Here is a 57,098-nt window from a genome sequence, read left to right on the forward strand (position 1 = left end):
TCTTTAACTGTTAGAATTACTGAAGTAACTAACGTGTTTGTACTAATTATTATGGATGCTTTGTTGAAAAATATACACACTTTTTCCCCCAAAGTTTTTTAAGGAAGTGATACGATAGTTTTATCTTAATAAAAAGGTGGTGTCTTATAGGTGACTTCGATTGAAGAATTAGCCGATCGAATGTTGAAGGATGCTGTTTCGAAGCAAGCAACCGATATCCACATTATTCCTCGAAAGCATGACACTCTTGTTCAATTCAGATTGGCGCATCGCCTCGTCACTCGCTACTCGTTCCCTACCGAAGAATGCGAAAGGTTAATCTCCCATTTTAAATTCAATGCATCCATGGATATTGGAGAAAAAAGACGTCCCCAAAACGGTTCCTATTCAATCATGGTCGATAATCAGCAAATAGGTTTGCGCCTCTCCACTCTTCCAGGCAACAAGAAAGAAAGTTTAGTTATACGACTGCTCCCCGAGCACCAATCCATTTCTTCCTACCAAGTTTCATTATTTCCTTCTATGACAAATAAGCTCCTTGCTTTACTTAAACACGCTCACGGTTTAATCATACTTACTGGACCAACCGGAAGTGGGAAAACAACCACCTTATACACCCTGCTAGAAAAGAGCACCAATTTATTTGAACGTAATGTTATTGCTTTAGAAGATCCCATTGAAAAGGAAAGTGAAGCTGTTTTACAGGTTCAAGTAAATGAAAAAGCTGGAATATCATATTCGACTGGTTTAAAAGCCATCCTGCGCCACGATCCGGACATTATTATGGTAGGCGAAATTCGTGACGGTGAGACAGCAAAGATTGCTGTAAGAGCGGCGTTAACAGGTCATCTAGTTTTATCAACCATGCATACTCGTGATGCAAAGGGAGCTATTTACCGGCTCCTAGAGTTTGGGGTAGATTGGATTGAAATTGAACAAACACTTGTTGCTGTAACCGCTCAACGACTGGTAGAGCTAAGTTGTACAATGTGTACAACTGAATGTTCTAGTGCTTGTTTTGTTTGTGAACGTTCAAAGAAGGCTTGTGTCTTTGAGATTTTAGCTGGTCAACCATTAAGTCATGTGATAGATGAAGCGAGGGGGGAGAAAAAAGCGTATGACTATACAACGCTAAGGAAGGTTATATCAAAGGGAATTGCACTCGGTTTTATTAAAGAAACGGAGTATGATCGATGGGTGTTAGACAATGAAATCAAATAAGTGGTTATTAACAGAACAATCCAATTTACTGAGACATGTTGGCGAATTGCTAGATAGGGGTTACTCTCTTTCCGAAGCGATGGAATCCATTTCCTTACAGATGGTAGAAGGGAAGAAAAAACAACTGGCTAATAGTATAAAATTATTAAGAGAGGGTTTTTCATTCTCGTTGGTCTTACAGAAATTAGGGTTCCACCGGACATTAGTTAGCTATGTGTATTTTGCGGAGCAACATGGGGGCCAAGCTCACGCTTTTATAGAAGCAAGTAAATATATGTTAAAGCAACAAAAAGATAAGAAGGAGTTAATGAAGGTATTAACATATCCTCTTATTCTGATTTTTACTACGATTTCTCTTTTTGTATTTGTTGATCAATATCTCTTACCAAAGTTTGTATCTCTTTTTCAAACTATGGGTTTGCCTTCAAACCTATTTACGACAGTCATTATCTTTATCGGCTCTACCTTCCCCGTAATAAGTACTCTCCTATTGGTAACTCTTCTTGTATTGGCTTTTTACTACTTTTTTGTATTCAAAAACTATTCTGCCATAAAACAAAAGACCCTATTAGTATCCATTCCGTTGTTCGGTTCATTTTTTCAATTATTAATTACTCACTACTTTTCTGTACAAATGAGTTACTTGTTAGGAGGGGGTCTTTCGGTATATGAGGCCGTAAGTCTTTTTGAAGGAAATAAGGAAAATAAGTTTGATCAGGAACTAGGATTCTTTCTAAAACAACATTTACTAAAAGGGACAAGTCTAGAAGAAATAATGAACATGCAGCCTCTATTTGAGCGTGACTTATCAATCATCATCCAGCATGGACAAAAAAATGGAAGGCTAGATCAAGAGCTTTATTTCTTTAGTACCTATTGTATGAATAGATTTCATGAAAAAGTGAGCTATATGATGAAGTTTATTCAACCTTCTATTTACCTGCTCGTTGGAGTATTGGTTATTTCTATGTATTTATCCATCTTGCTACCAATGTTTCATTTAATGGATGGTATTTAAAATAAGGGAGAACAAAAAATGAAAAAATTGATTAAAAATGAGAAGGCTTTTACACTAATTGAAATGATGATTGTTTTACTTGTAATTTCCGTACTATTGATCATTGCTGTACCAAATATTAGCAAGCATAACAGTAATATCAATGAAAAAGGATGTGAAGCTTTTAAAAAATTGAATAATTACAGTTCATCCTCATTACAATGTTGATTTTACAAAGTTTTTTTAGACTGGTCAATAGATTAGGAAGTGTTAAAGATGACAAAAAAGAATATTGAAAAAGTAATTTATTTAGTAACTGATAATGACAAAAAATCTCCCCTGATTAACCTCTACTCTCTACCTACAAAATGTCCTGTCTGTCATTCATTTCAAGAGCCTAAGCTAAGAGCAGTCAATTTTAAAGATGATAATGATGCTTGGGTACAGTTTAGCTGTTTAAATAATAAATGTAAGTCATCATTTACTGCATTTTATTTTAAAGGCAGTCATGGAAATGAGCAGTTTCATTTTCTATGCTTTTTATAAAATTTTGGTAAAATAGCCTTAGTACATAACTTAAAGGAGCTGTTTACTTTGGCAAGGGATTTTGATGATTTAATAAAGTACATAGACTATAGCAATCCTAATACTAGACCTGATTTTTTAGGTACATTGCCTGATATATGTCCAATTTGCACTTATTCTATATCACCTGAGTACATTCTAATTTATTTTAAAGGTAGCTGGACTACCCATTTACTCTGTGGATGTCCTAGAAATGAATGTGGTGCTTTATTCTTTGCTGAGTATCAGGAGTCTGGTAATCAATTTTATTTTCAAGGTTGCTATCCTAATAGTAAAACTAATAAAGAGTTTCCTCAGGAAGTAGCAGAACTATCTCCTAATTTTGTAGCTATTTTTAATCAGGCTCATCATGCTGAGCAGGAAAAGTTAGATTTAGTCTGTGGAGTAGCTTATAGGAAGGCTCTTGAGTATCTCATTAAGGATTATGTACTTAGTATGTACCCTGAGGATGACAGTAAGATTAAATCCATGCCTTTACAGCAATGTATCCAAAAGTTCATTACTGAGCCTAGCATTAAATTAATGGCAGAAAGAGCTACATGGTTAGGCAATGATGAGACTCATTACATTAGAAAATGGGTGGATAAGGACTTGCAGGATTTAAAAAATCTAATTGACCTTACAGTTTTCTTTATCAGCATGAGCTTAAAGGCTTCAAAATATAAGGAGGAAATGGTTAGATAGAATAGTTATTTCTGTTATAAAAATTAAAGGGATTGAAAAATAGATTATAAAGGACAGGAGAGGACAGGAGAATAATCTCCTCCTTTTTTTGTTTTGGAAAAATACATGGTAAAAAGAGGATTTTGTTGATTTATGTAGAATTATGTACAGGATGTACAGTAGTTTTAAAGGTGGTGTGTTTTTATGCCTAAAAGAAGAAATTTATCTCCTCATGAGAATGCCATATTATTAGCTGAGGTTGAGAGTCTGTGTCCTTTTGATGCAAAACCATTAATGTATGAAAAAAATGGTAGAAATCAAAAGTTGTGGGAGGGTGCACACATATACCCTTTAAACCCTACAGAAGAGGAGATTGAATTATTAAAGGATGAAGAAAGATTACATGAGGATGTTAATAACATAAAAAATTTTATAGCTTTGTGTGGAGATTGTCACAAGAAATATGATAACCCTAGAACTGTTGAAGAGTACAGATTGTTGGTAAGCATAAAGAAAAATATTTTATCCAAAAGTGAAACAAGGTCAAAGTATGCTGACTACCAAATAGAAAAAGAAATTAAAGATGTCATTAAATTACTTGTTGAGGGGTCTGATGAGGGCTCATACACCCCATTAAATTATGATGCTTTAAAATTAGATACTAAAGCAGATCATACATTATCTAGAATAACAAAAAATAGAATTAGGAATGAGATTACTGAAAATTACTTATATATTCAACAACAGTTTAGAGATATTGACAGCCAATATCCCAAAACATTTAATGCTATAGCATCACAAGTTAAATCATTTCATGACACTTTAAGTAGGAGAGAATCCTCCCAAGAGATTATGTATGAGCAACTTACTGAATGGTTGTATAAAAGAACTGGAAATATTTCTAAAGGTGCTTGTGGAATTATAATCTCATTCTTTATTCAAAATTGTGAGGTGTTTTCATGATAGTACCTAACAAAGTAATTAGATTTAGTGAGTCAATTATTGGAAAGATGCCCATTATTCTTAAATTTTTATCAGAGAAAGAAATGACAGTAAAGGACTTGTATTTTAAAACTCAAGACCACTTTGATGAAATTGATGAATTTATATATTCACTTGATGCCTTATTTCTACTTGATGTGATTAAAGTAGATTTTGATAAAGGAGTAGTCACATATGTTAGTTAGGATTAAAAGTGTAATATTTGCAGAAGAAACTATAGATTTTCATGAAGGACTGAATGTTGTATTAGGGGATAACAAAGGTTCTAACTCTATTGGTAAATCAACTTTACTTATGATTATAGATTTTGTTTTTGGTGGCAACACATACATTACCCATAATAGTGATGTTGTTGCAAACTTAGGACATCATGAATTTGGCTTTACATTTGAATTTAATAAGAATGAATACCATTTTGTAAGAGGAACAGAAAATTCAGAGGTTGTCTATGAGAGTAATAATAAATATGAAAGATTAGTTGAAATCAGTGTTAATGACTTTACCAAGCAATTAAAGGATTTTTATGAGCTTGAATCAGGTCAACTAAGCTTTAGGTCTGCTGTGAGTAACTATTCTAGAGTTTGGGGGAAAGAGAACAATAATGTAAAAAAACCATTACATAGCTTTGATCAAGAAAAGTTCATCCAAACTGTAACCAATTTGATTAAGCTATTTAATGAATATGATGCCATTGATTTACAGGACCAGGCAGTAAAGAATCTTGAAGATCAAAGAAAAGTATTAAATAAGGCAGGTAAACATAAATTAATTCCCAAAATAACTAAAACTAAGTTAAAAAAGAACTTAAAAGAAATAGAGGCTTTAACTAAAGAAATAGAAAGAATAGGGAAAAGTGCGTATAGCAGCTCAGGTGATATTAGTGAGATTGTTTCAGAAGAAATGATTGCAATTAGGGAAAAAAAGAAAAAACTTATAGATGAGAAAGAGTATTATGTCTCAAGATTAAATAGGACAAATAAAACTATTGAGAGGTCATCAGTTGTTGGCTTTGAAAGTCTAGTAGAGTTTTTCCCAAATGTAAATGTTGAAAAATTAAAAAATATAGAATCATTTCATCAAGGCATAAGCTTTATACTAACTGATGAATTAGAGAATGCCAAAAAAGAATTGGCAGAAAAAATAGCTGAACTAAATAAAGAAATTGATAATATAGTAAAAAAGCAAGATAAGCTATTAAAACCTGATGAGGAACTTACTGTATTTATTGACAGTTTGATTGAAATGTCCTCAAAGCTAAAGAATTTACAGCTTGAAAATGATTACTACAATAAGTTGGCAGTAATAAAGGTAGATATTGAAACAAAAAAAAGTGAGCTTGAACAGCTAAAGGGAAAAATAGTTGAAAGAATTAGCAATGCAATAAATAAAAAACTAACAGAGATTAATGACTTAATCCATGAGGATAAAAGGACTGCTCCTAAGTTGAATTTAACTTTCAGCAAATATGAGTATGAGGTATTTGATAACACAGGAACAGGGAAAGCATATACCAATTTAATTATTTTTGACTTAGCTATACTGTCACTTACTAAAATGCCATTTATTATGCATGACTCTTTCTTATTTAAAAATATTGAAAATGAGGCTGTTGAGAAAATCATCAATTTTTATAATTCATTGTCAAAACAAGTTTTTATTGCAATTGATATTATTGACTTGTACAACAAGGAAACCCAAAAGATTTTAGAGGAGAAAAAAGTAATTCTATTATCTAATGATAAGTTATTGACTACATTAGATTGGAGAGATAGTGGTAAGAAAGAAGCTGAGTAAAGAGGGGTCTGGATTCAAGGTTTAGCTCCTTCTTGCTTTTATGGGATGTAAGTCAGATTAATTAGGGAGCTTTGTAGGCTCTCTTTTTTGTTAAACATAGAATTAAAGGAAACAGAGAATGAGGTAAAGAAAATGAATAAAGATAGTTTTTCTAATTGGTTAGAAACCCATACTGATTTACAACAATATGCAATAAAAAGATATTCTAGGGCTATTGAAAAACTTCCATCAGAATTGGGAGACTATGGGTTACAAAGAATTACTTTATTTAATCTAGCTGATACTACATTTATTGACACCATTCTTAATAACCCTGAGTTTAAAAAGAAGGATACAAAAGGTCATAGAATGTATAGCACTGCATTAAAGCATTTCAAAAGATATATTGAATACTTTTATGACTCTGAGTTACAAGCTGAGATGTTTAAAGAGGAGCAGGAGTTTGAAAAGTACCTTACAGTAAATCTTGCTGATGTTAGCAGAGCTGATATTGAGGATAAGCCAGAAAATAAACCTAAACATAGGTCAGTAAATAATAAAAAGGTATGGAACAGAAACCCCAAATATGCAAGTGAGGCTGTGGCTGATGCAGACTACTTATGTGAGTTTGACAATCAGCATAAGCATTTTATTTCAAAGTTTAATGGAAAGAATTATGTAGAGGCTCATCACCTTATCCCTATGCAGTATCAGGAGCAGTTTGAAAATAGCTTAGACATCCATTCCAATATTGTATCAATCTGTTTAGTCTGTCATAAGAAAATCCATTTTGGACTGTTTGAGGAAAAGAAAGAAATATTAGAAAAGCTATTTAACAGCAGGAGAGAAAGACTTATCAAGGGTGGAATTAACATTAGCCTAGATGAGCTTTATAGTTATTATCAGGATTAACTACATGGAGGAGAGTTGATTGCTTTCCTTCTTTTTATATATTTCAAAGGAAATTACAGTATACTGGAATACATTGACAAAAAATGTCCTTCTGCTAATAATAGTTTATTATCAGGTTTTGGGAGGAAAATGGAATGTATAAGGATAGAGGAATTATTACTGAGGATGAGCAGAAACTTATTTCTAGGTATCCTGAGGACATACAGGAAAGGCTAAAAGAAGAGCTGTTAAAGTCAAAAGAAATGAATAAGTGCTCTAACTATGACAGTTTGATTGACAAAATGGAGCAGGGTTTAACAATCACTTTTAAAGATAATGTAACCTTTATTGGAAAGCCAAATACAGCTAGGCTAGCTAGATTTTTACTTGAGCATACTCAGAGGGTAAAATATAAGCCACTTAAAGAGGAGCTAGAGCATGATGGCAGGTTAGAGGAATTTAAGCAGTATCCTAAAGGTACTAGAGTAAGAGCTAATGGAGAGGTAGTTTACTGAGAGCTGATGAGGCTCTCTTTTTTTTGCTTTTCCTCCTGAGTTTAAAAAATAGGAAATAACTTTATTTCTAGAGATTGGGCTTTTTTATATAGGGTACTTTCCTTTTTAATCCCAGTAACAAAGCTGTCAGGTAACTGTGTTGGTCAGGCTTATTGCCTCCTCAGTTTCATTTATTAGGTTATATATGTTAAAGTACCTACCTCCAATCCATCAGTATCCCTGCCTCCCCATACCCTGCCTTTCTCAGTTTATAAGAGGTTTTACAATAGTCTTAGTACAGTCATGATACTAATTTATTGTCTGAGTCTAATTGTTTAATCTGCAGACTGAGAGGATGCTGAGCAGCCTACAATTCTTTCTCTGTATTTCTATATTACAATTCTATAATGTAGATGCCTCAAGAAATGGCTTTATATCAGGCTTTCTCAGTAGTCAGATTACCTATGCAAAAAGCTGTATATTTTATGCAGTAGGCTGTACAGATTTATTCACCAATGGAGTCAGTCACAGTCAGCCTATATTTTGCTCAGATTGTGCAGCTAAGAATGGCATTTCTCAGACTCTCCCTCAGCTCCATAATGCTCTCTATGGCTTTGAATATGCCCTCCTAAAGTCAATACAACCCTGCATATATAAAAGGTATCCCTCCTGTTTGTAAGGCTCTCTCAGGGCTGTCTATTTCCTCAGATACCTACAGAGGCAGAGCAGGGGGAAAAAGCTGTATTGTAGCTGTGGCAAGGGCTAGAGAGACATTTACTATTGATCCTGAGAAATATTTTGCTACAGGGAAGGGCAGTCAGGAGGGCTTTCCTGTGGGATTTTACTGTACTAAAGCAATACTGCATATAGACATAGTTAGTCTGTGGATAACTATATAAATGCTACATATAGTGGTTTATTTCATATAGTATCTCTATACTGCCTAATTACTGAATATGTACAGGAGGGAAGGTTACAAAATGACTGTTTTCTAATCAAAAGGGTATTTTTGGACTTAAAGGGAATGGTACATATCTGTAGACAAAAAAGAGAAAGAGCCTAACCTGTTCATTAAGAACAAGCTAGACTCTGATAAAGAGGTAGTTAATGTCAGCAAACAAGCCTAAACAAAAACAATATTACTTAAAAGGAGCTAGAGATAGGTGACTAAGCTATCTCTGTACTATAGTTTAACTACAGCTATGCTCCTTAAAGTTTGAATGATTAAATATTAATATTATTAAATACCAATACTATTAATCTTATTTAGAGGCTAAAGAATTTCATTGCCTTATCATTATCCTCATCTATTGTAGACTTAAATCTGTTTGCTCCTGCCTGTACCTTACCTGCCTCAGTCTGCTTACCTCTCTTAAACTTAACTACTGAGCTATTCTGAGCAGTAGTCTTAGGCTCATCTGTTGTAGTCTCATCAGCTAGAGCTTTAAGGTCTAACATAATATTTTTTTCAACTTTTTTCTCTAAAACTGTCTCAGTAGCTCTCTCATTTTCTAATGGTAGGGTAGGTAGGTTAATATCATCAGCATTATCAGCATTATTTTTTTTCATTAAAATAGCCTCAGGAGTAGTATCCTCAGGCTTTTCTTTTTCTACAATATTGTCAAAGTCTACAGCACCTAAGTCTAACTCTTGAATACCATCATCCTCATCAGCCTCTAGCTCAGGGATCAAGTCTGTCTCATCCTTAAAGTTATATGGAGTATGGTCTAAGAAACAATTAACAGGATGATACATAGTAAACTTATATCCATTAGGAGCAGGTAACTTAATAGCTTTTAACAATAGCCTACCTCCATAGAATACATTTCTAGGCTGACCTGTTTTCTTATCTATTCCCTCTAGCAAATGTTCCCTGATAATACTGCCTACCTGCCTCTCAGAGATGCCTAACATATCAGCTATAGTCTGCTGAGAGATAAATGAAAATCCATCCTTATCAGTATGGGCTACAATAATCTTCAAGACCTTATAAGCTGTAGCATTAAGCTGAGCAAGTCCTCCATCTCTTACAAAGTCTATGTCCTCTACAATATATGCCTTTGTATAGTAGCTGTCAGTATCTTTATCATATAGCTCTACAGATTGTACAGAGAATACAGGAGGTTGAGTATTTAATCCCTCATCCTTTAACTGTTTTCTTATAACTGCTTTGCCCTTTTCTTGTATATCTTTACTAATAATATTTTTGGTCATATTAATTAGCTCCTTTTGTTAAATATTTTAATTATTGTATTTTAAATCTAGTTATCTATTATTTTGTATTTAATAAATAACTGTACTTATTGTCTTTAATTACTTTATTGTCTTTATATTCTTTAACTACTTTATATTCTTTAATTACTTTAATAGGAAGTTTTCTTCCTGTGGCTTTTATCTTGAGCATTAGCCTGGGCTTTTTCAGCTTTATACTGCTTATACTCTGCAATAAAGTCCTCATAGCTCTGCATAACTCCCTTTGTAGTCCTGCCTGATAGCTTACCTCTTTTATAAGTAGGGTTATTTCTGCTTAATCCCATCTTTGTCAGCTCCTTTTTTATTGTATTGAGTAGAGTATTGTAGATTAGTTATCTACTACTCTGGCTCATACTATTGTCTGACTGCTCATACTAAAATTAAGTATCTCCTCAAAAAAATTTTCTGACTGTCAATAGTATCTTTTTCCATACAATAATGATGGCATTTGGGCAGGTCTGACAGCCTCAGGACTTTGGGTAGCTCCTTTGTTTAGATTTTTGAGACATCATCTACTCTATATCTACTGTATTTATTTAAAAATGTAATGTTATGTACAAAAAAAACACACAAAGAGAATAGGTTAGATTGAGTCACATTTTGTACCTACTTTCTAATATCTCTTATGTAGGGAGCTTATCCTAAATATCATTAACTTTCACCTTTGTATTGGAGCTGTAGAGGGCTATGGCTTTTTCAATTAATGGACAAAAAAAATTTTTAGTCTCTTACCTTTAAATGAGTCCATTTTGTTAGGGCTAGTATATAGGAAAAAGTAAGGGAGTAACTTGAGGCTTACCTGCCCACAAAGAGCCTCTACTCCTCTTACAGCCTAACCAAAAATATTATGAGGAGTGTTTTTATGACTGAAAATATTAGAAAGATGGAGGAGTACATTTTAGAGCAAAGTCCTACTGATCCTGAGTCTCATGTACTGACATTCTGTTATGTACAAGTAATGTATCAAGCTACTCAAAAGCAATATGCAAACATTATAGGGATTAGTGACAGGGCTTTAAGGAATTATATCTCCAATAATCAGGAGCTTTATGATGAGGAGAAAAAAAGATTACAAGAGATTAAGGAGGCAGACAGTCCATCTCCTGACTTTACTTTGATGGCTAATAGGACTATCACAGAGGAGCAGTTAGACAAGTTTGTAGATGCTCTTTTTAAATCTGCTATAAATGGCAATGCAAGAGATAAAGCTTTATTTATTGAGTTTACAGGGCTTACCTCAGAGCAGGTATTAACCTTACAACATACTAAGGCTAAGTCTTTAAGATATTGGATTAAAGATATGATACAGCCAATCAGTCAGTACATGGACACAAAGTCTTTAGGGATGATGATTGAGACAAGTCCTTATATCTTTAGAGGTACTAAGAGCAGTAATAAAAATGCTCAGAGGTTTGTAGATACTGATATTTCAGATGAGAGCTTTAAGCTAGAGCTAATGTATTGGGGAGCTGCCTTTCTCTCAATGATGAATAATGAAGAGCATCCAGACTTAGAGCTACTGGCTACAACAGTAAGATTAGACAGGCTTTCTAAGGATATTCCTGAGGCATATAACAAATATGAGGTTAGGAGATATGCTGAGGCAGACTTTACTCCTAAAAAACCTAACAAGACTTTTGATGAGTTGATGTTAGAACTTTTCATTGAAATTGATGGAGCCATTAAGGGTAAAGAGGAGTTTGAGAAATGGAAAATAGAGCATCCTCCTAAAGCTCCTAAAGCAGTTAAGCCTCCTGAGTTAGATAAGGCTGAGGTAGAGCTTAGAGCCTCTGAGTATGAGGATGAGCTGGAGATCCTACTTACTGTTGAGGATGAGATATTACATGATTTAAAAATGATTACTAAAAAGGTAGAGGCTGAGAAAAAGGCTAACAAAAACTAATATTCACTAGGAGGAGTTAATTATGGAAAATAAGATCAATGCAATGTCAAATAAAATTGCAGAGGTATTAGCTAAAAGAGGTGCTTTTGAGGATTATTTAGAGGATATTGAGCTGACAAAAGCTCAGCATGGTCAGGCTATTGTAGAGCTAGAGGAGGAGTTAGCAGGACATAAAGAGGCTTTTGCAATGGCTGATGACTTAGGAGCTGCCAAACTATTAAAACAACAGATTAGCTCTACTGAGGAGGAAATTGAGCTAGTTAAGCAGGTTAATAAGGCTAAAATAGCTACAATGTTTGAGATATTGGGAGACTTAGCTGAGAGCTATTTTGCCTGTCATACAGAGGCTATAACTTTGTTTAGAGAGCTTGATAATGAGATGGTAGTTAATACAGGCTTAGGAGTATTAGCTGAGAATAGGAGTATTATGGAGGGCTTTGCTACTACTCTTAACAGTAGCTTTTCACAGGTAAGAAATATCCTATTAGATACAGGTATTGTAGCTCAGGCTGACCAAAATAAAAGGTTTAGGGGAAAGTATCACCTAGGACAAAGAGGGTTAATATCAGAGCTTATTACTTTTGAGAGTAAGGTTAGAGCTTATGTCTCTGAGTTAAAGGCTAAAGGAGTGAGCTTGTAATGGAGATTATGGCTCATATTATTGGAAGTATGATTATAGTCTATGGAGTCATTCCAATGGTCTTTAAGGAAAGTAAATAAGGGATAGGCTTTCTGCCTGTCTCTTTTTTTTGTACTTAAAAATCAAAGTAGAGGAGGCAGAGAGAGATGCTAGACATTATATTTAATCATTATTATATGTCAGGAGAAAAAGCTACTGCATGGTCAGAGAGAGCTTATAAACTGCTAAGAGCTACTGGCAGTACCTTAATATCAGCTCAGCAGGTAGGAGAGATACTATACCTCCATTATTGTCAGAGAGTATCAGCTAAGGAGCTAGTTAAAAAATACAACTTTATATCTCCTCACCATGTTAGGGCTGTTCTTAAAGGTACTTTTTGCAAAGAGGTATATAACTTATTTTTTGAAATGATGGAGCATGAGAGGGAAATGCTAGACCTGATATTTGACTAAGCAAAGAAACAAAGGGGGAGGCTGAGAATGGCAAAACAGACTGAGTACCAAAAGGAAAAGATGGAGGAGCAGTTAAGGAAAGAGGATATGTATGATGTACATCTTTGGAAAGCTCTTGAGATTTTAAAGATGCCTACAAAGCTAGGTATAGACAAGGATAATAACTTTGTTATTTTATATCCTGTTCCATTATTTAAATCCTACAGAGTATCAGGAGTAGAATATAAGACTAATCAGGCTTTTATCTTACCTGATGTCCTCTTTGATAGGTTGGCAGAGAATGAGGATGTGATTGAGGCTATTAATAAAAAGAGAAAGAGAACTACTAAAGCTCCTGATAAGAAAGGGAGACCTAGTAAATATACTGAGGATGATATTGTAAAGTGGATTGAGATGCTAGGTGCAGGGATGACATATGGACAGGTAGCTACAGAGGTTAAAACTAATGCTAATACAATAGCCTATCATGTAAATAAGTATAAGAAAGCTAAGGGCTTTGAGGTTAAGAGAAAGACTAAGAAAGAGATCAATCAGGAGGTAAAGGCTCAGAATGAGGCTGAGAGGTTAGCTAAGGAAAAGGCTAAAGAAGCTGAAAAAGCCAGGAAAGAGGCTCTCATTGAGGCAAAAAAAGCTACCATTACTGAAGTATTAGCTGAGAGACATAAGAAAGCCCAGAGGGCTAATTCAGGACAAGGTAGATATAAGTTATTTGATGATGAAACTGTTAGGGAATGGGTTGAGCTTAAATATAAAGAGGGCTTATCTAATGAGGAGATAGCTGATATATACAGCTCAAGTAAATTCACAATAAGGGATAAAGTAAGCCATTATTTAAGTGAGATGATTAAGGAGGCTACAGTAAATGAGCAGATTATTGTATAAAGATGAGATTAGTATTAATGGTCATATTGTTTCAAACAATGGCAAAATAGTAGTAATTGAGTTAGCTACAGGAGGTACTATGACTCTAGAAAAGGATGATATTAAGCTAGTTCCTGATGTAGAAAAGCCAAAAAGGAAAAAGAAAGCTGAGGTAAGAAAAAAGGCTTTAAAGCTGAGAATAACTTAACTAAGATTAAAAACAAAGGTAAGTCAGCTTTAGCAATGATTAGCTCAGGATTATCAAAGCAACAGGCTGACAAGATGGCTAAGAAAAGTAAGTAATGAGGCATTGAGCCTCTCTTTTTTTTGTCCTGATTATGTCACAGTAAATGGGAAGGAGGCTAATGAGTAAGTATAGAAATCTAATAAAACTGAGGAGAGGATATAAAATGGATCAATTAGCTAATCAGAATAAAAAAGAGCTTATTACTTTTAAGACCAAAGATCAGGTTACAGTAAGGATACATGGTAAGCCTAACTTTGATATTTGGGCAAAGAAAATGATTGACCTGCATGATCAAAAGTAAAATAAATCAGTAAGTTAAAAAGGAGGAGCTAAGAGGCTTTTCCTTTTTTTATTGCCTTTTTATTAGAATTGTAGGAAAATAGCACCAAAATTAACTACTGATTAGGAGATGTTTGTATGCCACCAATTCAAGGAGGACTCTTTTCTTTGGGTCTTATGTGTCTAATAGGTATTTTAGCTATTGCTTTTCCACCATTAGGAATATTATTAATAATCTACTTAATATATAAATTTGTAGGTGGTGGTGGTTTAGAAAGATTGGTAGGCTTCATAGTATTTCCTATAATTATTATTTGGGGACTAATAGAAGAATTAGTAGGTAGAAAGAAATAATAATACATTTAAGGAACAAAAAAGGAGGAGCTATTACAGCTCTCTCCATTTAATATCTATAACAGGCTCATTATTTGTATCAGCAGTTTTAGTAAATACAATACTTGAGACAATCAGCTTTAATGTAGCATTTTGCTCCTCTAGCTCCATCTCCTCAAAGTTTTCAATCATATCTATAATCCCTTTTACTTTGTCTACTTGTGTAGAGGCATCCATGCTGTCTAATTTACTTTGGATAAGGCTTATCTCATTTTTTAGAGCAGAGATTGTATCCTCTAAAGCCTTTTTCTTTTTCTGATATGAGTCTTTATCTAACTCCTCATCTAGATACAGGTCTAACAGCCTTTTAGCTTTTCTTTCCTGCTTAGCTAGGTTAGTCTCTAGCCCTTCTAGATTAGATTTTAAGGTATTCTCAATGTCTGATGTGTCCTCAGCTAACAAACTTACTAATGTCTGCTCTAATTCCAGCTTGTATAACTTTAATGCCTCTAGGACTGCATTCTCTACTTTGTAGATAGCTAATCCACCATTATGGCATTTTGTATCTAAGTCAATCTGATGTCTACAAGGTCTTATCTGATAAAAGGAGTAATTTCTCCCTGTCTTTCTCACCTTATTATTAAGTTGTATTGTCATCACCTTTTTACAAATTCCACAAACTAAGAGTTTATTTAAAGGAGATTTAATACCTAAGGATTGTAAATTTTCCTTTGAGATTCTAGATTTAAATTGAGCCTGTATCTGATTAAACTCTTCTTCTGCTATTATTGCCTCATGGGTACCTTTGGCAATGGCAGTCCTTTTCAGTCTTTTGGATTCATACTTTGACTCACCTAAATAAACTCTGTTCTGTAAGATTTTTAAAATCCTGTCTGTTTTAAAAGGGATGCCTTTTCTAGACCTGTAGCCCAACTGATTAATTTTGTCAGCAATTTGTCTAGAGGAGTAACCTAATAAAGCTAACTCAACCATTTTTCTTACAATCTTTTTCTCCTCTGGGTTTACAAGTAACTGCTTTATATTTTTATCCCATGTATAACCTAGTGGAGGAATAGAGCCAATCCATCTATTCTTAATTGCAACAGCATCATATTTACCTTTGTTAAGTCTCTGTCTAATTCTTTTGTATTCAAAGTCAGACAGGACTGAGCTAAAGCCAAAAAGTAATTCCTGATTTTCATCATCAAACTTGATTACATTGTCAGGAGTTTCAATGATTACTTCATGCTCAATACATAGCTTTTTAATGTCATCTAGGAGTCCAATATCTCTCCCTAATCTGTCAATATGGCTTACCAATATCCTGTCATACTTTTTTGCCTCAATTCCTGCGATCATCTTAGCTAACTCAGGTCTATTCCATTTTATAGAGCTATCAATTTCCTCAAATACATCAGGATTTTTATATCCTTTTTGCTCAGCTAGTCTTAATAAAGTTTCTTTTTGAGTAAGCAGAGTTTCCTCTGCTCCTCCTTCTCCCTCTCTAGACTTCCTAACATAAATTGCTACCTTTAATTTTGTGGCAGTTTGTACCATATGTTTCCTCCTCCTAATAAGCCCTGTTTTTAGTCCTCTCTTATCCATTAGAGAAAAATCTAAAAATGTGAATGATAGAGCTATTGATTTAAAGGAGGATGAACTGTGTTTTATTGTCAAAATGGTGGAGGCACAGGTACAATCCTTTGAAATGGACAACCAACGTTTGCCATCTGATATGACAGAACTTCATACAGCAGGGTATTTAGAAGAAAACCAATTGACCTGTCCAAATGGAGATACGGTGACGATATCGTCTACAGGAGTTGTCGCTTCCAATAATGAGTAACCAGAATGGGTTTACATTAATAGAAACTATTTTTGTGTTATGTATTTTCTCTCTGATTGTCTCGTTTTCTTTCCTTCTTGTACGTCCACAAATGTTCTTCCTCGATAAGCATCTCTTTTTTTCCCAATTTAAAGATGACCTCTTTTACATGCAACAATATGCCATTTCAAACCAAACGGTTGTGTCAGTAAATATCCTTCCTCTATCACATCGATATTACGCCAAGGATCAGAATGGGAAGTTTATTGTAGATCGTACCTACTCAAATAAGGTCAATATTAGGGAGGGTTCTCAAAAATTGTATTTTCGTTATAATACAACCGGGAATATTAATACTTTTGGTACTTTGTATATCGATATATTAGATGAAACCTATAGATTTACGTTTTACATTGGGAAGGGAAGATTTTATGCTGTACAAATCTAATGGTTTTTTCCTTGTTGAACTTTTGCTTTCTTTATCTGTTTGGTTGGTACTAACCCTATTTTTGCTACCAATGTATATTCAAGTAAGCAAGCAGTCACTTAACACTCAATATAGTCGTGAGGCAACAAAGCTATTATATGATTCGTTGCAGGAGGCAATTCTTACGGGAAATGTTCAAGATGGTTTGACAGTACAGAGGAAAGGTAGGTCATTTACTGTAACTAAGGTAATGTCTGGGCAGGAGGTGTGTGTAAGATATGAAGATGCCTTTAAAAAGGAAACTCTCATTTGCGACATACTTCAATAATCAAGGTTTTACACTAATAGAGATGTTGTTATCGTTTGCTATATATTGTATACTTTCTTCTTTTTTACCGGTTGTTTTTTCTATTATTATAAATATGAACCATGTTACGGATCGTACTCAACAATTAGAATTTGAGCTTTTTATTAGTCAATTAAATACGGAACTTCAAGGTTGTGATTATGTTCAGGTGAAAAATGGGAAGCTTTATATGCAGAGTCTAGGGGAACTAGTTACGTATGAAAAATACGGACCCAATATCCGTCGACTAGTTCAGTTTCGGGGGCATGAAATAGTCTTGCAAAATATTAAAAGTGTAGAGTTCGTACAGAATCAATCCAACATTACTATATTGGTTGTTGGCAATAATAATGATGTGTATGAGGACCAACTGTTTCCTTTCCTTCAGGTGGTGGGAGTGTCATGAATGAAAAAGGCTTTATGTATCCATTTAGTCTATGTATATTTCTATTAACCTGTATTTTTTTATCTATTGAGTTTAGCCAGTATGTGTCGGAAAAAGGGGTGGTTGCCTCAGTTAATCAACAAGAAAGAAGGCAGTATTTATTTTTACTCACATCAAAAACCCTTTCCAAGCAAATGGCAGAAGGTGTGATACCTATAGATGGATTGGCCATCTACGCAGACATTGAAGTGTCGTATACGGTTAAGCCAATTTCTAGCCAAGAAGTGGAAGTGACTTATAGGATGAGGCAAGGTTCACTTGCAGTTAAAGCGATGGCTCAATACGAGGTTGAAAGCGGGAAATTAATAAAATGGATGATACCGGTGTAAAGCTCCCAAAGTGTTTAGTTCCTAATTTTTTGGTCATACTGTTAATGACTAAAAAGAGGGGGGAAATACCGTGAGTGCAGTAAATGATTATGTTAAATACATCACACAAACCGTAGTTAAATATATTGATCAGCCGAAGGAAGAAAGAAAAAAGATGAAGAAGGAAAAGAAAGAAACGAGAGAATCCTTTGCTTATCGGTGGTTTGGTATTCTACCTTATATAATTATGATGAACAAAGGAAAGAGAGAGAAATCATTTAAAGGGAATGACGAATGAGTCGTTCCCTTTAAATCGCTTCTTCAGACAAGTAAAAAATGCCACCGTTTATAATAGAGATTTGAACCTTTGGCTCATATTGCTCTTGTAAGGCTCGTTTTTCATTTTCATAGCTTTCCCCTTTTTCCTCTGTTTCTTCATAAAAATGCTCCAGCAATCTCAAATCTTTTGACCACCGTTCTCTAGCATCAGTAGCCCATGTGTGATCTTCTTCTAAGATGTTTAAACGTATCATATTTTGAATTCGTGTTACACCACTTTTCGGCATAATAAGTGGGGATAAGGTAAAAGAATAATCAGGTATCTTACGGGCTAACGGTAGTTTTAACAGTTCATCATGGAAGTTCTCAACCATATGTCCATTAATCAATTGTAATCCTATCGACCGAAAGACATCTCTTTTACGATCACATTGATAAGAGATTTTTACATTCATACCTAACCATGGACGTAATGGTACCTGTTGCCCCATGGATGCATGATGATCCTCATAGAGTCGAATATACCCAGCAAGGTTTTTAGTTGAGCGGAAAATTTGATGAAGTCTTGGTGATCCAAAATGGATGACCTCACCTTTAATATGGTCTGGAGTATTTTTTTGATTCGTAATAAGGATTAGTTTCATAGGATTTGGAACCCCACCCGTTTTCTCTAAATAATGCCAATAGAAGGGGCGATTCATTAATTCCTTATCCAATTCAATCGTTAGTTGGACACTTAAATATGAACCATTATTTTCGAGTATTTCACAATTGTTAGCTGTAAAGTACTCCACCAAAAAGTTATGAATTTCCTGTTGCTGCACGATAGTCACCTTCCTTTACTTCTTCAGCGAATTGGATCATTGAAGCTAGATTGTCCATTTTTATTCTCATTTCCCCTTCAGAGGTGGAGTTGCCGAAAATATCTGAAAGATGCTCCTCAAAGCTACCAAACTCTAAACGAGTAAGAATATCATCCAAATCACCAATTACCTTTTCAAACAAATTGATTTTTTCATGTAATAACTTAAGAACATGCTCTTCGACCGTTCCCTTAGTTGCAAAGTTATAGATCATTACGTCTTTTTCTTGGCCCAGTCGATGAATTCTCCCAATTCGTTGCTCTAGTCTCATAGGATTCCATGGCAGGTCAAAATTTATAATATGGTTACAGAACTGAAGGTTGATTCCTTCTCCTCCTGCTTCCGTTGCAATTAGTACCTGTACATTATTCTCAAAAAGCTGCCTCATCCAATCTTTTTTTCCTCTTTTAAAGCCCCCACGAAAAGGGACAGAGCTAATTCCATTCTGCTTTAAAAACCATTGCAGATAGAGCTGTGTTGCTCGATATTCTGTAAAGATAATTACTTTATCATTTACGTTTTGAATTAGTTCAAGAGCTTTTACCGCCTTGGAATTCGTATGAACGGCATTTACCTTTTCGATTAAATAGGTGATTTGATCTTGATATTCCTTTGAAGGGTTATCCTTTCTTTCTAGCATATTTTTCAAGGTGAAAAAGACAGCTTCTCTACTACTACATGCTTCTCTTTGCAGTGTCATGACAGAAAAGGCAGACGTTGCTGTCCAGTCTCCCTCAGAACGCAGTTCCGTAACGGAATTATATAAATCCTGCTCTTCCTTAGAAAGTTCAATTGGGATCGTTTCGACTTTTCTCTTTGTCCATTCGATACCTGTGTCCGCTCGGCGATTTCTGATCATTACTTTATTTACTAGCTCTTTTAAATGTTCGTTATCGTTAATATCTCTTGAATCCTTTTTGTATTTTTCGTTAAAAACAGATTCATTTCCTAAATGACCAGGCTTTAAAAGAGAGACAAGATTGAAAATCTCGCCGATTCGATTTTGAATGGGGGTTGCTGTTAAGAGTAAACAGAACTTTTTCTTTAAACTTTGTACAAATTCATAGTTTTTTGTTTTATTGTTTTTTAATTTATGTGCTTCATCGATAATAATAAGGTCATAATCTTGATTAAGGATAATCTCCCTATGTGGATCACGTTTGGCCGTATCAATAGAGGAAACGACCACATCGCATTGTTCCCAAACGTAGCTCTTTCGTTGTGAAACGGCAGGGATGTAAAACTTACTTGTTAGCTCCATTGACCATTGTGTTACAAGAGAAGCTGGGACAAGAATAAGCACCTTTTTTACAAGACCTCTTATCATGTATTCCTTTAAAATAAGTCCTGCTTCAATGGTTTTTCCAAGACCTACTTCATCAGCAAGGATGGCTTTTCCGTTCATGTTTTCTACAACTTGCTTAGCAACTTCAAGCTGATGTGGAAGAGGTGTTAAATTAGGAAGATGTTTTGGAGCTTGCAACCCTTCAAATTCATCAATAACTGTATGTTTTTCTACCTCTACCGCTAGCTTGTATAACTCATAATTTCCCCACGGACCATCATTTGTAATTTTCTCCATCAATCCCTCCTGCCAAGAGGTATCAAACTCAATCTCTACCGTCATAAAAACAACTCCCTTTTTGATCGATAAATATATTGCCGTATGGGTTTCGAAATGGTAGGATGATAATATCTTAAAAGTTTTGAAATTTGTCACAATATGACGAATGATGTATAAGTACAACTTAGTATTATCCAAATTGGGAAATTTTATAATGCGAATGAGAACAAGGGGAGAGACTACTTTTAAGTAGCGCCGAAGGAGCAAGCAAACATTTTGTGAATCTCTCAGGCAAAAGAACTCTTGTTTGACGCAGCTCTGGAGAGTGCTTCATTTAATTGAAGCCACCAAAGGGGACAGCCAACCGGTAAACTTTCAGGTGCCAGGACAGAGACCTTTCTTAAAAAAAGAGGGGGGTCTCTGTCCTTTTTTTATGAATTTTTATAAGGGGGAAATTGATTTGGCTCAACTAAAAAGAACACCGCTTTTTAACGTGTATCAACAGTACGGTGGGAAAACAATTGACTTTGGAGGATGGGAACTGCCTGTTCAATTTTCCAGTATTAAAGAAGAACATGAGGCGGTTAGAACGAAGGCAGGATTATTTGATGTTTCTCATATGGGAGAGATTGAAGTAAAAGGGACAGAAAGTTTGGCCTACCTTCAGAAAATGATGACGAATGATGTCTCAAAGCTGCAAATAGGTGGAGCACAATATACCGCTATGTGCTATGAGACTGGTGGTACTGTCGATGACCTTTTAATCTATAAATTGAACCACGACCATTATTTGCTGGTTGTAAATGCTTCGAATATTGAAAAAGATTTTTCCTGGTTACATGATCATGTTGAGGGTGATGTGAAGCTTCTTAATGTTTCTGAAAAAATGGCACAATTAGCACTCCAAGGACCACTTGCCGTAGAGGTTCTACAGAAGCTAACGGAATCTGTTGACCTTTCTTCAATTGGATACTTTAAATTTCAGGAAGGGGTCAATATTGGAGGGAAAGAAGCGCTAGTTTCAAGAACAGGATACACCGGAGAGGATGGCTTTGAGGTGTACTGTAATAGTGAGGATGCGGCTTTCCTGTGGGAAGCAATACTAGAAGCAGGTAAAGAGGTAGGCGTTCTTCCTTGTGGATTAGGTGCTCGAGATACCCTTCGCTTCGAGGCAAATCTGGCCCTTTATGGTCAAGAGCTTTCGTCCTCTATTTCTCCTTTGGAGGCTGGTATTGGTTTCGCTGTGAAATTAAACAAAGAAGCTGATTTTATTGGCAAGGAAGCTCTTCAGCAGCAAAAGGAAGCAGGAGTTCCTCGTAAACTAATAGGTATTGAAATGATTGATCGAGGGATCCCAAGACATGGGTATCCGGTTTATGTAGGAGAACAAGTAGTAGGCGAAGTAACAACCGGTACACAATCTCCTACTTTGAAAAGAAATATCGGCTTAGCATTAGTTGATTCAGTAGTCGTAACTCCAGAATCGGAGTTGTTTATCGAAATCCGTGGGAAACGCTTGAAGGTGAAAATTGTACCTACACCATTTTATAAAAGAGAAAAGAAATAAGGGAGGCATAAAGTCATGAAGCATCGCTACTTACCGATGACAGAAACAGATAAAAAAGCCATGCTAGAACAGATCGGAATTTCTGATGTTCAAGAGCTTTTTAACGATATTCCAGAAAGTGTTCAGTTTAAAGGGGAATATAACATTAAAAAAGCAAAGTCCGAAACAGCATTACTAAAAGAGTTAACTCTATTAGCTGCTAAAAATGCAGATCTGCGCTCGCATACCTCCTTTTTAGGTGCGGGTGTCTATGATCACTATATGCCTGTCATTGTTGATCATGTTCTGTCCCGTTCTGAGTTTTATACGGCATATACGCCCTATCAACCTGAAATTTCTCAAGGTGAGTTACAGGCAATCTTTGAATTTCAAACAATGATTTGTGAGCTAACAGGAATGGATGTTGCAAACTCTTCTATGTACGACGGAGGAACAGCTTTAGCAGAAGCGGCGATGTTGAGCTCGGGTCATACGAAGCGTAAAAAGGTACTTTTATCGAGTACGGTCCATCCAGAAACGAAAGAAGTAGTAAAAGCGTACGCAAAAGGCCAATATGTTGAGGTTGTTGAAATTCCGTATAGAGACGGTGTCACTGATCTAGATGCCTTAAAGAGTGAAATGGATGATACAATCGCAGCTGTTATCGTACAATATCCCAACTTTTTTGGGAGAATTGAGCCAATGAAGGAGCTTGAGGAAATCATCCATTCGGGTAAAGCTATGTTTGTGGTATCTAGCAATCCTCTTTCACTAGGGGCGTTAACACCTCCAGGAGCTTTTGGTGCAGATATTGTGGCTGGAGATGCACAACCATTTGGAATTCCAACTTCATTTGGTGGTCCTCACTGTGGGTATTTTGCCGTTACAAATAAATTAGTACGAAAAATTCCTGGACGCCTAGTAGGTCAAACAAAGGATGATCAAGGTAGACGCGGATTTGTTCTTACTCTTCAAGCCCGTGAACAACATATTCGTCGTGATAAAGCAACGTCGAATATTTGTTCTAACCAGGCATTGAATGCATTAGCTGCCTCTGTTGCTATGACTGCCTTAGGGAAAAAAGGTGTTAGAGAAATGGCTGTAAGTAATATTCAAAAAGCCCACTATGCGAAGCAAGCATTCAAAAATAAAGGATTTACGGTTGCCTTTGATGGACCAAGTTTCAATGAGTTTGTTGTTGAATTGAACCAGCCGGTAAAAGAAGTTAATCAACAGCTTTTAAAAGAAGGCATCATTGGAGGTTACGATCTTGGTCGTGATTATCCACAATTAAAGAATCACATGCTTGTGGCAGTGACTGAGCTTCGAACAAAAGAAGAGATTGATCTATTTGTTGATAGAATGGGGGATTATCATGCATAAGGAAGACCAAGCACTCATTTTTGAATTAAGTACCTCTGGCCGAGTGGGATATAGTCTCCCTGAGATGGATATCCCTGAGGTAAACATCGATGATTTAATTCCAACTGATTATATTCGTACCGCTGAACCAAATTTACCAGAAGTGTCTGAGCTTGATATTATGCGTCATTACACAGCCTTATCAAGAAGAAATCATGGAGTTGATTCTGGTTTTTACCCGCTCGGTTCTTGTACGATGAAGTATAATCCGAAGATTAACGAAAATGTTGCTCGATTTGCAGGGTTTGCCCATCTTCACCCACTTCAAGATGAAAGCTCTGTTCAAGGGGCATTAGAGCTTATGTATGATCTTCAAGAACATCTGATTGAAATTACAGGAATGGATGAAGTCACACTACAGCCTGCTGCAGGGGCCCACGGAGAGTGGACGGGACTTATGCTCATTCGTGCCTACCATGAAGCAAATGGGGATACAAAAAGAACAAAGGTCATAGTACCTGACTCCGCTCATGGAACCAATCCAGCTTCTGCAACTGTTGCCGGGTTTGAAACAATTACGGTTAAGTCAGATGAAAATGGATTAGTTGATTTAGATGACTTAAGAAATGTAGTAGGTGAAGATACAGCTGCCTTGATGCTTACCAATCCAAATACCCTTGGGTTATTTGAAGAGAATATCCTTGAAATGGCGTCGATCGTTCACGAAGCCGGAGGAAAGCTTTATTATGATGGAGCTAATCTAAATGCTGTTCTTTCAAAAGCAAGGCCAGGAGATATGGGCTTTGATGTTGTGCATTTAAATTTACACAAGACGTTCACAGGCCCACATGGGGGCGGTGGCCCAGGTTCTGGTCCTGTTGGGGTGAAGAAGGATTTAATTCCATTCTTACCAAAACCAGTCGTTACGAAGAAGGACCGAGAATTCGTATTAGATTATGACCGTCCACAGTCAATTGGACGTGTGAAGCCTTACTATGGTAACTTTGGAATTAATGTAAGAGCTTATACGTATATTCGTACGATGGGCCCAGATGGACTAAAAGCAGTAACTGAGTATGCAGTATTAAATGCGAATTATATGATGAGACGACTCCAGCCTTACTTTGATCTTCCGTTTGATAGACATTGTAAGCATGAGTTCGTATTAAGTGGGAAGAGACAAAAGAAGCTTGGTGTACGTACGCTAGATATCGCGAAGCGCCTGTTGGACTTTGGATATCATCCACCAACCATTTACTTCCCATTAAATGTTGAGGAATGTATTATGATTGAGCCGACAGAGACAGAATCGAAGGAAACGCTCGATGCGTTTATTGAAGCAATGATTCAAATTGCAAAGGAAGCGGAAGAAAATCCTGAAATCGTTCAAGAAGCACCGCACACGACAGTTATTGGACGATTGGATGAAACGACTGCTGCTCGTAAGCCGATTCTGAGATACCAAGTATAAGTTTTGTTTAGGAAGCAAGCACGGCTGATGTCGTGCTTGTTTTTTGTTGAATGGAGAAGTCGATGTCTAGAATGAGTGGTAGGTTGAGGGTTTCCTATATAGATAAACCTAGATCAGCGTTTGGAATATATGATTTCCAGGAATTAGTGGAATGGATGAATTAAATGAGTATTTAGGACATATGATTTCCAACAATTAGGGGAATAGATAAACTAACAGCTTTTCGACATTAAATCTGAAACTAGGAAGAAGAGTAGGAGGGATATCATGAGTATAGAGGTGGTTATCGTTTCGACGCTCTGTTTTTTTCTTTTGGTAAAACCTTTTCGTTATTTTCTCCAATTATTTAGTAATGAAAGTGGGTCTCTCATATTTAAAGCGGTACATTTAATAGGAGTAATTATTGTTTGTCTCTTTCTATTAATAATGATCGGGGATATGCAAAATAGTACTATTCCAGCACCTGACTACACATTGTTTTTTATCACACCATTTTTTATGCTGACGACTTTGTATATGTCCGTTCTGTTTCTGTTTGAAAGTGATGTACTGGAAAGAAGAAAGGATCATTTGAATGGCCCTATTTTTATTTTAATTCCGATTCTTGCCCTTTTTTCCTTAACAAAAATGTGGCAAAAGACTACACAGTTATTTACCCAATTAGGAGGAGGACCAGATAGTCCCGGATCAAAGATGTACGAAATGGCCTGGATTAATACGTATACAAGTCCACTTCTAATGAATATTTACTTGTTTTTGTTTTTAACTAGTATCACATTATTTTGTGCCTACTTTTATATCCATACAAGTAAAAAGGATTCTGCTCATTAGGAGCTGAATCCTTTTTATAATCCGGGAACCTTTAATTAAGGCACCATCACTTGTCTATTACTTCACTTTAATTTTACCAGACCACTTTTTAAATCCGCCTTCAAGGTGGGAAAGGTCTTTATAACCTTTGCGGTAAAGTGTTTGTGCTGCGCGGCCACTTCTCATCCCACTTTGGCAATATAGATAAACCGGTTTGTCAGGACGAATTTCTTTCATTCGCATTTTAAATTGCGATAGTGGGATATTTCTAGCTCCTAAAATATGCCCAGCTTCATACTCGTTTGGTTCACGCACATCAATTAGTTGAGCTTTTCGATAACCTTCGCGGAATTGTTGTTCATTCAGCGTTTTTACAATTTTTCTTTGGTAGAGCCAAGTAATCACTGAGTAAGTAATAATGGCACCTAGAAGAATAAGGATAAAATAAAGAGTATCCATAAATTTATATGTCTCCTTTCAAACAAGCATCACGCCAAATTATATTATATAGGTGTTGTGACTTTGGGTAAAGAGAAAGAACCTAATTTCCTGAGTACTTGTTACTTTCTTTCAAACGATTCATTTGTTAAGCTAATAGAGCTAGACTTCAACAATAGAAAAAGAGGTTTCAATATGGACAAAGAAATATGGGGTTTTATTGATTCTAAAGAAGGGTCTCCTTCTTTTAATATGGCATTAGATGAAGCATTGCTTGAGTGGCATAGTAAAGGGGAAATTCCACCGGTTATCCGTTTTTATGGCTGGAATCCAGCTACTCTTTCAATAGGATATTTCCAAAAAGTTGAGAAGGAAATAGATCTTGATAAAGTGAAAGAACACCAGCTTGGATTCGTTCGTAGACCGACAGGTGGGAGAGGGGTACTTCATGATCAAGAGCTAACGTATAGTGTTATTGTTTCAGAAGAACATCCTGACATGCCAAAAACGGTTACAGAAGCGTACCGTGTAATTTCAGAAGGGATTTTAAAAGGGTTTCAGTCACTAGGGTTGGATGCTTACTTTGCGGTTCCAAAAACAGCGGAGGAAAGAGATTCCTTAAAAAACCCTCGCTCAGCTGTTTGTTTTGATGCTCCAAGCTGGTATGAGCTTGTTGTAGAGGGAAGAAAAGTGGCCGGAAGTGCGCAAACAAGACAAAAAGGGGTTATTCTGCAACACGGTTCCATTCTACTAGATATAGATGAAGATAAGCTATTTAGTCTTTTTAAATATCCAAACGAGAGAGTAAAGGAACGAATGCAAAGAGCCTTTAAGAACAAGGCTGTGGCTATTAATGAAATTAGTTCAAGAAAAATAGAGCTTGAAGAAGCTAAACGTGCTTTTAAACTGGGATTCGAAGAAGGCTTAAATATAGAGCTCCAACCATATGAATTATCAACGGAGCAAATGGAATATGTTCATAAGCTCGCACGTGATCGTTATGAAAGTGACGAGTGGAATTTCAAAAGATAAGCGTCGAAATTTGTCGCTTTTCTTTTTTTTGTAAAGTTATAGGTCAAAAGCCTATAGGACGTAGGGTTGTCTCGATATAAAAAAAAGCAAGGAGCGAAATTTGTTAAAATTTATCGCTTTTGCTCGAAAATCTATAAAAATCAGCTCTTTTCGCTAGATTCTTAATTTTTTTGAGTTTGACAAATTTGTTGGCGTTTGACCCGGACACAATATATAGTGTGTGTTTTTGAAAAATATATACTATATGTAGACAATATGGTTGATTTCACAATGGGACTGTGGTAATTTAAGAATATTCCTAGCATAGCTAGATTCTGGATTTCTATTAGTAGTTTTTACAGAGTAGATTAAAAGAAGCATTGTATATATTAAAGGAGTTGTGTGTATGTCTGTTGCGTTTAGAAAAAAAATGAATATTGATGTGGAGAGCTTAAACAAGGACATTAGCTTGTTTCCTCAGGTGCATCCAGTAACCCCAGATATGAAAATTACCCATAAAGGGGTATCAAGACTTGTTATGCTTGACCGTTATACATTTAAAGATACGGAAAAGCTAACATTATCGAATGGGGATTTTGTCGTTCTAACAATTAAAGAAGATCCAAAGTTTCCTGCGAGAGGTCTTGGATTTATTCTAGAAATTGATTGGGATCAAAAGATGGCTAAGGTGCTTGTTGATGAGGAATTTAGAGGGGTTCTAGATGATCCTGAAGAAGCTAGCACAGGAGTGATCAACCGTTCACTCGATGTTATTGAAAAGCCATTGGAAGTGTTCTATGAGCAAATTGCGAAACGCAACGCAACAGGCTTGGCTTCAGTAGAGAGAACAGAAGAAAAGAAGGCTGAATGGTTTCAGAAGTTTTATCAGGAACTAGTTAACTTAAATTTCATCCCAGCAGGACGAGTTCTTTACGGAGCGGGTGCTGGAACCGAAGTAACATTCTTTAATTGTTATGTAATGCCATTTGTACAAGATTCGCGTGAAGGAATTTCTGAGCATCGTAAGCAAGTAATGGAAATCATGAGTCGTGGTGGTGGTGTTGGAACAAATGGTTCAACCCTAAGACCTAGAAACACTCTTGCCCGTGGAGTAAACGGTAAATCATCGGGATCAGTGTCTTGGTTAGATGATATTGCTAAGCTTACTCACTTGGTGGAGCAGGGTGGATCAAGACGTGGTGCCCAAATGATCATGTTAGCTGACTGGCATCCAGATATTATTGAGTTCATTATTTCAAAAATGCAAAATCCAAGAATTCTTCGTTTCTTACTTGAGACAACAAATGACGAAACGATTAAAAAATATGCAAAAGAAAAACTAAAGTTTTCTCCTCTTACAGAGAGTGAGCGTTCTATGTACCAAGGAATTGCTAATTATAAAACTATTCCAGGCCAAGGTGGTTTCTCTGATAAGAACATTGCTGATGCGGAAGAGAAACTTACAACCGGTGGTAACTACTCCGTTCATAACTCAGAATTCTTAACAGGTGCAAATATTTCTATCTGTTTAACAAAAGAGTTTATGGAAGCAGTTGAAAATGATTCTGTGTATGAGCTTCGATTCCCAGATGTGGAAAGCTATGATGCAGAAGAAATGAAAATTTACAACGAAGAGTGGCATAAATTCGGGGACGTTCGTGAGTGGGAAAAACAAGGCCATAAAGTACGAGTGTACAGAAAGATTCAAGCAAAAGAACTATGGAATCTAATTAACATCTGTGCGACCTACTCAGCTGAGCCTGGAATTTTCTTCATCGACAACGCGAACGATATGACAAATGCAAAAGCATACGGTCAGCAAGTAGTAGCTACAAATCCATGTGGAGAACAACCACTAGCACCATATTCTGTTTGTAACCTTGCTGCTGTTAACTTAGCTGAAATGGCAGACAAAGAGACTAAGACTGTTAATTTTGAAAAGTTAAAGCAAACGGTCGCTGTCGGCGTGCGTATGCAGGATAACGTAATTGATGCGACTCCGTACTTCCTTGAAGACAATAAGAATCAAGCGTTAGGGGAAAGACGTGTAGGGCTTGGCGTGATGGGCTTACATGATCTTCTGATCTATTGTGAAACAGAATACGGTTCTGAAGAAGGAAACGTTCTTATTGATAAAGTGTTTGAAACGATTGCGACGACTGCTTATGAAACATCTGTTGAATTGGCGAAGGAAAAGGGTAGCTTCCCATTCCTAATTGGTGATACAGAAGTGGAAACGAACCGTCTTCGTCAAGCATTTACGCAAACAGGCTTTATGCAAAAAATGCCTGAGCATGTGAGAGAAGCTATTTTAGAAAGTGGAATCCGTAATTCTCACTTATTAACGGTAGCTCCTACAGGCTCTACCGGAACAATGGTAGGTGTATCAACGGGTCTCGAGCCATACTTCTCGTTCTCATACTTCCGCAGCGGGCGTCTTGGGAAGTTTATCGAAGTGAAGGCGGATATTGTACAAGACTATCTTGACCGTCATCCAGAAGCAGATCCTGATAATTTACCAAGCTGGTTCGTATCGGCTATGGAGCTTGCTCCTGAAGCGCATGCTGACGTACAGTGTGTTATTCAAAGATGGATTGATAGTTCAATCAGTAAAACGGTAAATGCACCAAAAGGATACAGCGTGGAGCAGGTAGAAAAAGTGTATGAGCGCCTATACCGCGGTGGTGCTAAGGGTGGTACCGTTTATGTTGATGGATCACGTGATAGCCAGGTATTAACGCTGAAGGCAGAAGAAAATACAGTGGATGAATATGAGCCAAATGTAGAAAAAGCACATGTTGTATTAGTTGATACAATTACCGATCTTCGTTCAACAGATGTTACCATCGGTTCTGAAGTTGGAAATACTTGTCCTGTATGTCGTAAAGGAAAAGTAAAAGAAATAGGTGGCTGTAATACTTGTACAAACTGTAACGCACAGTTAAAGTGTGGTCTATAATTTCATTGAGAGAGGATGGAAATATTTGTTCCATCCTCTTTTTTCATTTCTTATTTTTTTTGTTCATACTAGCTATATAACTAGGTAATGAAATGAGGGAAAAAAATGAAGCCATTTGTTCCACAGCTTATTTATATAGAACCGGGTGCGCTGGAGTATGAGCTCGGTAGAGAATTGAAGCAAAAATTTGAAGAGATGGGCCTTGAAATTAGGGAAACGACTTCACATAACCAAATTCGTGGGATTCCTGGAGACAATGAGCTTCAGCAATACCGTAATGCTAAGTCTACTCTAGTGGTTGGAGTGAGGCGAACCCTAAAATTTGATACATCTAAGCCATCAGCAGAATACGCTATTCCCTTAGCAACTGGTTGCATGGGACATTGTCATTACTGTTATTTACAAACAACCTTAGGGAGTAAGCCGTATATTCGAACATACGTAAATTTGGAGGACATATTTAATCAAGCTCAAAAGTATATGGATGAACGTGCTCCGGAGATCACTCGATTCGAAGCTGCGTGTACATCAGACATTGTCGGCTTGGATCACTTAACCCATTCACTGAAGAAAACCATTGAGTTTATTGGTCAAACCGAGTACGGTCAGCTCCGTTTTGTAACCAAATATCATCATGTGGATCATCTACTTGATGCCAAACATAATGGGAAAACAAGATTTCGCTTCAGTGTGAACTCTCGGTATGTTATTAAAAACTTTGAACCGGGAACGTCATCGTTTGATGAACGTCTAGAAGCAGCAAAGAAGGTTGCTAAGGCTGGATATCCACTTGGCTTTATCGTTGCTCCTATTTACCTTCATGACGAATGGAAGGAAGGGTATAGAGAATTATTTGAGCGTCTAAGTGATTCTTTGGAAGGAATAGAGCTTCCAAACTTAACCTTTGAATTAATTCAGCACCGTTTTACAAAGCCTGCGAAAAAGGTAATTGAAAAGCGCTACCCGAAAACGAAGCTTGAAATGGATGAGGAAAAAAGAAAATACAAATGGGGACGATACGGAATTGGAAAGTATGTGTATCAAAACGAAGAAGCAGCTGAAATGGAGCAAACGATTCGAGGATATGCACAAGAGTATTTTCCGAATTCAGAGGTTAGTTACTTTACGTAAAGCACCGATATTATAAAAAAATAAATCAATTAGATTGTCCGCCGTACTATTTCATGAAACTCCTGCTTAAAGATGTATCATATATGTGCATCTAAGGAGTGACTTCCATGTATATCGACGGCGTTTTTTCTGGGGGAGGAATTAAAGGGATAGCTTTAGTAGGTGCCTATGAAGCCATTGAGAAAAAAGGATTCCGATTCAAACGGGTGGCAGGTACGAGTGCAGGTTCAATCATTGCGTCATTAATTGCTGCGGGCTATACGAGCAAAGAGGTATATGAGCTAATCGATGAATTAGACTTAAAAACGTTTTTAGATACACGTCCGTCGTATCTGCCCTTTCGTGTGACAAAATGGATCCTGCTCTATTGGAGACTAGGAATTTACAAGGGCCAGCGATTGGAAGAGTGGTTGGCAGAAAAGCTTGCACTAAAAGGTGTTCGAACATTTGCAGACTTACAACCACAAGCATTAAGAGTTGTTGCATCAGATTTATCAAATGGGAGATTAATCATCCTTCCAGATGATTTGCCGTACTATGGTATTAATCCGAATTCATTTTCAGTTGCAAAAGCCATCCGAATGAGCTGCAGTCTCCCGTATTTCTTTGAACCTGTCAAAATTAAGCATGACCATACAACTAGTACGATTGTTGATGGAGGAGTTCTTAGTAACTTCCCTATGTGGTTATTCGATAGTGAGAATGTAAAAAAGATTAGACCTGTATTGGGAATCAAACTGTCTCACAGCATGCAGGATAGACCGATTAAACAAATAACGAATGCGATAAAACTATACGAGGCGCTGTTTGAAACGATGAAGGATGCACATGACTCGAGGTATATATCAAGGAAGCATGAAAGAAATATAATCTTTATCCCAACGGAAGGTGTATTAACCACAGAGTTTGAGTTGACGGAGGAAAAAAAACAAATCCTTTTCGATTTGGGAAAGGAGAGAGCTTCACAATTCTTTGCTAAATGGAGTTATTAAAAAGAAAAACCGAGCATCTAAAATGATGCTCGGTTTTTCTTTTTCCCTTTTCGCCCTTCGATGACCGTCAAATGTGTGGCTGATTTAGATTTATTCGTATGCTTCTTTAAAGAAGTAATGGAGCCACTTTTGGCCGCGGGTTTGCGAACCTCTTTTTGGAAATACTTCCTTTTTGAACGTTTAGCAGCTTTACGGAACGCATGCTGTTCTTTTTTGTCGGGACTTCCCTTATAAAAATGTCGAACCAAAAAGTACAGAATGACTCCGACAATTGCAAACACAAAAATACTTTTAAAAAATTCACCAGGATTGACCATTAGTTTAGATACTACTCCTATAGTAGCTAAAATAACTAAACACACGATAAAAATAAGCGAAGTTCGATTTTTCATGAAAGCCACCTCCCTAAAAGCATGATTAGCATTTTCTTCCGCTTTTAAACTAGCCGCTCCGACAATTACACAATTTCCTACCCTTGTTCTGTAACCTTAAGGGGGGAGATTGGGCTTGCACATTTTAATGGTGAGGTTGTTATTAATTCAAACGTTTTAAAGGTATTAATTAATTTATGCTACATTCCACGATATTGGAACACCGTTTTTACATTTGTTTAATAAAATCTTATCTTATATTTATTCTACTAGAAAAAGAAAAAAACCTCTATCTTGGAGACTCAAATTGACAGAAATGAATTATTTTTTATTTATAAGTAAGGAAAGAATTAACGTGGGACATAATACAAATGGAGGTGGTATTAATGGCAGAAGAAAAGGAAAAATATGAGCAAGAACAGCATGAAAAACCATTATCATTTATCGCTATGGTCATTATCACTGGGTTTGTTGGGGGAGCTCTATGGAGTGGTCTTTCGTTTATTGCATGGTATTTCAATTTTACTGAGATTCATCCAAGGGTCATTCTAGAGCCATGGGCGATCGGCGCATGGAAAAAACAATGGCTTGGTACAGTTATTTCTATTATTCTGATTGGAGTTATCTCAATCGGAGTTGCCATTATGTATTACATAGCGCTGAGACGTTTTAAGAGTATACTTATTGGTATGGGCTTCGGACTTGCATTACTCGCATTGGTATTGTTCGTGCTTAATCCAATTTTCCCTGGAATTCCTCCGTTTAGAAAAATGGAGTTTAATACATTAATTACCACAGCGTGTTTTTATGTTTTGTATGGGACGTTTATTGGATATACGATTTCCTATGAGGAGCATGAAATGAAGAGGATAAAAAAGGAAAACCATGAACCGGTCTTCTCTAGAGACTAGTGTAACGAAAATAGGATGTGTTAGAATGTTCTTATTGAGCATTCTTTTTTTTATGATCAGAATAAGGGATACGAAAGGGAGAGAATGATGGAGAAATTAAATAAATTAAGAGCTGAGCTTGAAAAGTTACATGTCGATGGAATACTGATTACAAGTAGTTTTAATCGTCGATATATGACTAACTTCACGGGTTCATCCGGCGTAGTCCTAATTAGTAAAGACCGTGCACAATTCATAACTGATTTTCGATATGTCGAGCAAGCAGAAAAACAATGTGTGGGCTTCGAAGTAGTGAAGCATAATGGTACAATACCAGAGGAAGTGGCAGCACAGGTAAAAGAGCTTGGAATCAGTCGACTAGGCTTTGAACAAGAACATCTTACATATTCTTCCTATCAATCCTTTAAAGAAACTGTTAAATCAGAACTAGTCCCATTATCAGGTGTGATTGAAAAGTTGCGCTTGATAAAGACTGACGCAGAGATTAAGATATTAAAGGAAGCAGCAAACATTGCAGATGCTGCATTTACACATATTTTAAGCTTTATTCGTCCTGGCTTAACGGAGTTAGAGGTCTCGAATGAGCTAGAGTTCTTTATGAGAAAAAGAGGTGCAACCTCTTCATCTTTTGATATAATTGTTGCTTCGGGAGTTCGATCTGCCCTTCCTCATGGAGTGGCTAGTGAAAAAGTGATTGAAACAGGTGATTTTGTAACACTTGACTTTGGGGCATATTATAAAGGCTATGTATCCGACATTACAAGAACTGTATCGGTTGGAGAACCTGATGCTAAACTAAAGGAAATTTACAATATTGTTTTACAAGCTCAGTTACTCGGGATGGAAGGAATCAAACCTGGAATGACGGGGAAAGAGGCCGACGCATTGACAAGAAATCATATTTCTTCGAATGGGTATGGTGAATATTTTGGTCATTCAACAGGACATGGAATTGGTCTAGAAGTGCATGAAGGACCTGCACTATCTGTCAGATCAGATCTTGTTCTTGAAGAGGGAATGATTGTAACTGTTGAACCTGGAATCTATATCCCAGGGCTTGGCGGTGTTCGTATTGAAGATGATACGATTATTACGAAGGATGGAAATGAATCCCTCACTTACTCAACCAAAGAACTTATTATTCTTTAATGCATCTAATTAGGAGGATTTATTAATGATTTCAGTAAACGATTTTCGTACAGGTTTGACAATTGAAGTAGATGGCGGACTATGGCGCGTAATGGATTTCCAACACGTGAAACCTGGTAAAGGAGCCGCTTTTGTTCGTTCAAAGCTTCGTAACCTTCGTACAGGAGCAGTTCAGGAGAAGACATTCCGTGCAGGTGAGAAGGTAGCAAAAGCTCAAATTGATAACCGTAAAATGCAATATCTATATGCAAACGGAGAGCAACATGTATTTATGGATGTTGAGTCTTATGATCAAATAGAACTACCAGCAACTTCTATTGAATATGAACTTAAATTTTTAAAGGAAAACATGGAAGTTCATATCATGATGTACCAAGGTGAAACACTAGGAGTTGAACTGCCGAATACAGTTGAGCTTGAAGTAGTTGAAACAGAACCGGGTATTAAAGGTGATACAGCATCTGGTGGAACAAAGCCAGCTATCTTAGAAACAGGTTTATCTGTTCAAGTACCTTTCTTTATCAACCAAGGTGACCGTTTAATCATCAACACAACAGAATCTTCATACGTTTCAAGAGCATAATTACAATATACCAATGAAAAAAGACACACGAATTTTACTATTCGTGTGTCTTTTTTGTGAGTTACGAAGTAAATTGAAAGACGGCAGTAATGGTTGCCTTTACTTGTAGTAACCCTGGTTCAATCGTTGTGCTTACTCCCTTTACCATTGGCATAGTAGAATAAAGAGGCTCTGGAATGTTTACCATACCTAGGCCCTCTATAATTGATACAGGAGGAAGACTAAGTTGCACGCGTAAAGCCTGAGCTATCGAAGCTGCTTTCTGTGTCGCATTATGAACAGCAAGAGTGAGTGCTTGTTGTTCTTGATTCATTTTATTTGTTACTGAAAAGTTAATGGCTAAAATACTGTTTGCTCCACTTTCTATTGCTTGATCAACAACTAAACCAATCTGCTCCATATTGGATAAGGTAACCGTTAAGCGGTGCTCTACCTTATAATTTCTAAACGTTTGAACTCCGTCAATAAAGTCGTATTGAGGGAAAATGGAGTAATCAGATGTTCTAATTTTCTCTCTTGGAATCTGCAAGGTGAGCAAGGTATTCATGACAGCAGAACTAATTTGAGCATTTTCTCTCTGAGCTTCTACGAGCTCCTTATTCTCTGTGATAATCCCTATAATTACATCTGCTTGGTCTGGCTGTACATCGACGATTCCTTCCCCTATTACTCTAATTTCATTGGTAGCGGTTGCTCTTGTAGGGTAAGGGCTCGATACTCGAGTGTAATCCTCATACATATTAACTCCTCCTTCATTCAGAACGTCTCCCTTGTAAAATGTATGCAATCAAAAGAATAAGATTCTCCTATCGATTATAGAATTCAGGAGTCATAATGTGGCCAAGCAGGCATACAAATGAATTAATGAGAAAGGTCCTGAGGACAGGAGGAAACGTTATGGAAGACGTCATTGGTATGTTACCTAAAGAAATTGCCAATCAAATAAATCAACTGTCTCCCTTTCAATTAAATGATATGGAAGAAATTCGAATTAGAATTGGTCGCCCTTTAGAAGTCACCTCTGGGGGAAAACCAATCTTCTTACCTTATATGGTAAAAGCAGAGGATGCGATACAACTGCTGAATAAGATCAGTCATTTTTCTATTTATACGTTAGAGGAAGAATTAAAAAGGGGCTACGTTACAGTTGCTGGTGGCCATCGTGTGGGTCTTGCTGGGAAAGTCATTTTAGAGGCGGGTAAGGTGAAAGCAATTACAGATGTTTCCTCGTTTAACTTCCGCATTGCAAGAGAGAAAATCGGAATATGTCATAATCTCCTCCCATTTCTATATGAGGGAGAATGGTTACATACGATGATCATTGGACCGCCACAGACAGGAAAGACAACATTAATTAGAGACTTGGCAAGAGTGATTTCAACAGGAACAAAAACAGTCCCAGCAGCTAAGGTAGGGATTGTTGATGAGCGATCTGAGATTGCTGGAAGTATAAATGGTGTTCCACAGCTAACCTTTGGACCGAGAGTAGATGTATTAGATTCCTGCCCGAAAGCGGAGGGGATGATGATGATGATTCGCTCCATGAGCCCCGATGTACTAGTAGTGGATGAGATTGGTAGAGAAGAGGATGGCGAGGCCATTTTAGAAGCGGTTTATGCAGGGATTTCTTTAGTAACAACAACGCATGGTCATTCGTACTCAGATATTTTAAATAGACCCACATTAAAACCAATTATCCAAAGTGGAATTTTTCAAAGATTTATTGAATTAAGTCGAGTGAAAGGACCAGGCACCGTACTTTCTGTTAAGGATCAACATGGTAGGGAAATTGTCAGAAAAGTGAGTGTGACATAAATGATTAAATTAATCGGAGCCGTTTTTATCATTGTTGCTACTACTTGGACGGGCTTTGAAGCCTCGAGACATTTAACAGAAAGACCCAGGCAGCTAAGACAACTAAAGTCAGCATTACAATCACTTGAGGCGGAGATTATGTATGGCCATACCCCTTTACATGAAGCAGCTAGAAGATTGGCTTCACAGCTTTCTAAGCCTCTTTCTTGGTTTTTTGAATCATTTTCAAAGAAACTAACCAATTCTGAAACAACCGTAAAAGATGCATGGGAGGAAAGTCTACAGGAAGTTTGGAAGCTCACGGCGTTAAAGCAGGGAGAATACGAGATTATGAAACAATTTGGTGAGACTCTTGGGCGACATGATCGGTTCTCTCAACAAAAACAGATCCGCTTAGCCTTAACGCACCTAGAGCGTGAAGAAGCTGATGCACATGAAAAGCAAGCAAGATATGAAAAGATGATGAAAAGCTTAGGATTTCTATCAGGCTTACTATTAGTCATTTTACTTATGTAAAAAATTGAATGTGGTCCTTAGGAGGAAAAGCATATGGGTTTAGATGTTGATATTATTTTTAAAATAGCTGGAGTTGGGATTGTAGTTGCCTTTTTACACACGATCCTCGACCAAGTCGGAAAGAAAGAATACGCTCAGTGGGTAACGTTATTTGGCTTTATTTATATTTTGTTTATGGTTGCTTCCATTGTGGATGAATTATTTCAAAAAATCAAATCAGTGTTTCTGTTCCAGGGCTAAAGGAGGGTTTGACGATTGAAATTTTACAAATAGTTGGGTTTGCACTTATTGCTACTTTTTTAGCTCTTGTGGTAAAGGAGCAAAAACCAAATTTCGCCTTTTTGCTAATCGTCTTTGTTGGTTGTTCCATCTTTCTATTTTTAATCGATCAAATCTACGCGATTATCCATATGCTAGAAAAAATTGCGATTAACGCAAATGTAAATATTATTTATGTAGAAACCATACTTAAAATCATTGGAATTGCCTATATTGCCGAGTTTGCTTCCCAAATTACAAAGGATGCTGGACAAGCTGCAATCGCTTCTAAAATAGAAATGGCTGGGAAAATATTAATACTGGCCATGGCTATCCCGATTTTAACCGTCTTGATAGAAACAATTATCGCATTAATCCCAAATTAGTTGAGCCACTGAGCCGAATAAAAGAAGGTGAAAAAGTTGAAGCAACTGATCTTCAAAACAATCTCTCTCTTAATTCTGATCCTATTTGTTGCTGTCCCATTCATTAGGGCTGAGACAAACGATGAAACGCAGTCTTCTACACAGTCTGTACTTAACCCCGAACAAATAATGGAGGAACAGCTTGAAGCTTTAGATATCGATGATATGAAGGTTTTTTGGGAAAAGATTACGACGGAATACGGAGGGTTTCTTCCAGAAAGCCAAAAGGGGAGCCTTTACGATTTTATTAAAGGGGACAAGCAATTTTCCTTAAAAGAATGGTCCAATGGATTTCTTAAATTTATGTTTCACGAGTTTGTTGTAAATGGAAAGCTACTAGGCACCCTCATATTACTAACGGTATTTTCCATGTTCCTGCAAACCTTACAAAATTCATTCGAAAAAAGTACTGTTAGTAAGGTAGCTTATGCCATCGTATTTATGGTCCTAATTATTATCGCCTTAAATAGTTTTCATGTAGCTATCCAGTATACGAACGATACGATTACAACGATGATTTCTTTCATCTTAGCGCTTATTCCGCTTCTCCTTGCGTTAATAGCCTCTTCAGGTGGACTTGTTTCTGCTGCCTTTTTCCATCCAGTGATCCTTTTCCTCATGAATAGCAGTGGAATGTTTATTCAATATGTTGTTCTACCACTTCTGTTTTTAGGTGCGGTATTAAGCATAGTGAGTATTTTATCTGAGCATCACAAAGTGACTCAATTAGGGAATCTGTTAAGAAATTGGAGCATTGGACTACTTGGTATCTTTCTTACTGTTTTCCTTGGTGTTCTAAGTGTACAAGGTGCTTCAGCAGCAGTAACCGACGGAATTACCATTCGGACAGCAAAATTTATTACTGGTAATTTTATTCCTGTCATTGGAAGGATGTTTACAGATGCCACTGACACGGTGATTAGCGCTTCTCTTTTACTGAAAAATACCGTTGGAATTGCAGGGGTAGCCATACTATTACTAATTGTTGCTTTTCCAGCGATAAAGATATTAATGATTGCCTTTATTTATAAATTTGCTGCTGCGGTTTTACAACCTCTAGGTGGGGGACCAGTTATTGCTTGTTTAGAAATCATTAGTAAAAGTATTGTTTTCGTTTTCGCTGCTTTGGCCATCGTGTCCATGATGTTTTTCTTAAGTTTAACTGTTGTCATTGCAGCAGGAAACCTTACGATGATGGTTCGTTAGGAGGTGTGTAATGGATTTTTTAAAGGATTGGATTACAAATATTATCCTTTTCGTCTTGCTAGCAACTGTTGTTGATATGTTGCTTCCGAATTCGAATATGCAAAAATACACTAGGATGGTTACTGGGTTATTACTAATAGCCATCATTCTTTCTCCCGTCCTGAAAATACTTTCTAGTGATTTTGAGGCGAGCCTTTCCTCAATAACGGAATTAGACACCGTATCAGAAAAAAATATAGAAAATTCAATAGAATTGAAGAAAAAAGAAATACAAGCCTCCTTTGATGCATATGCTTTAGAAGAAGTGGCTGTCCAATTAAAAAAGGACGTTGAAGAGGAGTTGATGGAACAGTACGGTTTAGAGATTGCTAGTATCGATCTATCAGTGGATGAAACGAGCAGCGCAACCTTCCCAGACAATCTTCAAGAGATATCTGTTACGTTACGAGAATCAACAACGGAGGACGTGGTAGAAGCCATACAAATGGTTGATATTAATACCAATTCACCTCTACCATCTAATTCGAAAAGTGAACAAAGCGAAGAACTGTCTTCACTTCTCTCTGAAAAATGGGATGTAAACAAAGTCGCTGTTGAAATCTTCATAGAAGGGGGGAACAAATAAGTGGGAAATGATACAGAAAAAGATAAAGAACCTAACAATGAAAAAGGGCCAATTACATTCCTAAAAAAACTATTTAGTAAAGACAGCCCTCCTGAGAAAAAGTCTAGTAAATATCAATACTTCTTAATCGTCTTATTAATTGGAGCCGCCATTATGTTAGCAAGCAATTTGCTAATTAATCCAAATCCAAGTCCTTCAGCTATTGAAACTGGAGCAAATGCAGAGGAATCAAGCGAGGACGTAGAAACGTTTGGACAGAAAAAGATTGACGGGAATGAAATCATTGCCGCCTATGAAGATCATTATGAAAATCAACTGAAGGAAACACTTGAAGGGATTGTCGGCGTCGGAGAAGTGATTGTAGCAGTGAACGTCGATGCGACAGAGAAAAAAGTACTAGAAAAAAATGTAGTTGTTCAGTCCCAAAAAACCGAAGAGGTTGACCGAGAGGGTGGGCAAAGAACAGTCGAAGACCAATCAAAGGATGAACAGCTAGTGATTATCCGAGATGGGGAAAAAGAGGTTCCTATTGTAATAGAAACGAAGAAGCCTGCTATTCGAGGCGTCATCGTTATTGCAAAGGGAGCTGATAATATACAGGTGAAAAAATGGATACTCGAATCCGTAACAAAACTATTAGATGTGCCGGTTCATCGAGTGTCTGTTATGCCAAAAAAATAAGAGGGGGATTTATAGATGTTATTGAAAAAACAAACGGTTTGGTTATTAACAATGCTTAGCTTAGTTGTTGTATTATCGGTATATTATATTACTTCTCCAGAACAGCAAATGAATAATATGGCAACGGTAGAAAAAGAGGCAGAGGAAGATTCAACGGTAAGTGGCGAAAATAAAACAGAATCGGGAGAAACAGTTATCTCTAGTACTGCTAGCGATGAAATGTTTGAAGCATTACGCTTAGAGCTAGATGAAGAGAGAAGTAAATTAAAAGAAGAGCTAGAAACGACAGTTGCTTCAACTGATCTTCCAACTGAAGACATTAATGCAGCCCTTGATAAAATCAAAGAATTAAATGATGTTACTCAAAAAGAAGCATATCTTGAAACGATGATTGTAGCAATGGATTATGATGATGCTTTAGTTAGAGTGACTGATGACGAGGTTCGTGTTACTGTAAAAGCAAAAAGCCACTCTCCAGCAGCAGCGAATGAAATCTTAAAGTTAGTTCGTTCTGAATTAGGCGGATTAAAGCCAGTTGTACAATTCCAAGTTAGTAAATAATCGGAAAACGGAAAGCCAAGATGCTTTCCGTTTTTTAATCTACTAAAAGCCACCGCCTGGGAAACAAGCGACCTAAATAACTACAACTTTAGTCGTAGAAGGTAAATATGTATGAAAAATTTTAAAAAATCTTATATTTCAAAAATGAAAACGTGTTCTTTTGTCGAATATGTATATAGAGGAATAAATGTTGAACTTCTATGAGGTCTTATCGTATGATATTAGTATCTAGTGCTAAAAAGTAAATTAGAGGTGAGTATGATGTTAAAGGTTCAAGAAATTAGAGAATTAATAAAATTAGTCGATCAATCAAGTCTAGATGAATTTGTTTATGAATACGAAGGTGCAAAAATTAAAATGAAAAAGAATGCTGCGGTAGATACTGTTGCAGTAAAGGAACAAGTTACACCTGCGCCTGTAGTTGTTGCTGAAAAGACACCAGCACCAGTGGCTGCTGTAGAGGTAAAGCAAGAGGAGCCAATCGCACCTCAACCAGCACAAACACCTGCTGCTGATACTTCAAACTTACATAAAATCACTTCACCGATGGTTGGGACTTTCTATGCATCTCCATCACCTGATGCTGATGTGTATGTGAAGGTTGGCTCAAAGGTATCAAGTGACTCGGTTGTTTGTATCGTAGAAGCAATGAAGTTATTTAATGAAATCGAAGCTGAAGTTAACGGAGAAATTGTAGAAATACTTGTAAAAGACGGACAGTTAGTTGAGTATGGTCAACCGTTATTTTTAGTTAAGCCAGAGTAAGGAGCTGTCTGCTATGATAAAAAAGTTATTAATTGCGAATCGAGGAGAAATTGCCGTCCGAATTATCCGGGCTTGTCGTGAGCTTGGAATAGAGTCTGTTGCTGTATATTCTGAAGCGGATCGGGAATCCTTACATGTTCAGCTTGCAGACGAGGCATACTGTATTGGACCAACAGCTTCAAAGGACAGCTACTTAAATTTCACAAATATCATTAGTGTTGCTAAGCTGACAAGCTGTGATGCGATTCATCCGGGGTATGGATTTTTAGCTGAAAATGCTGATTTCGCTGATCTTTGTAGAGATGTAAATATCACATTTGTTGGACCTTCTCCAGAAGCCATCTCTAAGATGGGGACGAAGGATGTAGCCCGTGAGACGATGAAACAAGCCGGTGTTCCGATTGTTCCAGGATCTCAAGGAATCATTAAAGATGATGCAGAAGCCATCGAATTGGCAAATAAAATTGGTTACCCAGTTATTATAAAAGCAACTGCTGGTGGGGGTGGAAAAGGAATTCGTGTTGCCCGAACGGAACAGGAGCTAATTAAAGGCATAAACATTACCCAACAAGAAGCATTAACTGCTTTTGGTAACCCGGGTGTATATATCGAAAAGTTTATTGAAGAGTTCCGACATGTTGAGATACAGGTTCTTGCAGATAATCATGGTCACGCTATTCATTTAGGGGAACGTGATTGTTCTATCCAAAGAAGACTGCAAAAGCTTCTAGAGGAAACGCCATCTCCAGCCCTAGACGGTGAAATAAGACATGAGATGGGAACAGCTGCAGTTAAAGCAGCGTTAGCAGTTGATTATTCTGGTGCTGGGACAGTAGAATTTATTTATGATTATCAAAACCGTAAGTTTTACTTTATGGAAATGAATACTCGTATTCAAGTAGAACATCCTGTTACGGAGATGGTAACTGGAGTCGACCTTATTAAGGAACAGATTAAGGTGGCATCTGGAGAAAAGCTCAGTTTAACCCAAGAAGAAGTTACCTTTAATGGGTGGGCAATTGAATGTAGAATTAATGCAGAAAATCCAATGAAGAAATTTATGCCTTCACCTGGTAAAATAGAAATGTATCTTCCACCTGGTGGTTTAGGAGTTCGAGTGGATTCGGCTGCATACCCTGGCTATACGATTCCTCCTTACTATGACTCGATGATAGCTAAGTTAATTACGTACGGAAGTACAAGAGAAGAAGCGATCGCACGCATGAAGAGAGCATTAAGCGAATTTGTCATAGAGGGAATTCATACAACCATTCCATTCCACTTAAAACTCTTAAATCATGAAAAATTTGTTGAGGGAGACTTCAACACGAAATTTCTTGAAATGTATGATTTAATGGAAACAGGAAAATAAAGATGGAGGTGCTCCTGTATGAGCGAAAATAACATCTTGGAAATGAACCCAGGAAACTCAGGTCTTGGGAAAGTAGAGATTGCACCTGAAGTGATTGAGGTAATTGCTGGTATTGCTGCTTCTGAGGTAGAAGGCGTTTCTCAAATGAGAGGAAACTTTGCATTAGGGGTCGTTGAGCGATTAGGCAAAAAAAATCATGGCAAGGGCGTTAAGGTGGAGCTTGGAGAAGACGGAATTAAGGTTGATGTTTATTGCTTAATGAAGTTTGGTGTTTCCATTCCAACTGTTGCTCAAAAGGTTCAAGATAATATTCGACAAGCGCTTTTAAATATGACTGCACTTGATGCAAAGGAAGTAAATGTTCATATCGTTGGTATCCAGTTTGAAAGTGCGAAGCAAGAGGTTGAACAAGAACAAGAGATGTAATTTACACATTCTAAGGAGTCAAGGACAACAAAAATGTCTTTGGCTCTTTTTTCTTTCGTGCATTTCATGTATGATGAGTTATTATGCTATGATCATATAGACAATTAGAGTATTTCAACCATAAAGGAGTTTAGGATAGATGAAAAGAAGAACGGCAAGAGAAAAAGCATTACAAGCATTGTTCCAAATTGATATGAGTGAAGCAAATCCAAGAGAAGCGATCCTGCACGTATTAGAAGAAGAGCTTGGTGATGAGTATCTCACCAATCTGGTTGGTGGGGTTGTGGAACACAAGGAAACAATTGATGGAATGATTAAAGAGCATTTAGAAAAATGGACAATTGATCGAATTGCACCAGTGGATCGGAACCTGTTAAGAATGGCTGTTTACGAACTTGTATACTTAAAAGAAGAAGTACCTGCAAACGTTGTTATTGATGAAGCGATTGAAATTGCAAAAATTTTTGGAGATGAGAATGCTAGTCGATTTATAAATGGAGTTCTCTCTAAAATTAAGAAACAAACAGAAAAGTAGTAATTCCGTTTTTCGAATAGGGGGAAGGTTATGGAAGCGCAAACGATAAATGGTAAAGAATTAAGTATTAAGAAGAGAGTAGAAATCCAAGAAAACGTACAAAGCCTAAAAAAAGAGGGAGTAGTACCAGGCCTAGCTGTTATATTAGTAGGGAATAACGATGCATCACGTACATATGTGGCTAATAAACAGAAAGCTTGTAAGGAACTTGGAATTTATTCTGAGCTTATAACCTTCGACGCAACTGTTACTCAAGATGTTTTGTTATCTAAGATTCATGCGCTTAATGAGAACAAAGATATTCATGGAATATTGGTACAACTTCCACTTCCTAAGCACTTGGATGAAGACGAAATAATTGATGCGATCTCACCGATGAAGGATGTTGATGGCTTTCATCCCATTAATGTCGGAAAAATGGTCATAGGACAAGATGCCTTGATGCCTTGTACGCCCTCAGGTGTAATGGTGATGCTTGAAGATCATGGGATTTCTCTATCTGGAAAGCATGTAGTGATTGTAGGGCGAAGCAATATCGTCGGAAAACCCCTTGGGCAAATGTTGCTAAACCAAGATGCTACGGTTACGTATTGTCATTCGAAGACTCATGATTTGGCATCATTCACAAAGCAAGCGGATATATTAATTGCAGCTGTCGGTAAAGCCAACTTTATTACTCCTGATTATGTCAAAAACGGAGCAGTGGTGATTGATGTTGGGATCAATCGAAACGAAGAAGGGAAGCTCTGTGGTGATGTTGCCTACCATCAGGTAAAAGAAATAGCTTCCTACATTACCCCAGTACCAGGTGGTGTTGGTCCAATGACCATTACGATGCTTATGTATAACACAGTCAAAGCTGCACGAAAAGCTATTGAACGATAGATTTGTAGGTGAAAACAGCCATCTTTTATAGGATAATCCCATTTTCAAGCGTTCAAGACGTGACTGAAATGAGATTTATCCTTATAATTAGATAGGACTGTTTTTTTGCTTCTATAAATACCTTTGTGATAAAGGAGTACTAAATGGAAGAGAAACAATATGTAACCATAACGGCCTTAACGAAATATATAAAAAGAAAGTTCGACGCCGATCCGCATTTACAGGATATGTACGTCAAAGGTGAAATTTCAAATTTTAAACAGCATTCAAGTGGGCACATGTACTTTACCTTAAAGGATGAAAAAGCAAGAATTTTAGCAGTCATGTTTTCTAGCTTTAATAAATCCATTAAATTCAGACCAGAAAACGGAATGAAAGTGTTAGTCAAGGGCGATATAACCGTCTACGAACAAAGTGGTCAGTATCAAATGTACATAAAAGAAATGCAGCCCGATGGAATTGGTGATCTTTATTTAGCTTTTGAACAGTTAAAGGAGAAGCTTTTAAAACAAGGATTATTTTCTAAGGAATACAAAAAACCTTTGCCAAAATATCCACACACAGTCGGGGTAATTACTTCGCCTACAGGAGCGGCTATAAGGGATATTCTAACAACCCTTAAAAGAAGATACCCGATAGCTAATATTTTAGTCATTCCAGCTCTTGTACAGGGAGAACAAGGTGCTGCATCTATTGTAAAGGCAATCGGACAAGCCAATCAATCTGATGACATTGATGTATTAATTGTTGGCCGCGGTGGGGGATCGATTGAAGAGTTATGGGCGTTTAATGAGGAAATAGTGGCAAGGGCCATTTTTGATTCTCGTATTCCGATTATCTCTGCAGTTGGTCATGAAACTGACACAACGATAGCGGATTATGTCGCAGACCTTCGTGCTCCAACTCCAACGGGTGCCGCGGAGCTTGCTGTTCCGCATATTGATGAATTGATTGAGCGGGTTTTAACAAGACAAACAAGGATTATTCGAAAGATTAAAGAAAAGGTAAATGTGCAAGCACAGCGATACGATCGTTTAAGTAAATCTTATGCCTTTAAGTATCCACAAAGATTGTATGAACAAAAGCTAGAACAGGTTGATAAGTCAACAGAACTTTTACAAAGAGCAGCACAAGCTCTATTTTTAAATAGAAATGAAGAGTATATTCGTGCCAAACGAAGACTTGAGAGAAATAATCTAAGTACTCTTCTTCAAACATCTGTTCAGCAGCAAACAAAGCTAGAAAAGGCATTAAATCGTACCTTTGCTAATCTTCTCTTAGCTAAGAAAAAAGAACATCAAAGAGTAAATATGGCTTTGGATGCTTTAAGTCCTCTGAAAATTATGGATCGGGGATATAGCCTCGTCTATGATGAAGAGGATCGTCTAGTTAAAAGTACCGGAAAAATTCAACCAAATGATCATATTAAAATAAAACTTGTAGATGGTTCTATCACTTGTGAAGTGTTAGAGATCGAGGGGAAGGATCAAAAAAATGAGTAAAGAATCGAAAGTTTCTTTTGAAGAAGCGATGCAGCAGCTTGAAGACATCGTTGAACAATTAGAGGAAGGTGATGTTCCTCTTGAAGAGGCCATTTCCATTTATAAAAAGGGAATGGAGCTTTCCAAGTTATGTCACGATAAGCTTCGCAATGTGGAGGAACAGCTAACAGAAATCCTTACTGAGAATGGGAAGAAGGAAACCTTCTCTATTCAAGAGGAGGAATAAAAGTGGGACTTACCACCTTTTCTAAAAAGTATAAACAGCTAGTAGAGTCTTATTTAAAAGAATCTGTTAGTCATTTGACGGCACCTTCTATGATCAAAGAAGCAATGCTCTATTCGTTAGAAGCAGGCGGCAAACGTATTCGTCCCTTATTACTTTTCGCAACTTTAGAAGCTTTTGGGAAGAAAGGGGAAATAGGTTTAGAAACGGCAGCGGCTATAGAGATGATCCATACGTATTCCTTAATTCATGATGACCTTCCAAGCATGGATAATGACGACCTTCGAAGGGGAAAACCAACCAACCACAAGGTGTTTGGTGAAGCGTATGCTATTCTAGCGGGTGACGCCCTTTTAACTTATAGCTTTCAGGTTGTATCAAATGCTTCTTCTGACCATATCCCGGCTGAAGTTAAACTTAAACTTATAACAGAGCTGGCAAAGGCTTCTGGTGCGGAAGGGATGGTAGGCGGTCAAGTAGCAGATATGGATGGAGAAGGGAAACGACTAAGCCTTGAAGAGCTCGAATATATTCACATCCATAAGACAGGGAAATTACTAGAATACAGCGTTGTTGCAGGAGCAATGATTGCTGGAGCAAATGCTCATCAACGAGAAATGTTTGCTACATTTGCTTACCATTTAGGCTTAGCCTTCCAAATTAGAGATGACATTCTAGACCTTGAGGGAGACGAGGAGATCATCGGCAAGAAAGTTGGCAGCGACGAACAGAATAACAAAAGCACATACCCGTCGTTGTTGACGATGGAAGGGGCAAGACAATCGTTAGTAAAGCATATTACGCTTGCAAAGAATGCTTTAAATAGCATGGAGCTTGAGACGGATATTCTCCAAGAAATTACTGATTTAGTAGCTAATCGAAATCATTAAAAAAAGAGTATATCGGAAAACATTTGGAAAAATGTCTATAATACTGTACTCTTACTATATAGAGAGTTAACAAAACCTACGAACAACTAAGAAGGTAGAACGGCAACAATTAAGAGATGAAAGTGAGTGGTCCTACTAGTGGATCTGTTATCAATAAAAGACCCTTCCTTTTTAAAAGGGCTTTCTCAACAACAACTACAAGAATTAAGTGAAGACATAAGACAATTTCTAATAGAAAAATTATCAGTTACGGGTGGACATATCGGTCCGAATTTAGGGGTAGTAGAGCTAACCATTGCTCTTCATACTTGCTTTTCAAGCCCAAAGGATAAGCTAATTTGGGATGTTGGACACCAATCGTATGTCCATAAAATTTTAACTGGTAGAGCAAGTGAATTTGACACGTTAAGACAATATAAAGGTTTATGTGGGTTTCCTAAGATGGTTGAAAGTGAACATGATGTTTGGGAAACAGGGCATAGCTCTACCTCTTTATCTGCTGCTATGGGAATGGCAATTGCTAGGGACTTAAAAAAGGAGAAATCATTTGTTGTCCCGGTTATTGGTGATGGAGCATTAACTGGTGGAATGGCGCTTGAGGCATTAAATCACATCGGTCATGAAAAGAAGAATCTAATTGTTGTTTTAAATGACAATGAAATGTCCATTGCACCTAATGTAGGAGCTCTTCACAGTATATTAGGAAGACTTCGAACAGCAGGAAAGTATCATTGGGCGAAAGATGAACTAGAGTATTTGTTAAAGAAGATCCCTGCTGTCGGAGGAAAATTAGCAACAACGGCAGAGAGGATAAAAGATAGCCTCAAGTATTTATTAGTTTCAGGTATGTTTTTCGAAGAGATGGGCTTTACGTACTTAGGACCAGTTGATGGTCATAATTATGATGAACTATTTGAAAATTTAGCATACGCAAAAAAAACAGAAGGACCGGTTCTTTTGCATGTCATCACTAAAAAAGGAAAAGGATATCATCCTGCAGAAAGTGACGTAATAGGCACATGGCACGGAACGGGACCATATAAAATTGAAACGGGTGCTTTTCCAAAACCGGCTGAAACACCTCCTCCAGCATGGAGTAAGCTTGTCAGTGAGACGGTTCGGAGGCTTGCTAGAGAAGATGAGAGAATCGTTGCTATAACTCCAGCAATGCCTGTTGGTTCTAAGCTTGAGGGGTTTGCAAGTGAATTCCCTGACCGTATGTTTGATGTAGGGATTGCTGAACAGCATGCTGCGACTGTAGCGGCAGGGCTTGCAACCCAGAAGATGAAGCCGTTTTTAGCGATTTATTCTACATTCCTACAAAGGGCTTATGACCAAGTGGTTCACGATATTTGCCGACAAAACCTAAATGTTTTCATAGGTATTGACCGTGCTGGTCTTGTAGGTGCTGACGGGGAAACTCATCAGGGAGTATTTGATATTGCTTTTATGAGACATGTTCCAAACATGGTGCTGATGATGCCTAAAGATGAAAACGAAGGACAACATATGGTCAATACAGCCTTAAAATATGATAACGGACCGATTGCCATGAGGTTCCCAAGAGGGAATGGAGTGGGAGTTCCATTAGATGAAGATCTTAAAACGATTCCGATTGGTACGTGGGAAGTATTAAAAGAAGGCAATGATGTTGCTATATTAACATTTGGAACAACAATTCCAATGGCAATAGATGCTGCAAATCATCTTGAACAGCAAGGGATTAATGTGAAGGTTATCAATGCGCGATTTATAAAACCGCTAGACCGTCAAATGCTTTCCGATTTGTTTGAAAGTAAAATTCCCGTTTTAACAATTGAAGAAGCGGTACTTCAAGGTGGATTTGGAAGTTCTATTTTAGAGTTTGCTCAAGAGAATGGTTATTTTGATGCACTGATTGATCGAATGGGAATTCCAGATCAATTTATTGAGCATGGAAGTGTGGATGAATTACTCAAAGAAATCGATTTGACTGTTGATTCAACGATTCAGAGAGTAAACCAACTAACACAGATTAAAGGTAAAAAGGGTTCATTACTATGAAAAGTAAAAAAGAAAGAGTCGACGTACTGTTAGTTGAGCGCGGGTTAATTGAAACAAGAGAGAAAGCTAAGCGAGCAATTATGGCAGGATTAGTATATAGCAATGAAAATCGGTTGGACAAACCAGGTGAGAAAATTAGCAGTGATCTACCACTGCTAATTAAAGGGAATGTGATGCCCTATGTAAGTAGGGGAGGTTTAAAGCTAGAGAAAGCCTTAAAGGAATTTGACGTTCATGTCGAAGGTAAGGTTTTGCTAGACATTGGTGCTTCTACTGGCGGATTTACAGATTGTGCATTACAAAATGGAGCTAAACAATCGTACGCATTAGACGTAGGGTATAATCAGTTAGCTTGGAAGCTTAGGCAGGATGAACGTGTGATTGTTATGGAACGGACAAACTTTCGTTATGTGACACCTGCTGATCTTAATGGAGAAATGCCGAATTTCGCTTCAATAGATGTTTCCTTTATATCACTAAAGCTCATTCTACCTGTGTTAAAAACTCTTCTCGTGCCAAATAGTGATATTATTGCTTTGGTGAAACCACAGTTTGAGGCTGGAAGAGAAGAAGTTGGGAAAAAGGGAATAGTTAGAGACCCGAAAGTTCATGAAGCGGTTATAACTAAAATTATTGATCTATCTTTATCTCTAGGGTATGATGTCAAGAATCTATCCTTCTCACCAATTACTGGTGGGGATGGTAATATTGAGTTTTTGCTCCATTTAGGCTGGGAAGGTGAAAAGGAGCAAGGTGTTAACCTTCTATCTAAGAAGCCGAGCCAAATTGTGACAGAAGCTCATGAGGTATTAAAATCAAGGTCGAATGTAGAAGAATAAGCGTTCTGCTTATTCTTCTTTTTATTGAGTAAATTTTGACGAACTAAGCAAAATTATGTATATTTATACATATATGCATTTACAAAAGCTGAAAGAAAAAAACAAAATATTACAGAGTGTTTAAGCACTCAGGGGTGAAAACATGAATAAAGGTCAACGTCATATTAAAATTAGAGAAATCATTACTAGTAACGACATCGAGACTCAAGATGAACTAGTTGATGAACTAAAGTTTGCTGGATTTAATGTCACACAAGCAACTATTTCGAGAGATATTAAAGAGCTTCACTTAGTAAAAGTCCCACTAATGGATGGAAGATACAAGTATAGTCTTCCAGCCGATCAACGTTTTAACCCTCTTCAAAAATTAAAGAGAAACTTAATGGATGCCTTCGTTCGAATTGATAATGCGGGTCATTTATTAGTTATGAAAACATTGCCAGGTAATGCTATGGCCATAGGTGCACTCATAGATAACTTAGATTGGGAAGAGATTTTAGGAACAATTTGTGGAGATGATACCATTCTTATTATTTGTAGAAAAGAAGAAGAAACGATTACGATATCCAATCGATTCCTTGAAATGCTCTAAATAGAGGTGAAACCAGTTGTTAACCGAGTTATCGATTAAAAACTTTGCAATTATTGAAAACCTGACTGTTTCCTTTACTAAGGGATTGACTGTTTTAACTGGAGAAACTGGGGCAGGGAAATCAATTATAATTGATGCTGTCCATCTTCTTGTCGGTGGCAGAGGATCGTCAGAATTTGTACGACATGGTGAAGAAAAGGCCGAAATTGAAGGTTTGTTCCAATTAGAGAGTTTGACGCATCCCAGTTATCAAAAAGTTGAGGAATTTGGAATTGAGATTGAAGAGGGAATGCTTATTTTGAGAAGGGATATTTCACAATCAGGGAAGAGTGTTTGTCGTGTAAACGGAAAACTCGTAACTATTTCTACCTTGCGTGAAATAGGGGCTACATTAATTGATATTCATGGACAGCATGAGCATCAAGAATTAATGGAAGAAGCTAAACACCAAAAGCTTTTAGACCAATTTGGGGCAAAAACGATTTCAAGTCAATTGGCTGAGTATATGAATTTGTATCGAAGCTACGAGCAAACGTCCAAAAGGTTGAAAAACTTAAGTGAAAATGAGCAAAAAATGGCCCATCGACTCGATCTTATCCAATTTCAATTTGATGAAATTCAAAAAGCTCAGCTAGTTATTAACGAAGATGAAGAATTACTTGAAGAAAAGAAAAGATTGTCTAATTTTGAAAAAGTGTATGAGGGTCTTTCTAACAGCTATTCTGTGCTTCAAGGAGATCAAAAGGGCTTGGACTGGATTGGCCTATTAATGAGCCATCTAGAAGACGTTGCAAGTGTTGATGATCAATATAAAGAGCTATCTGAGTCAGTTTCTTCAAGCTACTATGCCTTGGAGGACGTCTCTAGAGAGCTTAGAAGCAAAATGGATAGCCTTGAGTTTAACCCGGAACGTTTGCACGATATTGAAAGTAGACTAAATGAAATGAATCAGCTAAAGAGAAAATACGGAAAGACGATTGAAGAAATCTTAGAATATGCGGCTAAAATAGAAGAAGAGATAGAAACACTACAAAATAAGGAAACACATATTAATGCGTTAAGCAAAGAGCTTGCTGCCATTAAAAAAGATTTAGTCCTTGAAGCAAAAGAGCTAACGGCTACAAGATTAAAGTTTGCAGAGAAATTAACAAAATCAATCCATCGTGAATTAAAAGAGCTTTATATGGATAAAACAGTATTTGAAGTGCGGTTTCACTCCGATTATGATGTGTTCACTCCTACAGGGTGTGACCAAATCGGATTTTTTATTTCTACTAATCCGGGTGAACCGTTAAAGCCGTTGTCTAAGGTAGCATCTGGTGGTGAGCTATCAAGAATGATGCTAGCCTTAAAAAGTATCTTTTCTAAACATCAAGGTGTTACTTCCATTATTTTTGATGAAGTTGATACAGGAGTGTCAGGACGTGTGGCACAAGCCATTGCGGAAAAGATTTACAAAGTAGCTGTTTCTTCCCAGGTCCTATGTATTTCCCATTTGCCTCAGGTTGCAGCTATGGCTGATACACATCTTTATATTTCGAAGGTTACGCAAAAAGGACGGACGAAAACCTCTGTACAACCGCTATCCGAGTCAGATAAAGTGAAAGAAATTGGTCGCATGATATCAGGAGTAGAAATTACCGATTTAACACGTGAGCATGCGAAAGAATTGCTTCATTTAGCAAAAGAAATGAAAGTAACTTGAAAAGCTATCCATAACGGGTAGCTTTTTTTATATCAGTTCAGGTTATAAATGATGGTCAAGCAGGCAAAATTAAAGATGTAGCCATAAAAAAAGAAAAGTGTGTGTGGACTAGAAGCGAGGAGAGTGAAAGATGTTGAGGCATGAACTTCTTAGAAAAATAATTGGTGGAATTCTCCTTGTTTCATTAGTTGCCATAGGATTTTCGAAACCGTTTCAAGATTATCTTAGTATCCCCAAAAGTGTTACCCTGTTTGAAGGTGAAAACCTTATATTACCAAAATCTACTCCTGTATCTGCTGCCGTCACAGCAAATTCAACTCTTTCTATTCAACAAGATGATCAAACTGTTTCATTACAAGCAAAAAAATATGGGAAAGATGAAATGCTGCTTGAGCTAGCAGGTTTCCCAATTAAAAAGGTCGATGTAGATGTATTAAAGGATTTTAAAGTTATTCCAGGCGGACAGTCTATCGGTGTGAAGCTTAATACCGTAGGAGTCCTTGTTGTGGGTCACCATCAAGTAAATACAGCAGAAGGCAAGAAATCTCCAGGTGAAATTGCGGGAATTAAAGTAGGCGACATTATTACAAAGATTAATGATCAAAAAATTGAAAAGATGTCAGATGTAGCACCATTTGTTCAAACGGCAGGTCAAAAAGGGGAAGCATTAAATATTGAAGTTAGCAGAGAAGATGGCAAAGTTGAAACAAAGCTAATGCCGTTGAAGGAAGCAGGAGAAGAGAATTTTAAGCTCGGCTTATATATTCGTGATTCAGCTGCTGGTATTGGAACGATGACCTTTTATCATCCAGAATCGAAAAAATATGGTGCGTTAGGTCATGTTATTTCGGACATGGACACAAAAAAGCCAATCGTTGTTGAGGATGGACAAATCGTTCGTTCGACAGTCACATCCATTGAAAAAGGAAGCAATGGAGATCCAGGTGAAAAACTTGCCCGTTTCTCTTCTGATAAAGAAGTAATTGGGGACATTCAAAGAAATAGCCCCTTTGGAATATTTGGAAAGCTTTCAAAGGACATTACTAATGGAGTAATGGATAAAGCACTTCCAATTGCACTTTCGCATCAAGTAAAAGAGGGTCCAGCTAAGATCCTAACCGTTGTAGATAATGATCAAGTAAAATTATTTGATATCGAAATTGTAAGCACCATCCCGCAAAAGTTCCCTGCTACAAAGGGAATGGTTATAAAGGTAACCGATCCTGAGCTGCTTGAGAAAACCGGTGGAATTGTTCAAGGGATGAGTGGAAGTCCGATTATACAGGATGATAAGGTGGTTGGAGCTGTAACCCATGTTTTTGTTAACGATCCAACATCTGGTTATGGTGTTCATATCGAATGGATGCTCAATGAAGCAGGCATCAATATTTACGAACAACCAAGAGAAAAGGCGAGTTAAGGTTGAGGCATTATGCCTCTTCCTTTTTTTATGAAAAAAAGATTTTTCGACAAAAGTAAGTGATTATGCGTATTAAGTCGAATATGGACGAAAACCGAAGAAAAATAGAGATTTATACCATTTTTTTAGATTTTTTCAAAAAAGAAAAGGATTTACTGTTGCATTGTCGAATTGGTTAGTAGATTATATATATAGATAACTGTTCAGGTGAGAAAACAATCGAGGAGGAAACATGTAGTGAAAAAAATTAAAGTATGTGTAGTTGATGATAATAGAGAGTTAGTAGGCTTGCTTAAGGACTATTTAGTGTCCCAAGAAGATATAGAGGTCATTGGTTCAGCTCATAATGGTCAAGAATGTCTGGATTTATTAGAAAAGGTAACTCCTGATGTTCTTGTTTTAGATATTATTATGCCGCATTTAGATGGATTAGCGGTACTTGAAAAGCTGCGAGACTCCCGGAAATCTCCAATGCCGAACGTCATTATGCTTACAGCATTTGGTCAAGAAGATGTTACTAAAAAAGCAGTAGAATTAGGTGCTTCTTACTTTATCTTAAAACCATTTGATCTAGAAAATTTAGGAAACCATATCCGTCAGGTAAGTGGAAAAACAAGTGCGGTCATGAGATCAAACTCACCATTAACAACAAGTCCAATGTATCGTCAACAAATGGAATCCAAACCGAAAAATTTAGATGCAAGCATTACTAGTATTATCCATGAAATTGGTGTTCCAGCTCATATCAAGGGCTATTTATATTTACGTGAAGCTATTTCTATGGTTTACAATGATATTGAACTGCTAGGGTCAATTACAAAGGTACTGTATCCGGATATTGCTAAGAAGTATAACACAACGGCTAGCCGTGTAGAACGTGCGATTCGCCATGCGATTGAGGTTGCTTGGAGCCGTGGTAATATCGACAGCATTTCAAGTTTATTCGGATATACAGTGAGTATGTCTAAAGCGAAACCAACAAATTCGGAATTCATCGCAATGGTTGCAGATAAGCTTCGATTAGAGCATAAGGCTTCCTGAAAGAGTTAGAAGAAAGTAAAGCCCTAATTCCGTACTTTAGATCTTAAATAATGAAAACCCAATGACGTCTAGATCATTGGGTTTTTCCATGAATAGTATAGATCTAAAAATGATGGTGGTTCCCTTTGTCCTCGTCCTTATCCTTATGATTACATACATGCTCTCTCATTTGCACCTGTTGCTTTTGTAGGACTTTTAATGTTAGCTCAATAACCATTTTTTCTTCAATTTTTGTAAATGTTCCTTCTTCAAAAGGTGCGCAGATTTCTCCTTCTGGACCAAAGACGGTTCCCATTTTTCTATCAAGTGCTTCATCCATTTCAATAAATTGACTTGCGATTAATTCGCAATAAGGCAATTCATTGAAAACCTCCCCACTAATCTGGTTGTACTCTGAGAGATCAGCCGATAGTAATTTTTCTTTTGATGCATATCCGTGTGGTAGTGGTGACGAGTTGAAGTATTCAAACTCAGATGTTTTCGGTCCCATTTTAAAAGCAGGTTTATTTAAAAAGTCAATTTGTGTTACTGCTTGGAACGGTACATCGACTGTTAAGGAGTGAATGCTGGAAGAGACAAAATCCTTCCCTCCTGCTTTAGGTGTTGCATATTGAATGTTTTTTCGAACAAATCCCCTTAAAAACAGCTTGTTTGTCGGTAATAATAAACGACATTGTACTAGCTTTAAATTCTTTTTAATTTTTTTAATTTCTAACACAGGCTCAGGAAACTCAATGATTGAATCAAGGTCAATTTGTACAGTTGTTTCCCCTAATACAACCGGAACTTTCATATAGGGATACGAATTAACTACCTCTGGTGTTACGGGAGTATTGCTTACTTCTTGTTGAACAGAAGATGACTTTACTACTTTTTTCTTCCCGTGAGAATCGTGATGTTTAAAAAATGTCATGTAGACTTTCCCCTTTCTAATGTTTGTTGTTCAAGATTATTGTATGATTCGCTTGTCCCTATGTATGGACCAATGTACGGGTTTTATAGCCTATTTGGCTTTTTATACAAAATAAAAAAGGAACCTTATAAACGACGGCTCCCTCTGGTTTAAAGTTTGATTATTTGATTTTGCCATATCCTGAACTGTTTTTCGCAATATATATCTAATAGTAAAACGGTGTTCGTTTCATCGTCTTTTACATTTTTCGTTGTAATAATGTTGGTAGAGACGATTTCAAGAAGAGGTGCCTCATTTTGATAAATCGTTTGTTCAAAGTGAGTGGAAGGAGTGCCTTGTTGGTCTTGGTTCACAAAATCATACTGAGTTTTTTCATTACTCAAAGGAACCATTGGAGGGTACGTATATTGTAACGTGCATGTTTTTTTCCATGGAATCATAAGATTTTCCAAGTGAATGTTTGAGTTATTCAGTT

64 protein-coding genes, 1 pseudogene and 1 riboswitch (1 of these 66 running past the window's edge) are annotated in these 57,098 nt (G+C 37.0%); of the genes and pseudogenes, 55 read left to right on the forward strand and 10 right to left on the reverse strand.

All coding sequences use genetic code 11. The annotated features are described in order from the left end of the window. Nucleotides 1-150 precede the first annotated feature (150 nt). The 10 genes and pseudogenes from comGA to BKO01S_RS00050 all read left to right on the forward strand — a co-directional run bounded on the left by comGA (nt 151) and on the right by BKO01S_RS00050 (nt 7,647). Nucleotides 151-1,221 (forward strand): competence type IV pilus ATPase ComGA, encoded by a 1,071-nt coding sequence (gene comGA, locus BKO01S_RS00005; protein WP_066047014.1) that lies wholly within the window; start codon nt 151-153, stop codon nt 1,219-1,221. After that, nucleotides 1,208-2,239 carry a competence type IV pilus assembly protein ComGB gene (comGB, locus tag BKO01S_RS00010; protein ID WP_066047023.1) on the forward strand — a complete coding sequence of 344 codons (1,032 nt, stop codon included), beginning with the start codon at nt 1,208-1,210 and terminating at the stop codon, nt 2,237-2,239. The genes comGA and comGB overlap by 14 nt, the downstream gene beginning before the upstream one ends. Nucleotides 2,240-2,257: 18 nt before the next feature. Beyond that, nucleotides 2,258-2,413 (forward strand): annotated as a pseudogene (gene comGC / locus BKO01S_RS00015) (competence type IV pilus major pilin ComGC); the annotation flags it as partial. An 81-nt stretch (nt 2,414-2,494) separates the two neighbouring features. Continuing rightward, nucleotides 2,495-2,764, forward strand: a complete 270-nt coding sequence (locus tag BKO01S_RS00020; RefSeq protein WP_066047026.1) for a hypothetical protein — start codon at nt 2,495-2,497, stop codon at nt 2,762-2,764. Between the two features lie 48 nt (nt 2,765-2,812). Continuing rightward, nucleotides 2,813-3,487: a hypothetical protein gene (locus BKO01S_RS00025; RefSeq protein WP_232311131.1), complete on the forward strand. Its 675-nt coding sequence runs from the start codon at nt 2,813-2,815 to the stop codon at nt 3,485-3,487. 183 nt (nt 3,488-3,670) lie between these two features. Next, entirely contained in the window at nt 3,671-4,429 is a 759-nt protein-coding gene (locus BKO01S_RS00030; RefSeq protein ID WP_066047029.1) for an ABC-three component system protein, read from the forward strand. Further along, the gene (locus tag BKO01S_RS00035; RefSeq protein ID WP_066047032.1) at nt 4,426-4,653 is read left to right on the forward strand and encodes an ABC-three component system middle component 7; all 228 of its coding nucleotides are present in this window, start codon (nt 4,426-4,428) and stop codon (nt 4,651-4,653) included. Before BKO01S_RS00030 ends, BKO01S_RS00035 begins: the two co-directional genes overlap by 4 nt. Continuing rightward, nucleotides 4,643-6,262, forward strand: a complete 1,620-nt coding sequence (locus BKO01S_RS00040) for a DUF2326 domain-containing protein (protein WP_066047035.1) — start codon at nt 4,643-4,645, stop codon at nt 6,260-6,262. The genes BKO01S_RS00035 and BKO01S_RS00040 overlap by 11 nt, the downstream gene beginning before the upstream one ends. A gap of 132 nt (nt 6,263-6,394) precedes the next feature. Continuing rightward, nucleotides 6,395-7,153, forward strand: a complete 759-nt coding sequence (locus BKO01S_RS00045; RefSeq protein ID WP_157077242.1) for an HNH endonuclease — start codon at nt 6,395-6,397, stop codon at nt 7,151-7,153. A 134-nt stretch (nt 7,154-7,287) separates the two neighbouring features. Next, nucleotides 7,288-7,647, forward strand: coding sequence for a hypothetical protein (locus BKO01S_RS00050; protein ID WP_066047041.1), 360 nt, complete (start codon nt 7,288-7,290; stop codon nt 7,645-7,647). A gap of 1,245 nt (nt 7,648-8,892) precedes the next feature. On the opposite strand, the gene BKO01S_RS00055 is transcribed toward BKO01S_RS00050, so the two are convergent. Together BKO01S_RS00055 and BKO01S_RS24165 are read right to left on the reverse strand one after the other, a co-directional pair. After that, nucleotides 8,893-9,840: a helix-turn-helix domain-containing protein gene (locus BKO01S_RS00055; RefSeq protein ID WP_066047043.1), complete on the reverse strand. Its 948-nt coding sequence runs from the start codon at nt 9,838-9,840 to the stop codon at nt 8,893-8,895. A 149-nt stretch (nt 9,841-9,989) separates the two neighbouring features. Then, nucleotides 9,990-10,163 (reverse strand): hypothetical protein, encoded by a 174-nt coding sequence (locus BKO01S_RS24165; protein WP_157077243.1) that lies wholly within the window; start codon nt 10,161-10,163, stop codon nt 9,990-9,992. A gap of 578 nt (nt 10,164-10,741) precedes the next feature. On the opposite strand from BKO01S_RS24165, the gene BKO01S_RS00060 reads away from it, so the two are divergent. From BKO01S_RS00060 to BKO01S_RS00090, 7 genes are all read left to right on the forward strand, one after another. Continuing rightward, nucleotides 10,742-11,782 carry a hypothetical protein gene (locus BKO01S_RS00060; RefSeq protein ID WP_066047046.1) on the forward strand — a complete coding sequence of 347 codons (1,041 nt, stop codon included), beginning with the start codon at nt 10,742-10,744 and terminating at the stop codon, nt 11,780-11,782. Between the two features lie 22 nt (nt 11,783-11,804). Further along, nucleotides 11,805-12,422 carry a hypothetical protein gene (locus BKO01S_RS00065; protein WP_066047048.1) on the forward strand — a complete coding sequence of 206 codons (618 nt, stop codon included), beginning with the start codon at nt 11,805-11,807 and terminating at the stop codon, nt 12,420-12,422. 146 nt (nt 12,423-12,568) lie between these two features. Beyond that, the gene (locus BKO01S_RS00070) at nt 12,569-12,874 is read left to right on the forward strand and encodes a hypothetical protein (RefSeq protein ID WP_066047050.1); all 306 of its coding nucleotides are present in this window, start codon (nt 12,569-12,571) and stop codon (nt 12,872-12,874) included. Nucleotides 12,875-12,901: 27 nt separating this feature from the next. Next, nucleotides 12,902-13,756 carry a hypothetical protein gene (locus BKO01S_RS00075; protein ID WP_066047053.1) on the forward strand — a complete coding sequence of 285 codons (855 nt, stop codon included), beginning with the start codon at nt 12,902-12,904 and terminating at the stop codon, nt 13,754-13,756. After that, a complete protein-coding gene (locus BKO01S_RS00080) occupies nt 13,737-13,943 on the forward strand; it encodes a hypothetical protein (protein ID WP_066047056.1) in 207 nt (68 codons plus the stop codon). The genes BKO01S_RS00075 and BKO01S_RS00080 overlap by 20 nt, the downstream gene beginning before the upstream one ends. A gap of 202 nt (nt 13,944-14,145) precedes the next feature. Continuing rightward, complete coding sequence (locus tag BKO01S_RS00085) at nt 14,146-14,283, forward strand: hypothetical protein (protein ID WP_157077244.1); 138 nt, start codon at nt 14,146-14,148, stop codon at nt 14,281-14,283. A gap of 116 nt (nt 14,284-14,399) precedes the next feature. Beyond that, nucleotides 14,400-14,615 (forward strand): hypothetical protein, encoded by a 216-nt coding sequence (locus BKO01S_RS00090; protein WP_066047062.1) that lies wholly within the window; start codon nt 14,400-14,402, stop codon nt 14,613-14,615. Nucleotides 14,616-14,648: 33 nt separating this feature from the next. Here BKO01S_RS00090 and BKO01S_RS00095 read toward each other — a convergent pair whose 3' ends face one another. After that, nucleotides 14,649-16,199: a recombinase family protein gene (locus BKO01S_RS00095; RefSeq protein WP_084361890.1), complete on the reverse strand. Its 1,551-nt coding sequence runs from the start codon at nt 16,197-16,199 to the stop codon at nt 14,649-14,651. A gap of 19 nt (nt 16,200-16,218) precedes the next feature. Here BKO01S_RS00095 and BKO01S_RS24170 point away from each other — a divergent pair, with 19 nt between their 5' ends. The 5 genes from BKO01S_RS24170 to BKO01S_RS00120 all read left to right on the forward strand — a co-directional run bounded on the left by BKO01S_RS24170 (nt 16,219) and on the right by BKO01S_RS00120 (nt 18,243). Further along, the gene (locus tag BKO01S_RS24170) at nt 16,219-16,440 is read left to right on the forward strand and encodes a competence type IV pilus major pilin ComGC (protein WP_157077245.1); all 222 of its coding nucleotides are present in this window, start codon (nt 16,219-16,221) and stop codon (nt 16,438-16,440) included. After that, on the forward strand, nt 16,433-16,867 hold the full coding sequence (comGD, locus tag BKO01S_RS00100; protein WP_066047068.1) for a competence type IV pilus minor pilin ComGD: 435 nt from the start codon (nt 16,433-16,435) through the stop codon (nt 16,865-16,867). The genes BKO01S_RS24170 and comGD overlap by 8 nt, the downstream gene beginning before the upstream one ends. A gap of 257 nt (nt 16,868-17,124) precedes the next feature. Beyond that, nucleotides 17,125-17,598: a competence type IV pilus minor pilin ComGF gene (gene comGF / locus BKO01S_RS00110; RefSeq protein ID WP_066047078.1), complete on the forward strand. Its 474-nt coding sequence runs from the start codon at nt 17,125-17,127 to the stop codon at nt 17,596-17,598. Then, complete coding sequence (locus BKO01S_RS00115) at nt 17,595-17,966, forward strand: hypothetical protein (protein WP_066047081.1); 372 nt, start codon at nt 17,595-17,597, stop codon at nt 17,964-17,966. Before comGF ends, BKO01S_RS00115 begins: the two co-directional genes overlap by 4 nt. A 70-nt stretch (nt 17,967-18,036) precedes the next feature. Next, a complete protein-coding gene (locus tag BKO01S_RS00120; RefSeq protein WP_066047084.1) occupies nt 18,037-18,243 on the forward strand; it encodes a YqzE family protein in 207 nt (68 codons plus the stop codon). 10 nt (nt 18,244-18,253) lie between these two features. Here BKO01S_RS00120 and BKO01S_RS00125 read toward each other — a convergent pair whose 3' ends face one another. Beyond that, a complete protein-coding gene (locus tag BKO01S_RS00125) occupies nt 18,254-19,048 on the reverse strand; it encodes a YqhG family protein (RefSeq protein ID WP_066047087.1) in 795 nt (264 codons plus the stop codon). Beyond that, nucleotides 19,026-20,714 (reverse strand): DEAD/DEAH box helicase, encoded by a 1,689-nt coding sequence (locus BKO01S_RS00130; protein WP_066047089.1) that lies wholly within the window; start codon nt 20,712-20,714, stop codon nt 19,026-19,028. The genes BKO01S_RS00125 and BKO01S_RS00130 overlap by 23 nt, the downstream gene beginning before the upstream one ends. Before the next feature lie 157 nt (nt 20,715-20,871). Further along, nucleotides 20,872-20,964, forward strand: a riboswitch (glycine riboswitch). Nucleotides 20,965-21,084: 120 nt separating this feature from the next. On the opposite strand from BKO01S_RS00130, the gene gcvT reads away from it, so the two are divergent. The 4 genes from gcvT (at nt 21,085) to BKO01S_RS00150 (ending at nt 25,861) form a co-directional block, all read left to right on the forward strand. Then, on the forward strand, nt 21,085-22,218 hold the full coding sequence (gcvT, locus tag BKO01S_RS00135; protein ID WP_439951024.1) for a glycine cleavage system aminomethyltransferase GcvT: 1,134 nt from the start codon (nt 21,085-21,087) through the stop codon (nt 22,216-22,218). 15 nt (nt 22,219-22,233) lie between these two features. Further along, the gene (gene gcvPA, locus BKO01S_RS00140) at nt 22,234-23,580 is read left to right on the forward strand and encodes an aminomethyl-transferring glycine dehydrogenase subunit GcvPA (RefSeq protein ID WP_066047093.1); all 1,347 of its coding nucleotides are present in this window, start codon (nt 22,234-22,236) and stop codon (nt 23,578-23,580) included. Next, on the forward strand, nt 23,573-25,030 hold the full coding sequence (gene gcvPB / locus BKO01S_RS00145) for an aminomethyl-transferring glycine dehydrogenase subunit GcvPB (protein ID WP_066047096.1): 1,458 nt from the start codon (nt 23,573-23,575) through the stop codon (nt 25,028-25,030). The genes gcvPA and gcvPB overlap by 8 nt, the downstream gene beginning before the upstream one ends. 267 nt (nt 25,031-25,297) lie before the next feature. Continuing rightward, nucleotides 25,298-25,861 (forward strand): hypothetical protein, encoded by a 564-nt coding sequence (locus BKO01S_RS00150; RefSeq protein WP_066047099.1) that lies wholly within the window; start codon nt 25,298-25,300, stop codon nt 25,859-25,861. Nucleotides 25,862-25,918: 57 nt separating this feature from the next. Here the strand turns inward: BKO01S_RS00150 and BKO01S_RS00155 are convergent, their stop codons facing one another. After that, nucleotides 25,919-26,299 carry a rhodanese-like domain-containing protein gene (locus tag BKO01S_RS00155; RefSeq protein WP_066047104.1) on the reverse strand — a complete coding sequence of 127 codons (381 nt, stop codon included), beginning with the start codon at nt 26,297-26,299 and terminating at the stop codon, nt 25,919-25,921. Nucleotides 26,300-26,473: 174 nt separating this feature from the next. Between BKO01S_RS00155 and lipM the strand changes: the two genes are divergently transcribed. From lipM to BKO01S_RS00175, 4 genes are all read left to right on the forward strand, one after another. Then, nucleotides 26,474-27,310 carry a lipoate--protein ligase family protein gene (gene lipM / locus BKO01S_RS00160; RefSeq protein ID WP_066047108.1) on the forward strand — a complete coding sequence of 279 codons (837 nt, stop codon included), beginning with the start codon at nt 26,474-26,476 and terminating at the stop codon, nt 27,308-27,310. Nucleotides 27,311-27,695: 385 nt separating this feature from the next. Beyond that, on the forward strand, nt 27,696-30,248 hold the full coding sequence (locus tag BKO01S_RS00165; protein ID WP_066047111.1) for a vitamin B12-dependent ribonucleotide reductase: 2,553 nt from the start codon (nt 27,696-27,698) through the stop codon (nt 30,246-30,248). A gap of 105 nt (nt 30,249-30,353) precedes the next feature. Further along, a complete protein-coding gene (gene splB, locus BKO01S_RS00170) occupies nt 30,354-31,379 on the forward strand; it encodes a spore photoproduct lyase (protein WP_066047114.1) in 1,026 nt (341 codons plus the stop codon). Between the two features lie 107 nt (nt 31,380-31,486). Further along, nucleotides 31,487-32,371, forward strand: coding sequence for a patatin-like phospholipase family protein (locus BKO01S_RS00175; RefSeq protein WP_066047117.1), 885 nt, complete (start codon nt 31,487-31,489; stop codon nt 32,369-32,371). Nucleotides 32,372-32,388: 17 nt separating this feature from the next. Here the strand turns inward: BKO01S_RS00175 and BKO01S_RS00180 are convergent, their stop codons facing one another. Beyond that, nucleotides 32,389-32,763, reverse strand: a complete 375-nt coding sequence (locus BKO01S_RS00180; RefSeq protein WP_066047120.1) for an SA1362 family protein — start codon at nt 32,761-32,763, stop codon at nt 32,389-32,391. A 365-nt stretch (nt 32,764-33,128) separates the two neighbouring features. Between BKO01S_RS00180 and BKO01S_RS00185 the strand changes: the two genes are divergently transcribed. The 3 genes from BKO01S_RS00185 (at nt 33,129) to efp (ending at nt 35,385) form a co-directional block, all read left to right on the forward strand. Continuing rightward, on the forward strand, nt 33,129-33,653 hold the full coding sequence (locus BKO01S_RS00185) for a YqhR family membrane protein (protein WP_066047127.1): 525 nt from the start codon (nt 33,129-33,131) through the stop codon (nt 33,651-33,653). 87 nt (nt 33,654-33,740) lie between these two features. Then, nucleotides 33,741-34,802 (forward strand): Xaa-Pro dipeptidase, encoded by a 1,062-nt coding sequence (pepQ, locus tag BKO01S_RS00190; protein WP_066047130.1) that lies wholly within the window; start codon nt 33,741-33,743, stop codon nt 34,800-34,802. 25 nt (nt 34,803-34,827) lie between these two features. Next, on the forward strand, nt 34,828-35,385 hold the full coding sequence (gene efp, locus BKO01S_RS00195) for an elongation factor P (protein ID WP_066047133.1): 558 nt from the start codon (nt 34,828-34,830) through the stop codon (nt 35,383-35,385). Between the two features lie 61 nt (nt 35,386-35,446). Here efp and BKO01S_RS00200 read toward each other — a convergent pair whose 3' ends face one another. Next, complete coding sequence (locus BKO01S_RS00200) at nt 35,447-36,124, reverse strand: SIMPL domain-containing protein (RefSeq protein ID WP_066047137.1); 678 nt, start codon at nt 36,122-36,124, stop codon at nt 35,447-35,449. 158 nt (nt 36,125-36,282) lie between these two features. Between BKO01S_RS00200 and spoIIIAA the strand changes: the two genes are divergently transcribed. The 22 genes from spoIIIAA (at nt 36,283) to spo0A (ending at nt 55,710) form a co-directional block, all read left to right on the forward strand. Next, nucleotides 36,283-37,200: a stage III sporulation protein AA gene (gene spoIIIAA, locus BKO01S_RS00205; RefSeq protein WP_066047140.1), complete on the forward strand. Its 918-nt coding sequence runs from the start codon at nt 36,283-36,285 to the stop codon at nt 37,198-37,200. Further along, complete coding sequence (spoIIIAB, locus tag BKO01S_RS00210; protein WP_066047143.1) at nt 37,201-37,716, forward strand: stage III sporulation protein SpoIIIAB; 516 nt, start codon at nt 37,201-37,203, stop codon at nt 37,714-37,716. Nucleotides 37,717-37,749: 33 nt separating this feature from the next. Continuing rightward, nucleotides 37,750-37,956 (forward strand): stage III sporulation protein AC, encoded by a 207-nt coding sequence (gene spoIIIAC / locus BKO01S_RS00215; RefSeq protein ID WP_066047144.1) that lies wholly within the window; start codon nt 37,750-37,752, stop codon nt 37,954-37,956. An 8-nt stretch (nt 37,957-37,964) separates the two neighbouring features. After that, the gene (gene spoIIIAD / locus BKO01S_RS00220; protein WP_066047148.1) at nt 37,965-38,360 is read left to right on the forward strand and encodes a stage III sporulation protein AD; all 396 of its coding nucleotides are present in this window, start codon (nt 37,965-37,967) and stop codon (nt 38,358-38,360) included. A 36-nt stretch (nt 38,361-38,396) separates the two neighbouring features. Continuing rightward, complete coding sequence (gene spoIIIAE, locus BKO01S_RS00225; RefSeq protein WP_066047150.1) at nt 38,397-39,605, forward strand: stage III sporulation protein AE; 1,209 nt, start codon at nt 38,397-38,399, stop codon at nt 39,603-39,605. Between the two features lie 10 nt (nt 39,606-39,615). Continuing rightward, complete coding sequence (gene spoIIIAF, locus BKO01S_RS00230; RefSeq protein ID WP_066047152.1) at nt 39,616-40,230, forward strand: stage III sporulation protein AF; 615 nt, start codon at nt 39,616-39,618, stop codon at nt 40,228-40,230. Continuing rightward, nucleotides 40,231-40,911, forward strand: coding sequence for a stage III sporulation protein AG (gene spoIIIAG, locus BKO01S_RS00235; protein WP_066047155.1), 681 nt, complete (start codon nt 40,231-40,233; stop codon nt 40,909-40,911). 15 nt (nt 40,912-40,926) lie between these two features. Next, nucleotides 40,927-41,472 carry a SpoIIIAH-like family protein gene (locus BKO01S_RS00240; protein WP_066047158.1) on the forward strand — a complete coding sequence of 182 codons (546 nt, stop codon included), beginning with the start codon at nt 40,927-40,929 and terminating at the stop codon, nt 41,470-41,472. Between the two features lie 261 nt (nt 41,473-41,733). After that, complete coding sequence (gene accB / locus BKO01S_RS00245; protein ID WP_066047161.1) at nt 41,734-42,237, forward strand: acetyl-CoA carboxylase biotin carboxyl carrier protein; 504 nt, start codon at nt 41,734-41,736, stop codon at nt 42,235-42,237. Nucleotides 42,238-42,250: 13 nt separating this feature from the next. Then, entirely contained in the window at nt 42,251-43,609 is a 1,359-nt protein-coding gene (accC, locus tag BKO01S_RS00250; RefSeq protein WP_066047164.1) for an acetyl-CoA carboxylase biotin carboxylase subunit, read from the forward strand. An 18-nt stretch (nt 43,610-43,627) separates the two neighbouring features. Further along, nucleotides 43,628-44,035 carry an Asp23/Gls24 family envelope stress response protein gene (locus tag BKO01S_RS00255; protein ID WP_066047167.1) on the forward strand — a complete coding sequence of 136 codons (408 nt, stop codon included), beginning with the start codon at nt 43,628-43,630 and terminating at the stop codon, nt 44,033-44,035. Between the two features lie 139 nt (nt 44,036-44,174). Continuing rightward, complete coding sequence (gene nusB / locus BKO01S_RS00260; protein ID WP_066047170.1) at nt 44,175-44,570, forward strand: transcription antitermination factor NusB; 396 nt, start codon at nt 44,175-44,177, stop codon at nt 44,568-44,570. A gap of 30 nt (nt 44,571-44,600) precedes the next feature. Beyond that, nucleotides 44,601-45,455, forward strand: a complete 855-nt coding sequence (gene folD / locus BKO01S_RS00265) for a bifunctional methylenetetrahydrofolate dehydrogenase/methenyltetrahydrofolate cyclohydrolase FolD (protein ID WP_066047172.1) — start codon at nt 44,601-44,603, stop codon at nt 45,453-45,455. A gap of 143 nt (nt 45,456-45,598) precedes the next feature. Next, a complete protein-coding gene (xseA, locus tag BKO01S_RS00270; RefSeq protein ID WP_066047175.1) occupies nt 45,599-46,957 on the forward strand; it encodes an exodeoxyribonuclease VII large subunit in 1,359 nt (452 codons plus the stop codon). Beyond that, entirely contained in the window at nt 46,950-47,183 is a 234-nt protein-coding gene (locus BKO01S_RS00275) for an exodeoxyribonuclease VII small subunit (protein WP_066047178.1), read from the forward strand. Before xseA ends, BKO01S_RS00275 begins: the two co-directional genes overlap by 8 nt. Next, nucleotides 47,180-48,070, forward strand: coding sequence for a polyprenyl synthetase family protein (locus BKO01S_RS00280; RefSeq protein WP_066047181.1), 891 nt, complete (start codon nt 47,180-47,182; stop codon nt 48,068-48,070). The genes BKO01S_RS00275 and BKO01S_RS00280 overlap by 4 nt, the downstream gene beginning before the upstream one ends. Nucleotides 48,071-48,208: 138 nt before the next feature. After that, nucleotides 48,209-50,113 (forward strand): 1-deoxy-D-xylulose-5-phosphate synthase, encoded by a 1,905-nt coding sequence (gene dxs, locus BKO01S_RS00285; protein ID WP_066049416.1) that lies wholly within the window; start codon nt 48,209-48,211, stop codon nt 50,111-50,113. Beyond that, the gene (locus BKO01S_RS00290) at nt 50,110-50,952 is read left to right on the forward strand and encodes a TlyA family RNA methyltransferase (RefSeq protein WP_066047185.1); all 843 of its coding nucleotides are present in this window, start codon (nt 50,110-50,112) and stop codon (nt 50,950-50,952) included. Before dxs ends, BKO01S_RS00290 begins: the two co-directional genes overlap by 4 nt. A 142-nt stretch (nt 50,953-51,094) precedes the next feature. Next, nucleotides 51,095-51,544, forward strand: a complete 450-nt coding sequence (gene ahrC, locus BKO01S_RS00295; RefSeq protein WP_066047187.1) for a transcriptional regulator AhrC/ArgR — start codon at nt 51,095-51,097, stop codon at nt 51,542-51,544. 16 nt (nt 51,545-51,560) lie between these two features. Then, entirely contained in the window at nt 51,561-53,249 is a 1,689-nt protein-coding gene (gene recN, locus BKO01S_RS00300) for a DNA repair protein RecN (protein WP_066047190.1), read from the forward strand. A gap of 130 nt (nt 53,250-53,379) precedes the next feature. Beyond that, nucleotides 53,380-54,669: a SpoIVB peptidase gene (gene spoIVB, locus BKO01S_RS00305; RefSeq protein ID WP_439951025.1), complete on the forward strand. Its 1,290-nt coding sequence runs from the start codon at nt 53,380-53,382 to the stop codon at nt 54,667-54,669. A 237-nt stretch (nt 54,670-54,906) separates the two neighbouring features. Next, the gene (gene spo0A / locus BKO01S_RS00310; RefSeq protein WP_066047193.1) at nt 54,907-55,710 is read left to right on the forward strand and encodes a sporulation transcription factor Spo0A; all 804 of its coding nucleotides are present in this window, start codon (nt 54,907-54,909) and stop codon (nt 55,708-55,710) included. 103 nt (nt 55,711-55,813) lie between these two features. Here the strand turns inward: spo0A and BKO01S_RS00315 are convergent, their stop codons facing one another. Both BKO01S_RS00315 and BKO01S_RS00320 read right to left on the reverse strand, forming a co-directional pair. After that, nucleotides 55,814-56,623 carry a CsxC family protein gene (locus tag BKO01S_RS00315; protein ID WP_066047196.1) on the reverse strand — a complete coding sequence of 270 codons (810 nt, stop codon included), beginning with the start codon at nt 56,621-56,623 and terminating at the stop codon, nt 55,814-55,816. A gap of 149 nt (nt 56,624-56,772) precedes the next feature. After that, on the reverse strand, nt 56,773-57,098 hold the 3' portion of the coding sequence (locus BKO01S_RS00320; RefSeq protein ID WP_066047199.1) for a hypothetical protein. Its footprint extends 265 nt past the window's final position; the window shows 326 of its 591 coding nt (coding positions 266-591); its start codon lies beyond the right edge, outside the window; the stop codon is at nt 56,773-56,775.

Origin of the sequence: Robertmurraya korlensis NBRC 107688 (assembly GCF_001591645.1) — a bacterium.
Taxonomy (GTDB): domain Bacteria; phylum Bacillota; class Bacilli; order Bacillales; family Cytobacillaceae; genus Robertmurraya_A.

Coding starts and splice junctions, on each gene's coding strand:
- comGB (WP_066047023.1), top strand. CDS start 1,208: ATGAAATCAAATAAGTGGTTATTAACAGAACAATCCAATTTACTGAGA.
- BKO01S_RS00020 (WP_066047026.1), top strand. CDS start 2,495: ATGACAAAAAAGAATATTGAAAAAGTAATTTATTTAGTAACTGATAAT.
- BKO01S_RS00030 (WP_066047029.1), top strand. CDS start 3,671: ATGCCTAAAAGAAGAAATTTATCTCCTCATGAGAATGCCATATTATTA.
- BKO01S_RS00035 (WP_066047032.1), top strand. CDS start 4,426: ATGATAGTACCTAACAAAGTAATTAGATTTAGTGAGTCAATTATTGGA.
- BKO01S_RS00040 (WP_066047035.1), top strand. CDS start 4,643: ATGTTAGTTAGGATTAAAAGTGTAATATTTGCAGAAGAAACTATAGAT.
- BKO01S_RS00045 (WP_157077242.1), top strand. CDS start 6,395: ATGAATAAAGATAGTTTTTCTAATTGGTTAGAAACCCATACTGATTTA.
- BKO01S_RS00050 (WP_066047041.1), top strand. CDS start 7,288: ATGTATAAGGATAGAGGAATTATTACTGAGGATGAGCAGAAACTTATT.
- BKO01S_RS00055 (WP_066047043.1), bottom strand. CDS start 9,840: ATGACCAAAAATATTATTAGTAAAGATATACAAGAAAAGGGCAAAGCA.
- BKO01S_RS24165 (WP_157077243.1), bottom strand. CDS start 10,163: ATGGGATTAAGCAGAAATAACCCTACTTATAAAAGAGGTAAGCTATCA.
- BKO01S_RS00060 (WP_066047046.1), top strand. CDS start 10,742: ATGACTGAAAATATTAGAAAGATGGAGGAGTACATTTTAGAGCAAAGT.
- BKO01S_RS00065 (WP_066047048.1), top strand. CDS start 11,805: ATGGAAAATAAGATCAATGCAATGTCAAATAAAATTGCAGAGGTATTA.
- BKO01S_RS00070 (WP_066047050.1), top strand. CDS start 12,569: ATGCTAGACATTATATTTAATCATTATTATATGTCAGGAGAAAAAGCT.
- BKO01S_RS00075 (WP_066047053.1), top strand. CDS start 12,902: ATGGCAAAACAGACTGAGTACCAAAAGGAAAAGATGGAGGAGCAGTTA.
- BKO01S_RS00080 (WP_066047056.1), top strand. CDS start 13,737: ATGAGCAGATTATTGTATAAAGATGAGATTAGTATTAATGGTCATATT.
- BKO01S_RS00085 (WP_157077244.1), top strand. CDS start 14,146: ATGGATCAATTAGCTAATCAGAATAAAAAAGAGCTTATTACTTTTAAG.
- BKO01S_RS00090 (WP_066047062.1), top strand. CDS start 14,400: ATGCCACCAATTCAAGGAGGACTCTTTTCTTTGGGTCTTATGTGTCTA.
- BKO01S_RS00095 (WP_084361890.1), bottom strand. CDS start 16,199: ATGGATAAGAGAGGACTAAAAACAGGGCTTATTAGGAGGAGGAAACAT.
- comGD (WP_066047068.1), top strand. CDS start 16,433: ATGAGTAACCAGAATGGGTTTACATTAATAGAAACTATTTTTGTGTTA.
- comGF (WP_066047078.1), top strand. CDS start 17,125: ATGAAGATGCCTTTAAAAAGGAAACTCTCATTTGCGACATACTTCAAT.
- BKO01S_RS00115 (WP_066047081.1), top strand. CDS start 17,595: ATGAATGAAAAAGGCTTTATGTATCCATTTAGTCTATGTATATTTCTA.
- BKO01S_RS00130 (WP_066047089.1), bottom strand. CDS start 20,714: ATGACGGTAGAGATTGAGTTTGATACCTCTTGGCAGGAGGGATTGATG.
- gcvT (WP_439951024.1), top strand. CDS start 21,085: ATGAATTTTTATAAGGGGGAAATTGATTTGGCTCAACTAAAAAGAACA.
- gcvPA (WP_066047093.1), top strand. CDS start 22,234: ATGAAGCATCGCTACTTACCGATGACAGAAACAGATAAAAAAGCCATG.
- gcvPB (WP_066047096.1), top strand. CDS start 23,573: ATGCATAAGGAAGACCAAGCACTCATTTTTGAATTAAGTACCTCTGGC.
- BKO01S_RS00150 (WP_066047099.1), top strand. CDS start 25,298: ATGAGTATAGAGGTGGTTATCGTTTCGACGCTCTGTTTTTTTCTTTTG.
- BKO01S_RS00155 (WP_066047104.1), bottom strand. CDS start 26,299: ATGGATACTCTTTATTTTATCCTTATTCTTCTAGGTGCCATTATTACT.
- lipM (WP_066047108.1), top strand. CDS start 26,474: ATGGACAAAGAAATATGGGGTTTTATTGATTCTAAAGAAGGGTCTCCT.
- BKO01S_RS00165 (WP_066047111.1), top strand. CDS start 27,696: ATGTCTGTTGCGTTTAGAAAAAAAATGAATATTGATGTGGAGAGCTTA.
- splB (WP_066047114.1), top strand. CDS start 30,354: ATGAAGCCATTTGTTCCACAGCTTATTTATATAGAACCGGGTGCGCTG.
- BKO01S_RS00175 (WP_066047117.1), top strand. CDS start 31,487: ATGTATATCGACGGCGTTTTTTCTGGGGGAGGAATTAAAGGGATAGCT.
- BKO01S_RS00180 (WP_066047120.1), bottom strand. CDS start 32,763: ATGAAAAATCGAACTTCGCTTATTTTTATCGTGTGTTTAGTTATTTTA.
- BKO01S_RS00185 (WP_066047127.1), top strand. CDS start 33,129: ATGGCAGAAGAAAAGGAAAAATATGAGCAAGAACAGCATGAAAAACCA.
- pepQ (WP_066047130.1), top strand. CDS start 33,741: ATGGAGAAATTAAATAAATTAAGAGCTGAGCTTGAAAAGTTACATGTC.
- efp (WP_066047133.1), top strand. CDS start 34,828: ATGATTTCAGTAAACGATTTTCGTACAGGTTTGACAATTGAAGTAGAT.
- BKO01S_RS00200 (WP_066047137.1), bottom strand. CDS start 36,124: ATGTATGAGGATTACACTCGAGTATCGAGCCCTTACCCTACAAGAGCA.
- spoIIIAA (WP_066047140.1), top strand. CDS start 36,283: ATGGAAGACGTCATTGGTATGTTACCTAAAGAAATTGCCAATCAAATA.
- spoIIIAB (WP_066047143.1), top strand. CDS start 37,201: ATGATTAAATTAATCGGAGCCGTTTTTATCATTGTTGCTACTACTTGG.
- spoIIIAC (WP_066047144.1), top strand. CDS start 37,750: ATGGGTTTAGATGTTGATATTATTTTTAAAATAGCTGGAGTTGGGATT.
- spoIIIAF (WP_066047152.1), top strand. CDS start 39,616: ATGGATTTTTTAAAGGATTGGATTACAAATATTATCCTTTTCGTCTTG.
- BKO01S_RS00240 (WP_066047158.1), top strand. CDS start 40,927: ATGTTATTGAAAAAACAAACGGTTTGGTTATTAACAATGCTTAGCTTA.
- accB (WP_066047161.1), top strand. CDS start 41,734: ATGTTAAAGGTTCAAGAAATTAGAGAATTAATAAAATTAGTCGATCAA.
- accC (WP_066047164.1), top strand. CDS start 42,251: ATGATAAAAAAGTTATTAATTGCGAATCGAGGAGAAATTGCCGTCCGA.
- BKO01S_RS00255 (WP_066047167.1), top strand. CDS start 43,628: ATGAGCGAAAATAACATCTTGGAAATGAACCCAGGAAACTCAGGTCTT.
- nusB (WP_066047170.1), top strand. CDS start 44,175: ATGAAAAGAAGAACGGCAAGAGAAAAAGCATTACAAGCATTGTTCCAA.
- folD (WP_066047172.1), top strand. CDS start 44,601: ATGGAAGCGCAAACGATAAATGGTAAAGAATTAAGTATTAAGAAGAGA.
- xseA (WP_066047175.1), top strand. CDS start 45,599: ATGGAAGAGAAACAATATGTAACCATAACGGCCTTAACGAAATATATA.
- BKO01S_RS00275 (WP_066047178.1), top strand. CDS start 46,950: ATGAGTAAAGAATCGAAAGTTTCTTTTGAAGAAGCGATGCAGCAGCTT.
- BKO01S_RS00290 (WP_066047185.1), top strand. CDS start 50,110: ATGAAAAGTAAAAAAGAAAGAGTCGACGTACTGTTAGTTGAGCGCGGG.
- ahrC (WP_066047187.1), top strand. CDS start 51,095: ATGAATAAAGGTCAACGTCATATTAAAATTAGAGAAATCATTACTAGT.
- spoIVB (WP_439951025.1), top strand. CDS start 53,380: ATGTTGAGGCATGAACTTCTTAGAAAAATAATTGGTGGAATTCTCCTT.
- BKO01S_RS00315 (WP_066047196.1), bottom strand. CDS start 56,623: ATGACATTTTTTAAACATCACGATTCTCACGGGAAGAAAAAAGTAGTA.